43 protein-coding genes are annotated in these 53,327 nt (G+C 71.8%); 28 read left to right on the top strand and 15 right to left on the bottom strand.

The features are described 5' to 3' along the window. Both EES42_RS12020 and coxB read right to left on the bottom strand, forming a co-directional pair. The coding region (locus EES42_RS12020; RefSeq protein WP_206433443.1) for a cbb3-type cytochrome c oxidase subunit I at positions 1-1,120 on the bottom strand (1,120 nt) is incomplete at its 3' end. After that, positions 1,117-2,079 carry an aa3-type cytochrome oxidase subunit II gene (gene coxB, locus EES42_RS12015; RefSeq protein ID WP_124718113.1) on the bottom strand — a complete coding sequence of 321 codons (963 nt, stop codon included), beginning with the start codon at positions 2,077-2,079 and terminating at the stop codon, positions 1,117-1,119. The genes coxB and EES42_RS12020, both read right to left, overlap by 4 nt. Before the next feature lie 270 nt (positions 2,080-2,349). Here coxB and EES42_RS12010 point away from each other — a divergent pair, with 270 nt between their 5' ends. Then, a complete protein-coding gene (locus tag EES42_RS12010) occupies positions 2,350-3,732 on the top strand; it encodes a cysteine desulfurase/sulfurtransferase TusA family protein (protein ID WP_124718112.1) in 1,383 nt (460 codons plus the stop codon). Here the strand turns inward: EES42_RS12010 and EES42_RS12005 are convergent, their stop codons facing one another. Further along, positions 3,733-4,707 (bottom strand): carbohydrate kinase family protein, encoded by a 975-nt coding sequence (locus tag EES42_RS12005; RefSeq protein ID WP_124718111.1) that lies wholly within the window; start codon positions 4,705-4,707, stop codon positions 3,733-3,735. It lies immediately after the preceding gene. A 159-nt stretch (positions 4,708-4,866) separates the two neighbouring features. Between EES42_RS12005 and EES42_RS12000 the strand changes: the two genes are divergently transcribed. Both EES42_RS12000 and EES42_RS11995 read left to right on the top strand, forming a co-directional pair. Further along, positions 4,867-5,064, top strand: a complete 198-nt coding sequence (locus tag EES42_RS12000) for a hypothetical protein (protein ID WP_124718110.1) — start codon at positions 4,867-4,869, stop codon at positions 5,062-5,064. A gap of 148 nt (positions 5,065-5,212) precedes the next feature. Further along, entirely contained in the window at positions 5,213-6,694 is a 1,482-nt protein-coding gene (locus tag EES42_RS11995) for a hypothetical protein (protein WP_124718109.1), read from the top strand. Between the two features lie 113 nt (positions 6,695-6,807). Here EES42_RS11995 and EES42_RS11990 read toward each other — a convergent pair whose 3' ends face one another. Next, positions 6,808-7,164: a HesB/IscA family protein gene (locus EES42_RS11990; protein ID WP_072483280.1), complete on the bottom strand. Its 357-nt coding sequence runs from the start codon at positions 7,162-7,164 to the stop codon at positions 6,808-6,810. 246 nt (positions 7,165-7,410) lie between these two features. On the opposite strand from EES42_RS11990, the gene nadA reads away from it, so the two are divergent. From nadA to EES42_RS11970, 3 genes are all read left to right on the top strand, one after another. Further along, entirely contained in the window at positions 7,411-8,607 is a 1,197-nt protein-coding gene (nadA, locus tag EES42_RS11980) for a quinolinate synthase NadA (protein WP_164495225.1), read from the top strand. Positions 8,608-8,769: 162 nt separating this feature from the next. Beyond that, positions 8,770-10,179, top strand: coding sequence for an alpha/beta hydrolase (locus tag EES42_RS11975; RefSeq protein ID WP_124718106.1), 1,410 nt, complete (start codon positions 8,770-8,772; stop codon positions 10,177-10,179). Beyond that, positions 10,169-15,253, top strand: coding sequence for a tetratricopeptide repeat protein (locus EES42_RS11970; protein WP_124718105.1), 5,085 nt, complete (start codon positions 10,169-10,171; stop codon positions 15,251-15,253). The genes EES42_RS11975 and EES42_RS11970 overlap by 11 nt, the downstream gene beginning before the upstream one ends. 74 nt (positions 15,254-15,327) lie before the next feature. Here EES42_RS11970 and EES42_RS11965 read toward each other — a convergent pair whose 3' ends face one another. The 5 genes from EES42_RS11965 to EES42_RS11945 all read right to left on the bottom strand — a co-directional run bounded on the left by EES42_RS11965 (position 15,328) and on the right by EES42_RS11945 (position 21,806). Then, positions 15,328-18,483, bottom strand: a complete 3,156-nt coding sequence (locus tag EES42_RS11965) for an efflux RND transporter permease subunit (RefSeq protein ID WP_124718104.1) — start codon at positions 18,481-18,483, stop codon at positions 15,328-15,330. A 164-nt stretch (positions 18,484-18,647) separates the two neighbouring features. Continuing rightward, positions 18,648-19,343 carry a response regulator gene (locus EES42_RS11960; RefSeq protein WP_124718103.1) on the bottom strand — a complete coding sequence of 232 codons (696 nt, stop codon included), beginning with the start codon at positions 19,341-19,343 and terminating at the stop codon, positions 18,648-18,650. Continuing rightward, complete coding sequence (locus EES42_RS11955) at positions 19,340-20,599, bottom strand: sensor histidine kinase (protein ID WP_124718102.1); 1,260 nt, start codon at positions 20,597-20,599, stop codon at positions 19,340-19,342. The genes EES42_RS11960 and EES42_RS11955 overlap by 4 nt, the downstream gene beginning before the upstream one ends. Before the next feature lie 139 nt (positions 20,600-20,738). Beyond that, positions 20,739-21,017, bottom strand: coding sequence for a PspA-associated protein PspAA (locus EES42_RS11950; RefSeq protein ID WP_124718101.1), 279 nt, complete (start codon positions 21,015-21,017; stop codon positions 20,739-20,741). 9 nt (positions 21,018-21,026) lie between these two features. Then, on the bottom strand, positions 21,027-21,806 hold the full coding sequence (locus EES42_RS11945; RefSeq protein WP_124718100.1) for a PspA/IM30 family protein: 780 nt from the start codon (positions 21,804-21,806) through the stop codon (positions 21,027-21,029). A gap of 297 nt (positions 21,807-22,103) precedes the next feature. On the opposite strand from EES42_RS11945, the gene EES42_RS11940 reads away from it, so the two are divergent. The 3 genes from EES42_RS11940 to EES42_RS11930 all read left to right on the top strand — a co-directional run bounded on the left by EES42_RS11940 (position 22,104) and on the right by EES42_RS11930 (position 24,725). Further along, positions 22,104-22,703 carry a DUF3043 domain-containing protein gene (locus EES42_RS11940; protein WP_124718519.1) on the top strand — a complete coding sequence of 200 codons (600 nt, stop codon included), beginning with the start codon at positions 22,104-22,106 and terminating at the stop codon, positions 22,701-22,703. A gap of 89 nt (positions 22,704-22,792) precedes the next feature. Then, the gene (locus EES42_RS11935) at positions 22,793-23,551 is read left to right on the top strand and encodes a class I SAM-dependent methyltransferase (protein ID WP_206433442.1); all 759 of its coding nucleotides are present in this window, start codon (positions 22,793-22,795) and stop codon (positions 23,549-23,551) included. Positions 23,552-23,648: 97 nt separating this feature from the next. Next, complete coding sequence (locus EES42_RS11930) at positions 23,649-24,725, top strand: S1C family serine protease (RefSeq protein WP_124718099.1); 1,077 nt, start codon at positions 23,649-23,651, stop codon at positions 24,723-24,725. A 62-nt stretch (positions 24,726-24,787) separates the two neighbouring features. Here the strand turns inward: EES42_RS11930 and EES42_RS11925 are convergent, their stop codons facing one another. After that, positions 24,788-24,997 (bottom strand): hypothetical protein, encoded by a 210-nt coding sequence (locus tag EES42_RS11925; protein ID WP_072483289.1) that lies wholly within the window; start codon positions 24,995-24,997, stop codon positions 24,788-24,790. Between the two features lie 128 nt (positions 24,998-25,125). Between EES42_RS11925 and EES42_RS11920 the strand changes: the two genes are divergently transcribed. The 4 genes from EES42_RS11920 (at position 25,126) to EES42_RS45600 (ending at position 30,202) form a co-directional block, all read left to right on the top strand. Next, positions 25,126-26,328, top strand: coding sequence for a bifunctional adenosylcobinamide kinase/adenosylcobinamide-phosphate guanylyltransferase (locus EES42_RS11920; RefSeq protein ID WP_124718098.1), 1,203 nt, complete (start codon positions 25,126-25,128; stop codon positions 26,326-26,328). Positions 26,329-26,449: 121 nt separating this feature from the next. Beyond that, a complete protein-coding gene (gene cobT / locus EES42_RS11915) occupies positions 26,450-27,556 on the top strand; it encodes a nicotinate-nucleotide--dimethylbenzimidazole phosphoribosyltransferase (protein WP_124718097.1) in 1,107 nt (368 codons plus the stop codon). Between the two features lie 88 nt (positions 27,557-27,644). Next, the gene (locus EES42_RS11910) at positions 27,645-29,447 is read left to right on the top strand and encodes a phosphatidylglycerol lysyltransferase domain-containing protein (RefSeq protein WP_206433441.1); all 1,803 of its coding nucleotides are present in this window, start codon (positions 27,645-27,647) and stop codon (positions 29,445-29,447) included. Then, complete coding sequence (locus tag EES42_RS45600; protein WP_124718096.1) at positions 29,444-30,202, top strand: hypothetical protein; 759 nt, start codon at positions 29,444-29,446, stop codon at positions 30,200-30,202. Before EES42_RS11910 ends, EES42_RS45600 begins: the two co-directional genes overlap by 4 nt. On the opposite strand, the gene EES42_RS11900 is transcribed toward EES42_RS45600, so the two are convergent. Further along, a complete protein-coding gene (locus EES42_RS11900; RefSeq protein ID WP_124718095.1) occupies positions 30,106-30,867 on the bottom strand; it encodes a hypothetical protein in 762 nt (253 codons plus the stop codon). The genes EES42_RS45600 and EES42_RS11900 overlap by 97 nt on opposite strands. Positions 30,868-30,955: 88 nt before the next feature. Here EES42_RS11900 and cobS point away from each other — a divergent pair, with 88 nt between their 5' ends. Further along, positions 30,956-31,735 (top strand): adenosylcobinamide-GDP ribazoletransferase, encoded by a 780-nt coding sequence (gene cobS, locus EES42_RS11895; RefSeq protein WP_124718094.1) that lies wholly within the window; start codon positions 30,956-30,958, stop codon positions 31,733-31,735. On the opposite strand, the gene EES42_RS11890 is transcribed toward cobS, so the two are convergent. Beyond that, positions 31,732-32,571 (bottom strand): endo alpha-1,4 polygalactosaminidase, encoded by an 840-nt coding sequence (locus EES42_RS11890; protein ID WP_124718093.1) that lies wholly within the window; start codon positions 32,569-32,571, stop codon positions 31,732-31,734. The genes cobS and EES42_RS11890 overlap by 4 nt on opposite strands. A 270-nt stretch (positions 32,572-32,841) precedes the next feature. On the opposite strand from EES42_RS11890, the gene EES42_RS11885 reads away from it, so the two are divergent. The 7 genes from EES42_RS11885 (at position 32,842) to EES42_RS11855 (ending at position 43,303) form a co-directional block, all read left to right on the top strand. Further along, positions 32,842-34,398, top strand: coding sequence for a leucyl aminopeptidase (locus tag EES42_RS11885; protein ID WP_124718092.1), 1,557 nt, complete (start codon positions 32,842-32,844; stop codon positions 34,396-34,398). A 328-nt stretch (positions 34,399-34,726) separates the two neighbouring features. Then, positions 34,727-36,115 (top strand): dihydrolipoyl dehydrogenase, encoded by a 1,389-nt coding sequence (gene lpdA, locus EES42_RS11880; RefSeq protein WP_124718091.1) that lies wholly within the window; start codon positions 34,727-34,729, stop codon positions 36,113-36,115. A gap of 61 nt (positions 36,116-36,176) precedes the next feature. Beyond that, entirely contained in the window at positions 36,177-37,964 is a 1,788-nt protein-coding gene (gene sucB / locus EES42_RS11875; protein ID WP_124718090.1) for a 2-oxoglutarate dehydrogenase, E2 component, dihydrolipoamide succinyltransferase, read from the top strand. Between the two features lie 148 nt (positions 37,965-38,112). Continuing rightward, positions 38,113-38,736, top strand: coding sequence for a GntR family transcriptional regulator (locus EES42_RS11870; RefSeq protein WP_124718089.1), 624 nt, complete (start codon positions 38,113-38,115; stop codon positions 38,734-38,736). Positions 38,737-38,992: 256 nt separating this feature from the next. Further along, positions 38,993-41,662 (top strand): pyruvate dehydrogenase (acetyl-transferring), homodimeric type, encoded by a 2,670-nt coding sequence (aceE, locus tag EES42_RS11865; RefSeq protein ID WP_124718088.1) that lies wholly within the window; start codon positions 38,993-38,995, stop codon positions 41,660-41,662. Positions 41,663-41,748: 86 nt separating this feature from the next. Then, positions 41,749-42,720 (top strand): helix-turn-helix transcriptional regulator, encoded by a 972-nt coding sequence (locus EES42_RS11860; protein ID WP_124718087.1) that lies wholly within the window; start codon positions 41,749-41,751, stop codon positions 42,718-42,720. 61 nt (positions 42,721-42,781) lie between these two features. Then, entirely contained in the window at positions 42,782-43,303 is a 522-nt protein-coding gene (locus EES42_RS11855; protein WP_124718516.1) for a DUF4240 domain-containing protein, read from the top strand. A gap of 22 nt (positions 43,304-43,325) precedes the next feature. On the opposite strand, the gene EES42_RS11850 is transcribed toward EES42_RS11855, so the two are convergent. Further along, positions 43,326-44,096 (bottom strand): SDR family NAD(P)-dependent oxidoreductase, encoded by a 771-nt coding sequence (locus EES42_RS11850; protein ID WP_124718086.1) that lies wholly within the window; start codon positions 44,094-44,096, stop codon positions 43,326-43,328. A gap of 157 nt (positions 44,097-44,253) precedes the next feature. Between EES42_RS11850 and EES42_RS11845 the strand changes: the two genes are divergently transcribed. Further along, complete coding sequence (locus EES42_RS11845; RefSeq protein ID WP_124718085.1) at positions 44,254-44,889, top strand: TetR family transcriptional regulator; 636 nt, start codon at positions 44,254-44,256, stop codon at positions 44,887-44,889. A gap of 9 nt (positions 44,890-44,898) precedes the next feature. Here EES42_RS11845 and EES42_RS11840 read toward each other — a convergent pair whose 3' ends face one another. After that, positions 44,899-45,423 (bottom strand): GNAT family N-acetyltransferase, encoded by a 525-nt coding sequence (locus EES42_RS11840; protein WP_124718084.1) that lies wholly within the window; start codon positions 45,421-45,423, stop codon positions 44,899-44,901. A gap of 180 nt (positions 45,424-45,603) precedes the next feature. Between EES42_RS11840 and EES42_RS11835 the strand changes: the two genes are divergently transcribed. Then, positions 45,604-46,503: a TIGR01777 family oxidoreductase gene (locus EES42_RS11835; protein WP_124718083.1), complete on the top strand. Its 900-nt coding sequence runs from the start codon at positions 45,604-45,606 to the stop codon at positions 46,501-46,503. A 240-nt stretch (positions 46,504-46,743) separates the two neighbouring features. Further along, positions 46,744-48,045, top strand: a complete 1,302-nt coding sequence (locus tag EES42_RS11830; RefSeq protein WP_124718082.1) for an NAD(P)/FAD-dependent oxidoreductase — start codon at positions 46,744-46,746, stop codon at positions 48,043-48,045. Between the two features lie 77 nt (positions 48,046-48,122). On the opposite strand, the gene EES42_RS11825 is transcribed toward EES42_RS11830, so the two are convergent. Further along, positions 48,123-49,841, bottom strand: coding sequence for a regulator (locus EES42_RS11825; protein WP_124718081.1), 1,719 nt, complete (start codon positions 49,839-49,841; stop codon positions 48,123-48,125). A 264-nt stretch (positions 49,842-50,105) separates the two neighbouring features. Between EES42_RS11825 and lipB the strand changes: the two genes are divergently transcribed. The 4 genes from lipB to EES42_RS11805 all read left to right on the top strand — a co-directional run bounded on the left by lipB (position 50,106) and on the right by EES42_RS11805 (position 53,284). Further along, positions 50,106-50,918, top strand: coding sequence for a lipoyl(octanoyl) transferase LipB (lipB, locus tag EES42_RS11820; RefSeq protein ID WP_124718080.1), 813 nt, complete (start codon positions 50,106-50,108; stop codon positions 50,916-50,918). A gap of 132 nt (positions 50,919-51,050) precedes the next feature. Then, complete coding sequence (gene lipA / locus EES42_RS11815) at positions 51,051-52,016, top strand: lipoyl synthase (protein ID WP_124718079.1); 966 nt, start codon at positions 51,051-51,053, stop codon at positions 52,014-52,016. Positions 52,017-52,356: 340 nt separating this feature from the next. Next, the gene (locus EES42_RS11810) at positions 52,357-52,557 is read left to right on the top strand and encodes an SCO2195 family GlnR-regulated protein (protein ID WP_124718078.1); all 201 of its coding nucleotides are present in this window, start codon (positions 52,357-52,359) and stop codon (positions 52,555-52,557) included. A 19-nt stretch (positions 52,558-52,576) separates the two neighbouring features. Continuing rightward, the gene (locus EES42_RS11805) at positions 52,577-53,284 is read left to right on the top strand and encodes a DUF4191 domain-containing protein (RefSeq protein ID WP_124718077.1); all 708 of its coding nucleotides are present in this window, start codon (positions 52,577-52,579) and stop codon (positions 53,282-53,284) included. Positions 53,285-53,327 lie beyond the last annotated feature (43 nt).

Genomic DNA, 53,327 nt, shown 5'->3' with positions numbered 1-53,327 from the left:
TGAAGGTGATCAGGAATCCGACGGCCCAGAGCATCGGTGTCTCGAAGGACAACGATCCCTTCCACATCGTGCCGATCCAGTTGAAGAACTTCACACCGGTCGGTACCGCGATGAGGAATGTCATGAACGAGAAGAACGGCAACAGCACGCCGCCCGTCACGTACATGTGGTGCGCCCACACGGTCACCGAGAGACCCGCGATGGCGATCGTCGCGCTGATCAGGCCGATGTAGCCGAACATCGGCTTCCGGCTGAACACCGGAATCACCTCGGAAATGATTCCGAAGAATGGCAGGGCGATGATGTACACCTCTGGATGGCCGAAGAACCAGAAGAGGTGTTGCCAGAGCAATGCGCCGCCATTGGCCGCGTCGAAGACATGTGCACCGAATTTACGGTCCGCCTCCAGCGCGAAGAGCGCGGCGGCGAGCACCGGGAAGGCCAGCAGGACCAGCACACCGGTCAGCAGGACGTTCCAGACGAAGATCGGCATGCGGAACATCGTCATGCCGGGCGCGCGCATGCAGATGATCGTGGTGATGAAGTTGACCGAACCGAGGATCGTGCCGAAGCCGGAGAAGGCCAGACCCATGATCCACATGTCGGCGCCGACACCCGGCGACCGGACCGCGTCCGAGAGCGGGGAGTAGGCGAACCAGCCGAAGTCCGCCGCACCCTGCGGGGTGAGGAAGCCGGCCACCGCGATGATCGAGCCGAAGAGGTACAGCCAGTAGGCGAACATGTTCAGCCGCGGGAACGCCACGTCGGGCGCGCCGATCTGCAACGGCATGATCCAGTTCGCGAATCCGGCGAACAGCGGCGTCGCGAACATCAGCAGCATGATCGTGCCGTGCATCGTGAACGCCTGGTTGAACTGCTCGTTCGACATGATCTGCGTGCCGGGACGGGCCAGTTCGGCGCGCATGAAGAGCGCCATCAGACCGCCGATGCAGAAGAACGCGAACGATGTGACCAGGTACATCGTGCCGATCGTCTTGTGGTCAGTGGTGGTCAGCCACTTGATGACGACGTTTCCCGGCTGCTTGCGCCGGACCGGCAGCTCGTCCTCGTACGAGTCGTCTGCTGCCGCGGCACCCTGAGGTTCGTTGAGGATGCTCACAGTTTGTTCGTCTCCGCATTCCTGGCCGGGTCAGTCTGCTCGATGCCGGCCGGCACGTAGCCCTTCTGGCCCTTCTTCGCCAGCTCCTCCAGGTGCGCCTGGTAGCGCTCCGGGGAGACGACCTTGACGTTGAAGAGCATCCGGGAGTGGTCGACGCCGCAGAGCTCGGCGCACTTGCCCATGAAGGTGCCCTCCTGGTTGGGAGTCACCTCGAAGGCGTTGGTGTGGCCCGGAAGGACGTCCTGCTTCATGAGGAACGGCACCACCCAGAAGGAGTGGATGACGTCACGCGAAGTCAGTACGAAGCGGACCTTCTCGCCCTTCGGCAGCCACAGGGTCGGACCCGGGTTGCCGTTCTGCGGGTTCCGCGTTCCCGGGATGCCGAAGTCGTAGACGCCTTCCGCACCCTTGGGGAAGTCCTTGCGGAACCGGTCGGGGATGGCGTCGAGCTCCTTGGGGATCTCGTTGCCCGTGGTGGCTGAGCCGTCCACGTTCTCGATGTAGTTGAAGCCCCAGCTCCACTGGTAGCCGACCACGTTGATGGTGTGGGCCGGCTTCGGGGAGAGCGAGAGGAGCTTCGATTCATCGCGCGCGGTGAAGTAGAACAACACCGAGACGATGATCAGAGGGACCACGGTGTACAGCGCCTCGATGGGCATGTTGTACCTGGTCTGCGGAGGAACCTCGACCTTGGTGCGGCTGCGCCGGTGGAAGATGACGCTCCACAGGATCAGGCCCCAGACCAGCACGCCCGTGGCGAGCGCTGCCGCCCACGAGCCCTGCCAGAGGGAAAGGATCCGTGGTGCCTCTTCTGTTACCGGCGTGGGCATACCAAGGCGGGGGAAGTCCTTGTATGTGCAACCGGTTGCGGTCGCCAGGATCAGGCCCGCAGTCAGCACCTGCGGCAGCTTCCGCCGCATCGGGCGCCGCGACGAGCGGTCGGAGCCGTTGGGACTCACGTAGCGCCTTCCCGAGAGTCTCGCCCGCGCGGTCGGCGCGGCCGTCTTTCTGGTCGGTCGCCGCCCTGACGCGGGCAGGGGTTTGGATGTTTATGCGGACCAAACCCTACTGGACGCTATTTGGGGTCGCGCGGGGAGGGTGCCCAACGCGCCGTCCGACTCCCCGAAGGGGTGGAATACGGGCCTCCGACCGCCATCTGACGCCCCCTCTCCTGGCCCTTCGGGCGGCCCGTCCCCGGGCCGGAGCCCGGCTCGGGCTAGCGTGGCCACGTGCCCTACTTCGACACCGCTTCCGCCGCCCCCCTGCACCCCGTCGCGCGCCAGGCGCTGCTTGCCGCACTGGACGAGGGCTGGGCCGATCCGGCCCGGCTGTACCGGGAGGGGCGGCGGGCCCGGCTGCTCCTGGACGCCGCCCGGGAGGCCGCGGCCGAGGCCGTCGGGTGCCGCCCGGACGAGCTCACATTCACCCCTTCGGGGACCCTGGCGGTTCACTCGGGGATTTCCGGGGCTCTCGCGGGACGTCGGCGTGTCGGCCGCCATCTGGTGGTCTCCTCGGTCGAACACTCGTCGGTGCTCCATTCGGCCGCCACCCATGAGGCCCAGGGCGGGTCGGTCTCCGAGGTCCCGGTGGACCGGTCGGGGGCGGTGAGCGCGGCGGCGTACGCGGCGGTGCTGCGCGAGGACACCGCGCTGGCCTGTCTGCAGTCCGCCAACCACGAGGTCGGCACCGAGCAGCCGGTGGCCGGGGTCGCGGAGGTCTGCCGGGCGGCGCGGGTGCCGCTACTGGTGGACGCCGCGCAGTCGCTGGGCCGGGAGCCGGTGCCGGAGGGCTGGTCGCTGCTGACGGGCAGCGCCCACAAGTGGGGCGGGCCGTCCGGCGTCGGGCTGCTGGCGGTGCGCAAGGGGGTGCGGTTCGCCGTCCAAGGTCCGGCCGACGAGCGGGAGTCGGGCCGGGCGGCGGGGTTCGAGAACCTTCCGGCGATCGTCGCGGCGGCGGCGTCGCTGCGGGCGGTGCGGGCCGAGGCCGCGGCCGAGTCCGTACGGCTGCGGGCCCTGGTGGACCGGATCAGGGCCGCGGTGCCGGAGCTGGTGCCCGATGTGGAGGTGGTCGGCGATCCGGTGCGGCGGCTGCCGCATCTGGTGACCTTCTCCTGTCTCTATGTCGACGGGGAGACACTGCTGCACGAGCTGGACCGGGCGGGTTTCTCCGTATCATCCGGTTCGTCCTGCACCAGCAGCACGCTGACACCGAGCCATGTGCTCAGGGCCATGGGAGTGCTGTCGGAGGGGAACGTACGGGTGTCACTGCCGAACGGCACCTCCGGCCAGGACGTCGACCGCTTCCTGGAGGTGCTGCCCCGGGTGGTGGCGGAGGTACGGGAGAGGCTGGGGGCGCCCGTCGGGCCGCCCCGGGAGGCCGCCCCGGCCGGGACACGGGTGGTCGACGCGCTCGGGAAGCGGTGCCCGATCCCGGTGATCGAACTCGCGAAGGTGATCGGGGACGTACCGGTGGGCGGCACGGTGACCGTGCTCTCCGACGACGAGGCGGCACGGCTGGACATCCCGGCCTGGTGCGCGATGCGCGAGCAGGAGTACGTGGGTGAGGAGCCGGCGGACCGCGGCTCGGCCTATGTGGTCCGCCGGCTGTCCTGACTACGAGAGGTGGGTGCGCACCTCGGCGGCGGCGTCTTGGCCGTACGCCTTGGTGAAGCGGTCCATGAAGTGGGCGCGGCGCAGGGTGTACTCCTGGGTGCCGACCGTCTCGATGACCAGGGTGGCCAGCATGCAGCCGACCTGGGCGGCGCGCTCCAGACCGACGCCCCAGGCCAGGCCGGAGAGGAAACCGGCCCGGAAGGCGTCGCCGACGCCGGTCGGGTCGGCCTTGGTCTCCTCCTCCGGGCAGCCGACCTCGATCGGGTCCTGGCCGGCCCGTTCGATGCGGACGCCGCGGGCGCCGAGGGTGGTGACCCGGTGGCCGACCTTGGCCAGGATCTCCTCGTCGGTCCAGCCGGTCTTGGACTCGATGAGCCCCTTCTCGTACTCGTTGGAGAAGAGGTACGTGGCGCCGTCGAGGAGGATCCGGATCTCGTCGCCGTCCATCCGGGCGATCTGCTGCGAGAAGTCGGCGGCGAACGGGATGCCCCGGGAGCGGCACTCCTCGGTGTGGCGGAGCATCCCCTCGGGGTCGTCGGCGCCGATCGAGACCAGGTCGAGGCCGCCGACCCGGTCGGCGACGGCCTTCAGCTCGATGAGCCGGGCCTCGCTCATCGCACCGGTGTAGAAGGAACCGATCTGGTTGTGGTCGGCATCCGTCGTGCAGACGAAGCGGGCGGTGTGCAGGACCTCGGAGATCCGGACCGAACCGGTGTCGACGCCGTGGCGGTCGAGCCAGGCGCGGTACTCGTCGAAGTCGGAGCCGGCGGCGCCGACCAGGATCGGCTCCGTGCCCAGCAGGCCCATGCCGAAGCAGATGTTGGCGGCGACACCGCCCCGGCGCACGTCGAGGTTGTCGACCAGGAAGGAGAGCGAGACCGTGTGCAGCTGATCCGCGACCAGCTGGTCGGCGAAACGGCCGGGGAAGGTCATGAGGTGATCGGTGGCGATGGAGCCGGTGACTGCGATTCGCACGGGGAGACTGCTCCTGCGGAGATCGGGGGGAACGGGTGGCTGTGTTCCCGGGGCGGCGTGACAGTTCACGCTACCGGTTCCCCCGACCCGCCATGAAGGGGGAAAACTACCCGATAGTAGGGCTTTCTTCCTGAGGTCGGTGATGCCTACGGTGCGAACATGTCGAATCACAGCGCCACGCGAGAGTCCGAGATCAGCCTGGCCGAGCTGCGCGGTGACTGCGCGCGGATGGCTCCGCACTGGGTGGCCCGCCCGAAGTCTGCCCCCGTTCCGGTGGCGCCGTCCCGGATTCACGGGGTGACCGTGCCCGCCGCCTCCGCCCGGCTGGTCGACGCCATGTCGGACTACGGCGACTGAAGGGCGGCCGAGACCCGCACCGATCGCGCCTGAGCCCCGCGAGGGAACCGTGCGCGCCGCTGCTCCGTCCCACCGTTGTCCCCGTCCGGGGACGGACGACAGGCCGGGCGACGGCATGTGACGGCCATGCAGGCGAAGGAGCGATCCGGTGAGCACCGAGCGACCCGACAACGACGTGACCGGCCCCCGGCGGCGTTCGCCGCTCGCCGTGGCTTCGGTGGCGGCAGCCGTACTGCTGGCCGGTGGCGGTGGCGCGTACTGGGCCGCTACCGCGGCCGACAGCGACGGCAGGTCCGGCAGCGGCGCGGACGACGGCGGGCGGCACACCCCTCCCCCGCTGGCCCTGGGGCAGCACTCGGGCGCCCCCACGGCGCCCGGGGCGCCCCCGCGGGGCATCGCGCCGGGCGAGCCCGATCCGAGCGGCGGCCGGGTGGTCTACCGCGCGGCCGGCAAGCTGCCCGAGGGGCCCCGCACGGCCGCGGTGCGGCAGTCGGTGGGCACCGTCTCGGCGGCCGAGGTGGCCCGGCTGGCGAAGGCGCTGGGCCTGGCGGGCACGCCGCAGGCCGAGGCCACATACTGGAAGGTGGGGTCCGACGGGGACGGCTCGGGCCCGGTCCTGCGGGTGAACAAGCAGGCTCCGGGCACCTGGAGCTTCGCCCGGTACGGCTCCGGCGGTACGGACAACTGCCAGAAGGGGGCGGCCTGTTCGGGCGGGAACCCGGCGCCGGGCGGCAGCGGCTCCCCGGTGAGCGAGAGCGCCGCCAGGGCCGCCGCGGCACCGGTCCTGAAGGCGGCGGGGCAGCCCGACGCCACGCTGGATTCCGGCCAGCTCATGGGCGCGGTACGGGTGGTGAACGCCGACCCGAAGGTGGACGACCTGCCCACATACGGCTGGTCGACCGGGATCCAGGTGGGTCCGGACGGTGAAGTGGTCGGCGGCAGCGGCCAGTTGAAGGGCCTGGAGAAGGGCGACAGCTATCCGGTGATCGGCGCGGCCGAGGCGCTGGAGCAGCTGAACGGTCCGGCGACCCGCAAGGAGGCCCGCGCGGACATCGGCGGCTGCGCCTCCCCCGTACCGCTGGACGAAGGCCTGAAATCGCCGAAGGCCCACTGCGGGGCGCGGACCGGGGCGGAGCGGCCGACGACGACCGTGACGGTCGACAAGGCGGTGTTCGGCCTGGCGGCGCAGTACGTGGCGGGCAAGCAGACGCTCGTACCGTCCTGGCTCTTCTCGGTGCGACCGGCCGCCGGCGGCCGGGGCACCACGGTGGCGCAGGTCGCCGTGGCGCCCTCGTACCTGGCGAAAAACGCACCGGCGACGACCGCCCCCACGCCGCCCCCCACGCCCCCGGGCAACGCGGAGAAGTCCCAGCGGCAGCTGCTGTCGTACAGCGCCGACGGGCGGACCCTGTCGGTGACGTTCTGGGGCGGGGTGTGCAGCACGTACACCGCGAGCGCGGCCGAGAGCCCGGACCGGGTGACCGTGAAGGTGGCGGAGGCGAAGCAGCCCGGGAAGAAGGTCTGCGTCATGATCGCCAAGGAGCTGACCCGGACGGTGACGCTCGACGCGCCGCTCGGCGACCGGACCGTGGTCGACGCGGTGTCGGGCGGCGACGTACCCCGCGCCTGAGCTCCGGCCCCCGGGCACGGCCCGGACACGACGACGGCGGCGGTCCCGGATTCCGGGGCCGCCGCCGTTGTGCCGTTCCGCGTCGCGCTCAGGCGTACGCGCCGCCTTCAGGGCTAGTTGAAGGAGTCGCCGCAGGCGCAGGAGCCGGTGGCGTTGGGGTTGTCGATCGTGAAGCCCTGCTTCTCGATGGTGTCGACGAAGTCGATGGAGGCGCCGCCCAGGTACGGAGCACTCATCCGGTCGGTGACGACCTTGACGCCGTCGAAGTCCTTCACGACGTCGCCGTCGAGCGAACGCTCGTCGAAGAAGAGCTGGTAGCGCAGGCCCGAGCAGCCGCCGGGCTGGACGGCGACGCGCAGCGCCAGGTCGTCACGGCCTTCCTGCTCCAGCAGGCCCTTGACCTTGGCTGCGGCGGCGTCGGACAGGAGGATGCCGTCGCTCACGGTGGTGGTCTCGTCCGATACGGACATCTGCTTCTCTCCCGGGTTGTACGGAGACTGCTTGCCGACGTTGCAACCGTCGGGACCGCGGATTCATTCCGGGCCGAGCGCTTGCCTGTTCCATTCATGCTCGCACACCGGTCGGCCGGGGGGATGCGTCACATCGACACTATGACCATCGTCAAAGTGACGTGAACCGGATATGATAGATAGCGTCAATTAGACGAAAAGGCTTCGCGGAAGCTCTTCGCAGAGGCTTTCAGCAGAGAAGAAAGGGTGCGTGACGTGACCACGGCCCACCCCGTCCAGGATCTCGACGTCCAGCCGACGCCCCTCGCCCTGCTCCTGCTCGGCCGTGAGGCCGACCCGAGGAGCGAGCGCGGCGTCGAGTGCCCCGGCGACCTGCCCTCCCCGTCCGACCCGGACCTGGTGGAGCGCGCCCGGGCGGCCAAGGAGAAGCTCGGGGACAAGGTGTTCGTCCTCGGCCACCACTACCAGCGCGACGAGGTCATCCAGTTCGCGGACGTCACGGGCGACTCGTTCAAGCTCGCCCGGGACGCGGCCGCGCGCCCGGAGGCCGAGTACATCGTCTTCTGCGGCGTGCACTTCATGGCCGAGTCGGCGGACATCCTGACCACCGGCGACCAGAAGGTCGTGCTGCCGGACCTGGCCGCGGGCTGTTCCATGGCCGACATGGCCACCGCCGAGCAGGTCGCCGAGTGCTGGGACGTGCTGACCGAGGCCGGGGTCGCCGATCAGGTCGTGCCGGTCTCGTACATGAACTCCTCCGCCGACATCAAGGCGTTCACCGGCCGGCACGGCGGCACCATCTGCACCTCGTCCAACGCGGAGCGGGCGCTTGAGTGGGCCTTCGAGCAGGGCGAGAAGATCCTCTTCCTGCCCGACCAGCACCTGGGCCGGAACACCGCGGTCCGGGACCTGGGGATGTCGCTGGAGGACTGCGTCCTCTACAACCCGCACAAGCCGAACGGCGGCCTGACCGCCGAGGAGCTGCGGAACGCGAAGATGATCCTGTGGCGCGGGCACTGCTCGGTGCACGGCCGCTTCTCGGTGGAGTCCGTCAACGACGTCCGCGAGCGGATACCGGGCGTCAACGTGCTGGTGCACCCGGAGTGCAAGCACGAGGTCGTGGCGGCGGCGGACTACGTCGGCTCGACCGAGTACATCATCAAGGCCCTGGAGGCGGCCCCGGCCGGCTCGAAGTGGGCGATCGGCACCGAGCTGAACCTGGTGCGCCGGCTGGCGAACCGGTTCGCGGCCGAGGACAAGGAGATCGTCTTCCTCGACAAGACGGTCTGCTTCTGCTCGACGATGAACCGGATCGACCTGCCGCACCTGGTCTGGGCGCTGGAGTCGCTGGCCGAGGGCAAGCTGATCAACCGGATCGAGGTCGACCCGGAGACGGAGAAGTACGCCAAGCTCGCGCTGGAGCGGATGCTGGCGCTGCCGTAGCACCGGCCGCGAAAGGCCCCGGGGCGCTTCGGGCGCTTCTCCGGGGCCTTTCGCACGGGCGGGGACAGCGGGCCGATTTCCCCCATACGGCCCTCGCGGTCTCCGTACCGTAATTACGCTGCTACTCAACGCAGCGCACATTTCATGGGGGTACGGCACCACATGGCTTCTCGCAGTTCGGTGGACGACCTGGTGGTCGTCGTCCCGGGCATTCTCGGCAGTCGGCTGGCGGACGCGGACGGGCACGAGGTTTGGGGCCTCTCGGGCCGGGCCCTCCTGCGCGGGATCCGTACGTTCGGCCGGTCCGTCAAGAGCCTCGCGCTCCCCCCGGACCTGGGCGACGAGCACCCGGGCGACGGTGTGCGCCCGCTCGGTCCGATGCGCGACCTGCACGGGCTGCTCGGCATCGGGACGCTCGTGGACGGCTACGACAGCTTCCTGGAGTGGCTGGAGAACAACTTCACGCTCCGGCGGCGGGGCGAGAAGGACGAGGCGGACGCCCCCGCCAATCTGATCGGCTTCGCCTACGACTGGCGGCTGTCCTGCCGCTACAACGCGGACCGGCTGGCCGAGCGGGTCGACGAGGAGCTCGGCCGCTGGCGGGCCTCGGCGCCGGAGCGGGCGGAGGCACAGGCCGTCTTCATCTGCCACTCGATGGGCGGCCTGGTCGCCCGCCACTACGTGGAGCGGTGCGGCGGCGCGGAGGTGACGCGCCGGGTGATCACGCTCGGAACGCCGTACCGGGGCTCCCTGGACGCCCTGCTCTCCCTGGTCAACGGGGTGGGCCCGGCCGGCATCGGGCTCACCGCGTTCGCCCGCGGCCTTCCGTCCCTCCACCAGCTCGTCCCCGACTACGCCGCGCTGATCACCGCGCCGGGCGGGCCGCTGCGGTACGCCCGTGAGGTGACCGGCCTGCCCGGGACCGACGCCGCCCTGATCGAGGACGCCGCCCGCTTCCACGAGGCGCTGCGGGGGTCCGGGGCGGGGGCGGCTCACGGGGTGGAGTACGTACCGATCAGCGGGGTGCGCCAGCCGACCCCGACCACCGCCGAGGTCCGGGGCGAGAAGCTGACCGGTCTGCTCACGATCGACGGGGCCGACGAGGGCGGCGACGGCCGCGTGCCCAGGCTCTCCAGCGCCCATGTGGGGGCGGCGGGGCGGCCCGCGCTCACGCCCTGGGAGAGGCACGGCTCGCTCCAGAACAACACGGCGCTGCGCCAGGAACTGTTCAACTGGCTCACCCCGGACCTGCCGGTCCACCGGGGCACGGAGGCCGCGGACATCCCGCTGGTGGTGGACGCCCCGGACGTGATCGCCGAGGGCGAGGTGTACGAGCTGCGGGCCACGGTCCCCCCGGACGTACGGGGCCACGACCGGGTGGCCGTCTTCGCGACGGCCGAGGGCGGACCGGCGCGGACGCTGAGCAACCTGGGTGGGGGCCGTTACGCGGCACGCCTCGCCGGGCTGCCGGCCGGGCCGCACCGGGTGTGGGTGAGTACGGGGAACACGGGCCATGTCGTGATGACCGCGCTGGTGCTCGTACTGGAGGGCGGGGCGAACGATGGTGCATGAGACGGATACGGCGCACGACGAGGGACGCGAGCCGGCGGGCACGGCGGACGACCAAGGGCGCGAGCCGGCGGGCACGGCGCTGTGCGTGGTGTGCGAGGAGTACGCCGACAAGCGGAGCTTTCCGCGGCTGACCGGGGCGACGGCCCAGATGGCGGAGATCGCCGGACTGCTGGACGGCCTGGGGATCGCGGCGCATGTGGTGGGCGGTGGGAACCCGTCCTGGGCGGCCTTCGACGAGGCCCTCACGACCTGGAGCGAGGGCTGGCGGGAGACGGGGGCGGCGAAGCCCGCGATCATCGTCTGGTCGGGGCACGGCGTGCTGATCGACGACGAACTGCGCCTCGCGCTCTGCGACCTGGATCTCGACGTCGAGCAGGTGACCCGTGACGCACGCGCGCTGAGGCGGGGCGTCTCGGCCGAGACGCTGGTCAATGACGCGGTGGCGTCGGGCGCGGACCAGATCCTGGTGATCATCGACACCTGCCACGCGGGGGACGCGGTGGGCCGGGGCATGGAGAAGGCCCTGCGTCGCTGGGAGGTCATGTCCACGCCGCCCGGACAGGTGAAGTGGCTGGGAATCGTGGCGAGTTGCCGGCGCAACGAGACGTCGGACGGCAGCGGCCCGCTGCTCACCGCGTTGGCAGAAGTACTGAGGGACGGACCCTCCACCACCGAGTACCGCTCGGCATGGAGCGCCCGCAACGAGCTGGTCGGCGGCCCGGACCTGCTGGCCGCGCTGGCCGAACGCTGGCGCGGCGAGGGCCAGACGCCGGTGCCCGCGACCCTCGGCACCGGGCTCCCGGTCTTTCCCAACCCGCGCCATGTGCCCGGGGCCCCCGCCCGGTTGGTGGAGCACCTGGTGCTCGCGGCGCGCGGGGTCGGGTACCGCGAGGAGGGCTGGTTCTTCACGGGCCGGAAGGAGGTGCTGGGCCGGATCGTCGCGTGGCTGGCGGCGGACAAGGCCGGGCTCTTCCTGGTGACCGGCCCGGCGGGCTGCGGCAAGTCGGCCGTGCTGGGCCGGATCGCGACCCTCACGGACCCCGTGCAGCGGAGCGAGACCGAGAAGTACGGGGGCCTGCGCGAGGACGACCCGGACCCGGGCCTGAGCCCCGTCCGCTCTCTCGCCTCCGTACACCTGCGGGGCCTGAGCCCCCTCCAGGCGGTCTCGGAACTGGCCCGGCAGCTCGGGCTGCCCGAGCCCCGCAACACGGACGACTTCCGGGGCGAGCTCCGTGAGCTGTCCCCGCAGCCGGTGCTGGTCCTCGACGGCCTGGACGAAGTGCCCGCCGAGCACCTGCGCGCCATGATCGAGGAGCTGGTCTTCCCGCTCAGCCGGACGGGCCGGGTCCTGCTCGGCTCCCGCGACCGCGCGTTCCGCAGCTGTCTGGCGGAGGACGGGCGCGGGGACGAGACGCTGCCGGACGCCCTGACCCGGCTGATCGGCGCGGGTGTCACCACCGCGGACCTGGAGCGGGAACCGCACACCGAGAAGGACATCGGTGAGTACGTGTTCCGCCGGTGCGCGGAGGCCGGTGTCCCACAGGACAGGGCGCGGGAGACGGCCGACGCGGTCGCCTCGCGTGCCACGGCCGTGGGGGGCGGGTTCCTGTTCGCCCGGCTGGTGGTGGGGTCGCTGCTTGCGGGGGCTTCCGGTGGCGTCGACGAGGACCGGTGGTCGTCCGGTCTGCCGGGCTCCATCGAGGCCGCGTTCGAGGAGGACCTGCGGGCGGGGCCGGTGCGGGTCCGCGAGGACGGCACCGAACTTCCGGGCGCCGCACGCGACTTGCTGTCGGCCCTCGCGTGGACGGTCGGGCGCGGCATGCCCGCCGGAGGTGTGTGGGAGGAGGTCGCCGGGGCGCTGGGCGGCGGTGACGTGTCGTACGACGAGAGCGATGTGGACTGGCTGCTGTCCGTCTACGGCCGCTATGTCGTCGAGGACGCGGAAGGCGGACAGGCGGTGTTCCGGCTGTACCACCGCGAGTTCGTGTCGCATCTCGCGGACCGGGAGGGGCCGGGGGGTGCCGAGGCCGGAGAGGTGGTGCTGGCCGCGCTCGTCGCGCACGCCGAGCGGCGAGCGGGGGGCGGCGGCTGGGATTCGGTCGATCCGTACGTGGTGCGGGGGCTGGCGCGGCACGCGTCGCGGGCGGGAGCGGCGGGGATCGGGATGCTGAGGGGGCTGGTGGAGCGGGGCGGGGCGAGTGCGGCGCCCATCCTGGCCCAGGCGTTGATTCTCTTCTCGCAGCGGCTCAGGACGGAAGGGCGTCCCGACGATGCGCTGAGTGCGGCGCGGGAGGCGCTCACCCTGTACAAGGAGCTGGAGCGCACCTCTCCCGGGGACTTCAGTACGGCGCTGGTACGCACCCTCATCAACGTCGCCAACCGGTACGCCGACATCGGCGACCGCGAGGGGGCGCTGCCGCCGGCGCGCGAAGCGGTCGAGCTCCAGCGGAGCCTCGCCGACGCGGGCGGAAGCGCGGGCCTCCCCGACCTGGCTCTCGCCCTCGGCACTCTCGGCCGGCGCGTCCACGACATCGGCGACCGAGAGGGGGCACTCGCGCTCACTCTGGACTCCGTCGGCATCTACCGGCAGCTGGTCGAACGGACTCCAGCGGCGTTCCGCCCCGGCCTCGCCGCCACCCTGACCAACCTGGCGGCGAATCTCTCGACCGTCGGGGAGCGCCGGGCCGCCGTACCACTCGCGCAGGAAGCCGTGGAGATCTACACCGAGCTCGCCGCGGCGCACCCCGATGAGTTCCTGGCCCCTCTCGCCTCTGCCCTGACCAATCTGGCCAGCAGCCTCAAGTCCGTCGGAAACCACGTGGGCGCGCTTCCTCACGCGGTGGCAGCGGTCCGGGTCGACCGGAAGGTGGCCGAACGCCATCCCACCGGCCTCCGGTCCGCCCTGGCCGGGTCCCTGACCAATCTGTCCGTGCACCGGGAGGACGTCGGTGATCTCGCGGGGTGCCTCGCGCCCGCGCGGGAGGCCGTGGAGATCTGCCGGGAACTCGTCGCGCGTCATCCGGTCGCCTTCCAGCCGCAGTTGGCGGGCGCTCTGCACAACCTGGCGGACCGGATCTCCGCCACCGGGGACCATGAGGGGGCGCTCGCTCCGGCACGGGATGCCGCGCGCATGTACGCCCGGCTCGCCTCGCAGCACCCCGACGTCTTCCAGCCGGATCTCGCCCGGTCCCTGACCTCCCTGGCCAACAAGACGGCCGCCGCGGGAGACCGGGCTTCGGCGGTGCTGCTCGCGCAGGAGGCCGTACGCATCCAGCGCGAGCTGGCCGCACAACGGCCGACAGCTTCCCTCCCGGGCCTGGCCGCGATGCTCAACAACCTCGCCATGCACCTCGTCGCCGCAGGTGAGCCCGCGACGGCTTTGCCCAACGCCGAGGAAGCGACCGCCCTTTACGGGCACCTGGCCGCCGAGGATCCGGACGCCTTCCTCGCGGAGTTCGCGACGGCCCTCACCAACCTCGGCAACCATCGCGCAACCCTGGGCGACGTTTCGGGGGCGCTCACGGCGGGCCGGGAATCGGTCACCATCCGCCGCGCACTCGCCGCACAGCACCCCGCAGTCTTCCGGCAGGAGCTGGCCACGGCACTCACCAATCTCGCCGCCCACCTGAACAGGGCCAAAGACCCGGCGGCGGGGCTGCGAGCCGCGGAGGAGGCGGTCGCCCTCTTCCGTGAACTCGCCGAACGCGAGCCGTCCCTCCGCTCCCCTCTCGCGGGCTCACTCGGCACTCTGGCCCAGAATCTCGCCGACACCGGCAGCCGGAAGGAGGCCCTGGTGGCTGCCGGGGAGGGCGTCCGGATCCTGCGTGTGCTCGTCGACGAACTCAGCAGTGCCCACCTTCCCGATCTGGCGCTCTCCCTGCAGAACCTCAGCAAGCACCTGGGGGCGAACCAGGACGCCGAAGGAGCCGTGAGCGCGGCGCGGGAAGCATCCGCCGCCTACCGGACCCTGGCGCTGGAGAACCCCGGAGCCTTCGAGAAGTCCCTGGTCTCCGCTCTCGCCAACCTGGCCGGGGCACTCGCCCGCACCGACGACCACGCGTCGGCGGTCCGGGAATTCGACGAGGTCGTGGAGGAGTTCGCCGCCCACCCCGGGACCTCCCGGCGCCTCGGTGTCGAGCGGAGCATTTTCCTGCTGGGCTGTCCCGGTGCCCGGGCCTCGGCCGGCGTGCGTGAACTGGTGTCCTTTCTCCACCAGGACGCCGCGCCGGACGGCGGCGCGGACGCCGTGACCGTACGGGCCCGGCGGGCGCTGCGCGCGTACGGCGATCCCGACGCGGTCCGCGCGACGTGGGAGGAGGAGACCTTCGCCCCCGCACCCGCCTGGCTCGCCCTGTCGCCCAGGACGCTGGAACTCGTCGGTTCCTGGATGTTCGCGCCCGACTGGCCCGGGTCACGCGATGTCTGGTCCCGGAACGCCGACGTGCTCGGCAGCGAGGAGGCGGCGACGGCCCTCGAAGAGCTGGCGTTCCTGGACCCCCGCACCGCACAGCAGCACGCCGCGCTCCGCGAGGCCGTCCTCGCCCACGGCGTGACCGCCGCGTACGATCCGCTGATCCTCGCGGAGCAGGTGGCGGAGTGGGTGGGCTGCGCCGACTGGGCGGAGTCACGGGTCTTCCTCCGGGACCACCCCCGTATCCTCCAGGCCCGGCCGCCGCAGGACACCCCGCTCGCGCACGTCGCCGTCCTCGATGTCGCCCGCGCCGAAGGGCTGGACGCCGCGTACCGCCTCGTCGAGGACCGCGACGCCCTCCAGGCTTACGTGGAAAGGGCGTTGGCAGCGGGGGACGGCAACGCGCTGCTGCACGCGGCGGCCATCGAGGGGCAGGTCTTCGACGACGGCCTGTCCTCCCTCACCCACGCCCAGGCGGGCATGGTGCTCACCGGGGCCGTCGAGGGCATCGAACCGGACGAGCTGGCCACGCTCCTGCCCCGCGCGCCCGAGGCGACCCGGGCCAGGCTGCTGCGGGAGATCGTCGCCCTCAGCGTCCGGCACGCCCACCCGCACGGCGAGACGTGGCTCCGGATGGTCCAGGCCCTCAACGGGGCCGCCTGACGTACCCCGGAAAAGGGCAGGGCCCCGTCCCACGCGGGTGCGTGGGACGGGGCCCTGCCGTCGTACCGGGCGGATCAGGCCTTCGCGGGCTCCGGCTCCTCGGAGGCGGTCGCCTCCGCGGGGGCCGGGGCGGGCAGGCCCGCCTTCTGCGCGCGCTTGGCGGCCTTCTTCTTCGCGCGGCGCTCCTTGCGGAGCTCCACCATCGCGTAGAGCGTCGGCACCAGAAGGAGCGTCAGCAGGGTCGAGGTGACCAGGCCTCCGATCACGACCACGGCGAGCGGCTGCGAGATGAAGCCTCCCTCGCCGGTGACGCCGAGTGCCATCGGGAGCAGGGCGAAGATGGTCGCGAGTGCGGTCATCAGGATCGGGCGGAGCCGGTGGCGGCCGCCCTCGATGACCGCTTCGACGACGCCCATGCCCTGGGTCCGGTACTGGTTGATCAGGTCGATCAGCACGATCGCGTTGGTCACCACGATGCCGATCAGCATCAGCATGCCGATCATCGCCGGGACGCCCATCGGGGTGCCGGTGATCACGAGCAGGCCGATGGCGCCGGTCGCCGCGAACGGGATGGAGACCAGCAGGATCAGCGGCTGGACGAGGGACTTGAAGGTCGCCACCAGCAGCATGAAGACGATCGCGATCGCGGCCAACATGGCCAGGCCGAGCTTCAGGAACGCGTCGTTCTGGTCCTCGGAGACACCGCCGATGGTGGCGGTGGCACCGTCCGGGAGCTTCAGCTCGTCGATCTTCTTCTGGAGCGAGGCGCCGACCGCACCGGTGTTGTCGCCGACGGGCTTGGCGGTGATCGTCGCGGCGCGCTGGCCGTCGATCCGGGTCATCGAGACCGGGCCGGGGACCAGCTCGACGTCGGCGATCTGTCCGAGCTTCACCGGGCCGAGAGGGAGGTTCTTCAGCTCGGCCATCGTGGTGGCCGGGTGGGCGGACCTGATGACGACGTCCCGCTCGGTGTCGTCCATGATCGCCTTGCCGGACGGGGTGCCGCGCACCGCTCCGGCGACGGCCGCGCCGAGCGTGGCCTGGTTGAAGCCGGCCTCGGCGGCCTTGGGCGTGGCCTTGACCGAGATCCGCGGGATGCTCTGGGCGAGGTCGCTCTGGACGTCGGTGACGTCCTTCAGCCCGGCCACCCCGGCCCGGACCTGCTCGGACGCCTTCTTCAGCACGTCCGCGTCGGAGGCCTTGACCACGACGCTGAGGTCCTGGCTGCCGAAGCCGTCGCCCGCGGCGATGGTGGTGTCACCGATGCCGTCGAGCTTGCCGAGCGCGGTGTCGATGCGCTTCTGCGTGGCGTCGAAGTCGCCCGAGTCCTTCAGGGTGACCTGGTAGGAGGCCTGGTTGGCGCCGGTGCCGCCGCCGAAGGCCGCCATGAAGCCGGACGAGCCGACGGTGACCTGGTAGTCCTTGACGCCCTCGTCCTCGGTGAGGACCTTCTCGACCTTCCTGGCCGCCTTGTCGGCGGCCGCCAGGCTGGTGCCGGGGGCCAGCTCCTGCTTGATGGAGAGGACCTCCTGCTCGCCCTGGTCGAAGAAGTTGGTCTTCAGCAGCGGGGCCATGCCGAAGGTGGCGAGGAACACCACGATCGCGATGACGATGCTGGTGATGCGACGCCGGGTGGCGAAGCGCAGGACCGGGACGTACAGCTTCTGGAGCCGGCTGCGGGCCTCCTTCTCCTCGGCCTCGCGGCGCGCCTGGTCCGGGTTCTCCGTGGCGCCCTTCGGGGCGCGCAGGAACCAGTACGACAGGACGGGAACGACGGTCAGCGAGACCAGCAGGGATGCCAGCAGGGCCGCGGTGACGGTCAGCGAGAAGGAGCCGAAGAGCTCGCCGACCATGCCGCCGACGAGACCGATCGGCAGGAAGACGGCGACCGTGGTGAGGGTCGAGGAGGTGACCGCGCCGGCCACTTCCTTCACCGCGGTGATGATCGCCGACTGGCGCTCCTCGCCGTAGCCGAGGTGACGCTTGATGTTCTCCAGGACCACGATCGAGTCGTCGACGACGCGGCCGATCGCGATGGTCAGCGCGCCCAGCGTGAGCATGTTGAGCGAGAGGTCACGGGTCCAGAGCACGATCAGCGCGAGGACCACGGAGAGCGGGATGGAGACCGCGGTGACCAGGGTCGAGCGCAGCGAGGCGAGGAAGACCAGGATCACGATGACGGCGAAGAGCAGACCGAGCGCGCCCTCGGTGGTCAGACCGGAGATCGCCTTGGAGACGGCCGGGCCCTGGTCGGAGACGACGGTCAGTTCGGCACCGGCTCCGAGGTCCTTGCGGAGGTCGGGGAGCTTGTCCTTGACCGCGTCCGAGATGGCGACGGCGCTGCCGTCCTTGTCCATCGTGGCCATCACGGCGAGGCTCGGCTTGCCGTTCGTACGGGTGATGGAGACCGCGGTGGACGGCTCCTGCTTCACGGTGGCGACGTCACCGACGCGGACCGGCGTGCCGGGCTTGCCCGTCGCCGGGTCCTGACCGGTGACCCGCAGGTCCTCGATCTGCTTCAGGGAGGTGAAGGCACCGCCGACCTGGACGGTGCGGCTCTTGCCCGACTCGGAGAAGGCACCGGCGGGGACGGTCGCGCCGCCCGCCTGGAGCGCCTGGGAGAGCGTGCCGGCGTTCAGACCGGCGGCGGCGAGCGCCTTGTCGTCGGGGGTGACGGAGATCTGGAGGTCCTGCACACCGTCGACGGTGACCTGGCCGACTCCGCTGATGTCCTCCAGGGCGGGGACGACCGTGCGGTCCAGCTGGTCGGCGAGCGCCTGCTGGTCCTTGCCGGAGGTGACGGCGAGGACGACAGCCGGGATGTCGTCCGTCGAACCGGCGATGACCTGCGGGTCGACGTCGTCGGGAAGCTGGGCGCGGGCGCGGTTCACCGCCTGCTGGATGTCGGCGACGAGCTGCTTGGTGCCCTCGCTGCCGAAGTCGAAGGACGCCATGATGACGGCGCTGCCCTCGCTTGCGGTCGAGGTGATCCCGGTGACGCCGTCGACGGCCTTGACCGAGTTCTCCAGCGGCTCGACGACCTGCTTCTCGACCACATCGGGGGACGCACCCTGGTAGGGGGCGATGACCGACACCATCGGGAGTTCGATGGTGGGCAGCAGCTGCTGCTTGAGCTGCGGGATCGCTATCGCCCCGAATACGAGCGCGACGATCGAGATCAAACCGATCAGGGCCCGTTGCGCGAGGCTGAATCTGGACAGCCAGGACATGGGTGGGTCTCTCTTCTGTGGCTTACGCGGCAGGTGGGCGGGCGGCTGAGGGACAGACCCGGCCCATCTATACGATCGCCTGCCGGCAGGGCCCGGGGCGTCAATCCCAGGTCGCTTTCTTATGCCGCGCATACCGCAGGTGGAGTACGCCGCATCTCCACCCCTCACTCCACCCTGGGGCGCACCAGGCCGGATTCGTAGGCGATTACCACCAATTGGGCCCGGTCCCTGGCGCCCAGCTTCGCCATCGCCCGGTTCACATGGGTCTTGACGGTGAGCGGGCTGACGACGAGCCGCTCGGCGATCTCGTCGTTGGAGTGGCCGCCCGCGACCAGGACGAGCACCTCGCGCTCGCGGCCGGTGAGCGCGGCGAGCCGGTCGGAGTACTCCGCGGCGCTCGGCCCTTCGCCGTCCGAACTGCCGCCCTGCGCGAGGAAGGTGGCGATCAGCCCCTTGGTCGCGGCGGGCGACAGCAGTGCCTCGCCGCCCGCGGCGATACGGATCGCGTTGAGCAGTTCCTCGGGTTCCGCCCCTTTGCCGAGGAAGCCGGACGCCCCGGCCCGCAGCGACTGCACCACGTACTCGTCGACCTCGAAGGTGGTGAGCATGACGACCCGTACGCCGGCCAGCTCGGGATCGGCGCTGATCATGCGGGTCGCGGTGAGTCCGTCCGTGCCGGGCATCCGGATGTCCATCAGCACCACGTCGGCGCCGGTCGAGCGGGCGAGCTCCACGGCCTGCGCGCCGTCCGCCGCCTCGCCGACCACCTCCATGTCGGCCTCCGAGTCGACCAGCACCCGGAACGCGCTGCGCAGCAGCGCCTGGTCGTCGACGAGCAGCACCTTGATGGGCCCTGTCATACGGTTTCCCCCGTCCGGCCCACCGCGCCCGGCTCCCCGGACTCTCCTGTGCGGGCCTCGACGGGCAGGATCGCATGGACCCTGAATCCGCCGCCGTAGCGGGGCCCGGCGGTGAGGGTGCCGCCGAGCGCGGTGACGCGTTCGCGCATGCCGAGCAGACCGTGCCCGCCGCCGTCGCCGTGGCAGCCGCCCCCGCCGAAGCCGTTGTCGATCACGGTGACCTCGGCCGTGGCCCCGACCCGTACGACGCTCACCTCGGCCCGGGCGCCGGGGCCCGCGTGCTTGCGGACATTGGTCAGCGCCTCCTGGATGACCCGGTACGCGGCCAGGTCGACGGCCGCGGGCAGCGGGGGCCGCCGGTCGGTGCAGACCACCTCGACGGGGAGCCCGGCCCGGCGGACGGTGTCGACCAGTGCGTCGAGGACGGCGAGGCCCGGTGCGGGTTCGGTGGGCGCCGCCGGGTCGCCGGACTGCCGCAGCAGCCCGACGGTGGCCCGCAGTTCGTCGAGCGCGGAACGGCTGGCCTCCCGGACGTGGGCGAGCGCCTCCTTGGCCTGGTCGGGGCGCTTGTCCATGACGTGGGCGGCCACCCCGGCCTGGACGTTGACCAGGGCGATGTGGTGGGCGACGACGTCGTGGAGATCGCGGGCGATCCGCAGCCGCTCCTCGGCGACCCGCCGCCGGGCCTCCTCCTCGCGGGTGCGCTCGGCCCGGTCGGCCCGCTCCCTGATCGCGTCGACGAAGGCGCGCCTGGAGCGGACGGCGTCCCCCGCCGCGCAGGCCATGCCGGTCCAGGCGAAGACGCCGAAGTTCTCCTGGCTGTACCAGGGCGCCGCGCCGAAGAGCATCGCCGAGGCGGTCAGCACGGCCACCGTCAGCAGGCCGACCCGCCAGGTGGTGGGCCGGTCGGTGCGGGCGGCGACGGTGCACAGCGCGATGACGGTGGCCATGACCACGGGTGCGGGCGGGTCGGACTTCACCAGCTCGACGACGGTCAGCCCGGCGGTGACCGCGAGCACCGCCATGGGGTTGCGCCGCCGCCAGATGAGCGCGACGGCGCCGGCCACCATCAGCAGCACGCCGCTGACCGCGGGCGGCCGGGTTCCGAAGGAGGGCCCCTCCCCCGGGCGCGGGTGGACGAACGACCCGACGACCATCGTCACCAGCACGGCCAGGGCCAGGGTGGCGTCCAGCGCGAGGGGATGGTCGCGCAGCCAGTGCCGGACGCGCAGAACCCCGGTTCCGAGGGTGGTCACGTCAAGCTACGTTACGGCGTGTCGCGGGGGAATCCGACCGGATCCCGCGCGAAAGACACCGGACACGCCTGTGCCCCGGGTCCGGCGGACCGGACCCGGGGCACGGGTTCACGCGTGTGCTGGAGCGGGGCGAGAGGCGTCAGCCGGGGATCAGGCCGTCGTCGCGGAGCATGGCGCGCACCTCTTCGAGGGTCGCGTCGGACGACGGAAGGATCAGCTCGGACGGCTCCAGGGAGTCGTCCGGCAACGCTGTGCCGAGCTCGCGCACCCTGGCCAGGAGCGCGTGGAGAGTGGCCCGGAAACCCGGTCCGTCACCGCTCTCCATCTCGGCGAGCAGTTCGTCGTCGAGCCCGTCGAGCTCGGCGAGATGACTGTCGGCCAGTGCGACCTGGCCCTCCCCCATGATCCGTACGATCATGACGCCGCCTCAACTCTTGTCGAACCTGTGCGGGGACTGCGACGACTGCTGCTGGGCGGCGTCCTGCGGGCCGCCCTCGATCGCCTGCTGGCTGGAGCCGCCGGCCAGCTCTGCCTTCATGCGCTGGAGCTCCAGCTCTACGTCCGTACCGCCGGAGATCCGGTCCAGCTCGGCGGCGATGTCGTCCTTCGCCGTGCCGGTCGGGTCGTCCAGGGCACCGGAGGCGAGCAGCTCGTCGATCGCGCCGGCCCGGGCCTGCAGCTGCTGGGTCTTGTCCTCGGCCCGCTGGATCGCCAGGCCGACGTCGCCCATCTCCTCCGAGATCCCGGAGAAGGCCTCGCCGATCCGGGTCTGCGCCTGGGCGGCGGTGTAGGTGGCCTTGATGGTCTCCTTCTTGGTGCGGAAGGCATCGACCTTGGCCTGCAGCCGCTGCGCCGCGAGGGTGAGCTTCTCCTCCTCGCCCTGCAGCGTGGTGTGCTGCGTCTCCAGGTCGGTGACCTGCTGCTGGAGTGCGGCGCGCCGGGACAGCGCCTCGCGGGCCAGGTCCTCGCGGCCGAGCGCGAGCGCCTTGCGGCCCTGGTCCTCCAGCTTGGACGACTGTCCCTGCAGCTGGTTCAGCTGCAGCTCCAGCCGCTTGCGCGAGGTCGCCACGTCGGCGACACCGCGACGTACCTTCTGAAGCAGTTCGAGCTGCTTCTGGTACGAGTAATCGAGGGTCTCGCGCGGATCCTCGGCCCGGTCAAGGGCCTTGTTTGCCTTCGCGCGGAAGATCATCCCCATACGCTTCATGACACCGCTCATGGGCTTCGCGCGCCCCCTTCTGACGGACTGAGCTCCAGCACTCCAACAGAACCCACAGTACGGGCCCTGCCTCTATTACCGCACTGTTCGAGCAAGGATGTGCTCCTACCCAAGGACGACTGCACCAGGTCACCACTCCGGCCCAAGGAGTAGGCGGGGGTCAGGGAGACCCGGTCACGTCACCCGTACCGGGCACCCCGGTACACCAGCGAGGACGCAGGCCGTTGCCGGATCGTTCCCGACCGGCCTGGGGTCGTGGCGATCGAACCCGTACCCTTGGGCCTTGTGTTCCGTAGCCGTTCGAAGGAAGAGAAGGCGCCCACCGGCAAGGTGACGGCGGACCTCTCCAAGCAGCCCCGCGACCCGCAGGCCCCCAAAGGTCGCCCCACCCCCAAGCGCAGCGATGCCCAGTCGCAGCGCCGTCGCGCCTCCAGTGGCGCGCCGCTCGACCGCAAGGAGGCCATGAAGCGGCAGCGCGAAGCGCGCCGTGTGGACATGGCCAAGCAGCGTGAGGCGCTCGCCAGTGGCGACGAGCGCTATCTGCCGGCTCGCGACAAGGGCCCGGTGCGGCGCTTCGTCCGCGACTACGTGGACTCACGTTTCTGCATCGCGGAGTTCTTCCTGCCGCTCGCCGTGATCATTCTGATTCTCAGCGTGATCCAGGTGCAGAACATCCAGAACATCTCGCTGCTGCTCTGGCTCGTCGTGATCGTGCTGATCGTGCTCGACTCGATCGGTCTCTCGATCCGCCTGAAGAAGCAGCTCAAGGAGCGTTTCCCCGATACGCCCAAGCGTGGCGCGGTCGCCTACGGCCTGATGCGCACGCTTCAGATGCGTCGCCTCCGGCTGCCCAAGCCGCAGGTCAAGCGAGGAGAGCGGCCCTGAGTACGCACATCTCCGGCTCGGTCGGCGGTCCGTCCGCCGGCCGGCCGGACGATGCCGTTCCGGTCACCGGGTTCTCCGGAGCCTCCTCGGTGTGGCTGAAGGGGCTCGGCGGGCTGCGCAACACCGTCCGCCAGGAACTGGTGGCCCGGCAGCTCGACGAGCAGATAGCGGCCCGCTTCCCGGTCGGGCAGCGGCTGCGGGTGCTGGACGTCGGCATGGGCCAGGGCACCCAGGCGCTGCGCCTGGCGCGGGCCGGTCATACGGTGACCGGCCTGGAGTCGGACGCCGAGATGCTGCGGGTGGCCAAGGAGGCGCTCGGCGGCGAGCCCGCGGGCATCCGTGAGCGGGTCCGGCTGATCGAGGGCAACGGTCTGGACACCGGGGTGCACTTCCTGCCCGGCAGCTTCGACGTGGTGCTCTGCCACGGCGTGCTGATGTATGTCCGGGATCCGGACGCGATGCTGGCGGGCCTGGCCCGGATGCTCGCCCCGGGCGGACTGCTCTCGCTGCTCGTACGCAACGCGGACGCGCTGGCGATGCGCCCCGGGACCGCCGGGGACTGGGACGGGGCGCTGGCCGCCTTCGACACGGACACGTACACCAACCGGCTGGGCCTCACCGTGCGGGCCGACCGGCTGGACGCCCTGACGGCCACGCTCGCCGGGATCGCGGCGCCGCTGCACGCCTGGTACGGGGTGCGCGTCTTCACGGACAACGTGAGCAACGACGTGGAGCTGCCGGCCGCGGCCGAGCTGGAGCAGGTGCTCGCCGCGGAGGACCGGGCCGGGCGGACCGATCCGTACCGCCGGGTGGCCGCGCTGCTGCACCTGTGCGGGGTCCGGGGCTGAGAGGACGCGGGAGCGGGTCGCCGGGGCCGGCCGACGGCATGCCCCGCCCGGCCGATCCCAGGAGGCCGCCGACCGGGTCGAAAGCGATGATTCGGACATGGATGCATCCCACTCCCGCGCCCGTGTCCGCCGGCTGCTGCTGTCCCTGGCCGCAGGTGTCTGTGCGATCGCCCTGGTGAGCGGCTGCTCGGACGCGGCCTCCGAATCACCGAGGTCCGACCCCAGCACCCCGGCCTCCGCCTCCCGGACCGCCGGTGATCTCCAGAGCGACTACCAGGCCGTGATCAAGAACGTGCTGCCGTCGGTGGTGCAGATCGAGGCCTCCGAGGGCCTGGGCTCCGGCATCGTCTACGACACCAAGGGCCATATCGTCACCAATGCCCATGTGGTCGGCAACGACAAAGATTTCAAGGTCACCGTCGCCACCGGCGAGAAGGTGATGAAGGCCACGCTGGTGGCCGCCTACCCTGAGCAGGATCTGGCCGTCATCAAGCTCGACAGCGTGCCGTCCGGTCTGAAGCCCGCGAAGTTCGGCGACTCGGAGAAGGTCGAGGTGGGGCAGATCGTGCTGGCGATGGGCTCACCGCTCGGGCTGTCCTCCAGCGTCACCCAGGGCATCGTCTCGGCGCTCGGCCGGACCGTCAGCGAGAGCCGCGCAGGCGGCGGCACCGGCGCGACGATCGCGAACATGGTGCAGACCTCGGCCGCGATCAACCCGGGCAACAGCGGGGGCGCGCTGGTCAACCTGGACAGCGAGGTGATCGGCATCCCGACCCTGGCGGCGACCGACCCGGAACTGGGCGGCAGCGCGGCGCCGGGGATCGGGTTCGCGATCCCGGTGTCGATGGTGAAGACGGTCGCCGATCAGATCATCGAGAGCGGCAGGGTCACCGACTCGGGCCGGGCGGCCCTGAACATCACCGGCCGCACCGTCGTCGACGACAACTACCAGCCGGCCGGGGTGGCGCTGGTGAGTGTGACGAGGGACGGCGCCGCGGACAAGGCGGGCCTGCGGCCCGGCGACATCGTCACCAGGATCGACGACCAGCCGGTCACCACGATCACCTCCCTGTCGGAGGCGCTGGCCTCGGACAAGCCGGGCGAGAAGGTCACGGTGACCTATCAGCGCAACGGGGCGCAGAAGACGGCGCGGGTCACCCTGGGCGAGATCTGACGACCCTCCTCGCGCGAGGAGTGACGAGAGGAGATCGAGCGCTCCTCGCGCGAGGCGGCGGATCAGCCCTGGTCCGCCTGGAGGCTCATGGGGCCGTAGATCTTCGTCGAGTCGTCGAAGAGCGTCACCTGGTCCGCCCCGCCGTCCAGGAGTTCCTTCCAGTACTCACCGATCCAGGACTCCGCGTCGCCCTGGGTGGTGAATTCCTCCGGCTGCAGGGCCGGCTCCGTCTCCGTACCGTCGGACTTCTCGAACCGCCACGTCCACGCCATGTCCGCCTCCTGGGTCGCTTTGCTGCCCCGCAGCCTAGTGCCTGCGTCCGGTGCGGGGACCGGCTCCGCACCCGTCCGGACGCCCCCAGGTCGCGCACCGGCCGCACGGACGCGGGAGGATCAAAGGCGTGGAACTGACTCTGCTCGGCACCGGAGCCCCCGACGGGCTGCCGCAGCCCGAATGTCCCTGCGCCGCCTGCGCCGTCGCCCGCGGGGCGCGCTCGCGGGCCGCGACCGCGCTGCTGGTCGACGACGCGCTGCTGCTCGATCTCACCCCGGGGGCCGTGTTCGCCGCGGCCCGTGCGGGGCACTCGCTCACCGGGGTGCGGCAGGTACTGCTCACCCATCCGCACGACGGGCCCGCCGTGGAGCTGCCCGCGGGGCTGCCCCCGGCGGGGCGGGTACCGGACGGGCGGGTGCTGACGCTGATCAGCGGGCACCGGGTGCGGGCGGTGCCGATGGACGCGCCGGGAACCGGGTACGAGGTCACCGGACCGGCGGGCCCCCGGCTGCTGTACATGCCGCCGGGGGCCGCGCCCGCCGGTCTCACCGACCGGGTGGCGGAGCCGTACGACATGGTGGTCGGCGATGTGGTGGGGCGGCCGGACGCGGTGGCGCGGCTGCGGGCGGTGGAGGCGATCGGCCCGGCCACCGAGATCGTGGCCGTCCATCTGGACCATGCCGCACCGCCCGGGGCCGAGCTGGACCGGCGGCTCGCGGCGGCCGGCGCGCGGGCCGTGCCGGACGGGACGACGCTGGTGGTGGGCGAGTACCACGCGGTTCCGCCGGTGCCCCGGCGCACGCTGGTGACGGGTGGGGCCAGGTCGGGAAAGTCGGTGGAGGCCGAGCGACGCCTGGAGACGTTCCCCGAGGTGGTGTACGTGGCGACCGGCGGCGGCCGGGAGGACGACGCCGAGTGGGCGGCCCGGGTCGGTCTGCACCGGGAGCGCCGGCCGGCCGCCTGGCGCACCGAGGAGACCTGTGAGCTGGTGGAGCTGCTGGAGTCGGACGGGCCGCCGCTGCTGATCGACTGTCTGTCGCTGTGGCTGACCGACGCGATGGACCGGGTGGACGCCTGGGACGACGAGGCGTGGACCGGGGGCGGCGAGGGCGCCCTGCGGAAGCGGACCGCCGAGCTGGTGGCGGCGGTCCGCGGAACGCGTCGTACGGTCGTCGCCGTCACCAATGAGACCGGTTCGGGCGTGGTGCCCGCGACGGCTGCCGGGCGGCGCTTCCGGGACGAGCTGGGCCGGCTGAACGCCGCGTTCGCCGACGAGTGCGAGCAGGTGCTGCTGGTGGTGGCCGGGCAGGCGCTGGTGCTGCGCGGCTGACCCGGGCCGCGGGGGCCTCGCGCCGACCGGGCGCCGGAAACGCGGCGGGTACTGTTCCGCAGTGAGCCCGCCGCCGGGCTCACCGGCCCACTCGACGCATCGACCCGCGAGGCAGACCCCCGTGAATCTGGACGACTTCTCCGACCTGATCGAACGCCCCGACGGCGGCGTACGGCGCGATGCCGAGGAACGACGGGAGCGCCTGAGCGTTCCCGTCGGCTCCCTCGGCCGCCTGGACGAGCTGGGCGAATGGCTCTCGGCCGCTCAGCAGGCCGTACCGGTCAAGACGATCGAGCAGCCGCGCGTGGTGCTCTTCGCCGGTGATCACGGGGTCGCCGGACTGGATGTCTCCGGGCGCGCGGCCAACAGCGCGTACGAGCTGGTGCGGGCCACGCTGGACGGTGCGACGCCGCTCGCGGTGCTGGCCCGGCAGTTCTCCGTACCGGTACGGATCGTCGACGCCGGCCTGGACTGCGATCCGGAGCTGCTGCCCGAGCCGGTGGTGCGTCATCGGGTGCGGCGGGGCAGCGGCCGGATCGACATCGAGGACGCGCTGACGGCCGAGGAGGCCGAGCGGGCGGTACGGCTGGGCATGGCGATCGCCGACGAGGAGGCCGACTCGGGCACCGATCTGGTGGTGCTCGGCGATCTGAGCGTGGGCGGGACCACGGCCGCGGCCACCCTGATCGCGGCGCTGTGCGGTACGGACGCCTCGGTGGTCACCGGGCGCGGCGGCGCGGGCATCGACGACCTGGCGTGGATGCGCAAGTGCGCGGCGATCCGGGACGCGCTGCGGCGGGCCCGGCCGGTCCTCGGCGACCAGCTGGAGCTGCTGGCCACGGTGGGCGGTGCGGATCTGGCGGCGATGACCGGGTTCCTGTTGCAGTGCGCGGTGCGCAGGCTGCCGGTGATCCTGGACGGCGTGGTCTCCGCGGCCTGTGCGCTGGTGGGCCAGCGGGCCGCCTTCCGGGCGCCGGACTGGTGGCTGGCGGGGCAGGCGAGCGGTGAGCCGGCCCAGGCCAAGGCGCTGGACCGGATGGCGCTCAACCCGCTGCTGGACCACGGCGTCATCGTGGGAGAAGGAAGCGGGGCACTGCTCGCACTCCCGCTCGTCCGGGCCGCGGCCGCACTCGCGGCCGAGCTGCCCGAACGCGACCCCGTCGCCGAGGAGAAGGACGGCGCCGACGAGGGAGCCGGGGCCGGCGCCGCGTACGGCGACGCGACCTGAGCCTCACGGACCGGCGCCGCTGCGGCCGTCGAAGACCGGCCGCAGCGCAGTCCCTCATGCAGTGCGATGCACCATATGATCGCTTTTCATGGGAGAGGTCCGATTGGCCACCGACGAATCCGGGCGGGACACCGTCCGGTCACCGAGCACCGTCCGGTCACGGCGCAGCGCGGCATTCGCCATCTGGTACCTGCGCGTCGTGTCGTTCATCAACTTCCTGAGCGCCGTCTGGGTCACTCTCGGCAACGATCTGCGCCGCCACAACACGGAGAACTACTTCACCCCCTATCTGCTCACCGCGGGGTTCTCCTCCGGGGTCGTCGCACTCTTCCTGGCGGTCACCATGCGCCGCCGCAAGCGGGCCGCCTGGATCGTGAACATGGTGGTGAGCGGCCTGCTGCTGCTCCTCTTCGCCCTGGTGATCGCGTCCCCCGAGGTCCGGCGGTATCCGCAGAACTGGATCTCGCTGGCGCTGACCGCCGCCTTCGTCCTGGCGCTGATCCTCGGCCGGCGCGAGTTCTACGCGAAGGGCGACCGGTCCAACCCGAAGCTGGCGGCCGTCGTCGCGATCGGCGGGCTGCTGGTCACCTCACTGCTCGCCGCGGGCCTGGTCACCCTCACCAACACCGCGACCGACGACTACCGCGCGACCTTCCTGGACCGCTGGCGCTACGGGGCGCTGCGGCTGGTCTCGGTCGCCGACAACGACGCCTCCTTCCCCGGGATCACCGCCCCCGGCTGGGTCAACGTCACCATCAACGTGCTCTCCACGCTGCTGCTGATCGCCGTCGTGTACGCGGCGTTCCGGTCCCGCCGGGCCGTCGACCCGATCACCCCCGAGGACGAGGCCCGGCTCCGGGCGCTGCTGGAGAAGCACGGCGAGCGCGACTCGCTCGGCTACTTCTCGCTGCGCCGGGAGAAGAGCGTCATCTGGTCCCCCACCGGGAAGGCCGCCGTCACCTACCGGGTGGTGGGTGGGGTCTCGCTCGCCTCCGGTGATCCCATCGGCGACCCGGAGGCCTGGCCGGGGGCGATCGAGCCATGGCTGGCCGAGGCCCGCGAGCACGGCTGGATCCCGGCGGTGATGGGGGTGAGCGAGGAGGGCGGCACGGTCTACGCACGGCACGGCCTCGACGCCCTGGAGCTGGGCGACGAAGCGATCGTGGAGACCGCCGAGTTCACCCTGGAGGGGCGGGCGATGCGGACCGTCCGCCAGGCGTACAACCGGGTCCGGCGCGCCGGGTACGAAGTGACCGTCCGCCGCCACGCGGACATCCCCGGGGCGGAGATGGCCGAACTGGTGCGGCGCGCCGACGACTGGCGCGACGGGGCGACCGAACGCGGCTTCTCGATGGCGCTGGGCCGGCTCGGCGATCCGGGCGACGGCCGGTGCGTGATGCTCGAATGCCGCAACGCCCCCACCGAGGAGGGCGTTCCGGGCGAGTTGCGCGCGGTACTGAGCTTCGTGCCCTGGGGGCCGAACGGCCTCTCGCTGGACCTGATGCGCCGTGACCGGGACGCGGAGAACGGGCTGATGGAGTTCATGGTCATCGAGCTCCTCCAACGCGCCCAGGAGATCGGGATCACGCAGGTCTCGCTGAACTTCGCGATGTTCCGGTCCGTCTTCGAGCGTGGTTCGCGGCTCGGCGCCGGACCGGTGCTGAGGCTGTGGCGCTCGATGCTCAGTTTCTTCTCGCGCTGGTGGCAGATCGAGTCGCTGTACCGCGCCAACGCCAAGTACCGGCCGATCTGGGAGCCCCGCTTCATGCTGTTCGAGAAGAGCTCGGACCTGCTGCGCATCGGTGTCGCGGCGGGCCGCGCCGAAGGGTTCCTGGAGGCGCCCGGTCTGCCCAAGTGGCTGCACCGCTCGCATCTCGGGGCCGATGGATGAGACCCGTGCGCGCCCTGCGCCGGGCGGCTCGCCGCGAATGGGGTTCGCTGTCGGCGACCGTACGCGCGGCGCTCGCCACCGACCGGCTGCGGGCGATCCCGATGACGGTCGCCGCGGTCTGTCTGACGGCATTGCTCCACGCGCTGCAGCAGCACTCGTGGGGACTCGGGGTGGTGCACGCCCTCGGGACGGTGAAGGCCGAGGACCCGCTGCCGCTCTCCCTGTTGCGTACGCCGTTGTCACTGTTCGTGCCGGCGCCGGATCTGCCGGTCTGGGGTGCGCTGGCCCAGATCCTGGTGGTGTTCGGCACCGCCGAGATCTGCCTGGGCCGGTGGCGCACGCTGCTGATCGCGTACGTGGCGACGCTGGCCGGGACGCTGTACGCGCGGATCGGTGTCGCGCTCGGCCCGGACGGGCCGTTCGGGCTGCCGGCCTCGGACGCCGTGATCGCCGACACCGGGCCGTCCGCGGCGGTGGTCGGCCTCGCCGTCTACCTCTGTTACGTCCACCGGGCCCGTTTCACCGGGGCGCTGGTCATCGTGGCGATGGTGGCCGAGATGGTCCTGAAGAACAATCTGGCGGGCAAGGAGCACCTGGTGGCGATCGCCGCCGTCCTCCTGATGTGCGTCCGCGCACCCCGCCGGGACCGGCCCCGGGATCAGGACTTGCGTCCCGGGAGCGGCACCCGGTCCGGTGCGCCGCCGATCAGATCCTCGAACCTGCGCCGCGGGCCCACCCAGCGCACATCGTGGTGATAGGCGCGCAGCACCGACCGGGCGCGGGCCCGGTGCCGGTTGCGGTAGAAGCGCCTGGCCCACATCGAGGTCGGCCGGGCCAGCCGGACCGCGCCGATCAGCGCGACGAACGGGACCAGCGTGCCGACGACCGCGAGCCGCGCCTTGCCCTTGAAGAGCGCGATCAGCACGAAGCAGAAGTTGACGATCAGGGTCAGGATCACGCCGAGCCGGTCCTGCTGCTCGTCGCTGCTCAGCTCGTTCACGCCGAGCGGTGAGAATCCGCCCAGCACCAGCAGAACCAGCGCCGCGGTGAGGACCACCACCTCCACGCTCCGGCGGCCCTCCTCGGTCCAGTACACGTCGTCGAGATGGAGGATCAGGGCGAACTCGTCCAGCACCAGCCCCGCACCCATGCCGAAGACCACGGCCCAGATCCCCGCGGCGACGCCCTGCCGTCCGCTGGCGACCGCGCCGAAACCGCCGACGACGCTCAGCACCACCCCGGGAACCACGTGGTGGATGTGCATACCGCCGGGTGTGATGTTGCGGAACGGGCCCTTCCCCGCCCGGATCATCCGGGTGATGAGCCGGGTGATCGCGAAGGTGAGCACGAAGGCGGCCAGGGCGAGGAGCAGCGGCAGCTTCCCCGGCTCGACGATGTTCTGATCGAACCAGTGACCCATGCCACCCACTCCCGATAAGCCGTTTCTGCCCTGATATGTAGCGTTACGGGCAATCTATCGGCCGGGCGCACCGATTAGCCTGCGCGCCGTGACCTCCCTGAACAGCCACGGCATCCGTTTCGCCTTCGGCACCCTGACCGTGCTCCCCGTCCGCGTCACCCGCTGGGACCGCGAGGCCGCCCGCGCCGGAATGCTGTGCGCGCCGCTCGCCGGTCTCGTGGTGGGGCTGCTCTCGGCGGCGGCCGGCGGCCTGTTGCTGCTGCTCGGCTCGGCACCGCTGCTCGCCGCGGTCGCCTCGGCCGCCGTGCCCGCCGCGCTGACCCGGGGTCTGCATCTGGACGGTCTCGCGGACACCGCCGACGGTCTGGGCAGCGGCAGGCCCGCCGACGACGCCCTGCGGATCATGAAGCAGTCGGACATTGGGCCGTTCGGTGTGATCACCCTGCTGTTCGTGCTGCTGGCCCAGGTCGCCGCGCTGGCCGAGCTGTACGGGCGGGGCTGGGCGTACGGCGCGGTGGCGGCGGCCGTCGCCGCGGTCACCGCCCGGCTCGCGCTCACCCTGGCCTCCCGCCGGGGCGTGCCGCCGGCCCGTCCGGAGGGGCTGGGCGCGGCGGTGGCGGGGACGGTCACCGGGCGGGGCGCGGTGCTGGTCGGGGCCGTGGTGGTCGCGGGCTGCGCGGGGGCCGGTGCGCTGCTCGGCGGGTACGGGGCGCTGCACCACGCGCTGGCCGCGGTGGCCGCGCTCGGGGTCTCCCAGCTCCTGCTGCGGCACTGTGTGCGGCGCTTCGGCGGGGTGACCGGCGACGTGTTCGGCGCGCTGGCGGAGACGGCGGCGACGGCGGCCCTGGTGGCCCTGACGTTCGGTTAGCCGTTCTGCGCGCGGCCCTTCGGGCACTCCTGGCGCCACACGCCGAGTTCGTACTTCTTCAGCAGGGAGCTGAGCCCCAGCCGTCGCGAATCGGCGCAGAACCGGGCGACGGGCAGCTCGTACTCGACGTGGAAGACGGCCTTGCCCGCCTTCACGAACGGGGTGAGCTCCTCGCACTCGTCGTACTGCGCGCACTGCTCGTTGACCGCGAAGTCGAAGTCCGGCTCCAGCTCCGGGATCTGCCCGAGGTCGTTCTTCAGGCCGACGGCGAGCCCGTGGCGGTGGGCGAGCCGGGCGATGAGCCGGTTGTAGCGCAACTGGTCGGCGGCGGTCAGCGGGAAGCCGGTGCGGTTGCGGTAGCCGTCCATGTTGTCGGGCTCCACCGCGTCGAACCCCTTCTCGGCGCACATCTCGATCCGCCGCTCCATCAGCGGCTCCAGGACGTCCGTGCGGCGGATGTCGAGCCAGTGCTCCCCCTCCCAGCCGTTGCCCTTGCCGCGCACCGAGGCGGGGAACTTCCCGGCGTCCGGACGGAAGTCCTCCCAGGCACCGGTGGAGAGGTAGCAGATCACCTTGCGGCCCCGGCGGTGCAGATCCCCCACCGCCGCGGCCCCGTGGTCAAAGCCGTCGATGTCGTACACCGGGACGTCCACCGTCGGATCCAGCCTGCCGGAGAGCTGCCACTGCCAGCGGGTGCCCGGTTCCGGCCGCCAGTGGTCCTTCCCGGCGGGTTCCGGTGCCGAGGTGCAGCCGGCCAGCAGGGCCAGCAGAATCAGTACGGCGACGGGCAGCGCCCGGCTTCCTCGCGTCGTGCCTGCGACCCCACGGGCGCGCATGGTTCTCCCCCCATAGGGCCTTTCACCTCCAACGACCCTATGTCCACCGCCTCTTCCGGCCGCACGGACCCCGGCCGGGCCGTCCGGGCCCGGGGCCGTGGCGCCACAACGAGCCACCGACGGCCCGCCGCCGTGTTCCCGCACCAAGGGCGCGCGTAGGCTCATTCCCGGCACATTGCGGCGGCGTCTACGATGCGCCGGGCACGGTCGGCCACCCCCTCGGCCAGCACAGACCGACATCGAACTCAACGGAAGCGAGATTTCACCACCGTGACTGCTCTCACTCTCAGCACTGCCGGTGCGGCGACGCTGCGCGCCGACGCACTCGTCGTCGGCGTCGCCAAGGGCTCTGGGTCCAAGGCTGGGAGTCTGGTCCTCGCACCGGGCTCCGAGGCCGTGGACAAGGCGTTCGACGGAAAGCTCGCCACCGTCCTGCAGGCCCTGGGCGCCGCAGGTGCCGAGGGCGAGGTGACCAAGCTCCCCGCGCCCGACGGCCTCAAGGTCCCGGTCGTCATCGCGGTCGGGCTCGGCCCGGTCCCGCAGAAGGACGAGGCGTACGACACCGAGGCGCTGCGCCGGGCCGCCGGTTCGGCCGCCCGTGCCCTGTCCGGCTCGAAGAAGGCCGGCTTCGCGCTGCCCGTCGCCTCCGCCGAGGACGCCGAGGCGATCGCCGAGGGCGCGCTCCTGGGCGCGTACGCCTTCACCGCGTACCAGGGCGGCGAGGACAAGCTCGCCCCCAAGGGCAAGAAGAACGGCAACGGCGCGAAGCTGCCGCTCGGCGAGGTCGCCCTGCTCGGCGCCAAGCCGCGCGACAAGGCGTTCAAGGCGGCCGCCGAGCGCGCCGCCGCGGTGGCCGAGGAGATCAACCGCGCCCGCGACCTGATCAACACCCCGCCGAACGACCTGTACCCCGAGTCCTTCGCCGCCGTGGCCACCGCCGCGGGCAAGGAGCACGGCATCAAGGTGCAGGTCCTCGACGAGAAGGCGCTCGTCAAGGGCGGCTTCGGCGGTCTGCTCGGCGTCGGCCAGGGCTCGACCCACGGCCCGCGTCTGGTGAAGCTCGCCTACACGCACCCGAAGGCGGAGAAGACCCTGGCCCTGGTCGGCAAGGGCATCACCTACGACTCGGGCGGCATCTCGCTGAAGCCGGCCGGCCACAACGAGACGATGAAGTGCGACATGAGCGGCGCCGCCGCCGTGTTCGCCGCCGTCGTCGCGGCCTCCCGCCTCGGCCTCCAGGTCAACGTGACCGGCTGGCTGGCGCTCGCCGAGAACATGCCGTCGGGCAACGCCACCCGCCCCGGTGACGTGCTGCGCATGTACAGCGGCAAGACCGTCGAGGTCCTCAACACGGACGCCGAGGGCCGGCTCGTCCTCGCCGACGCCCTGACCCGCGCCTCCGAGGAGAACCCGGACGCGATCGTCGACGTGGCGACCCTGACCGGCGCGATGGTGCTGGCGCTGGGCAACCGCACCTTCGGCATCATGGCGAACGACGACGCCTTCCGTACCTCCGTCCACGAGATCGCCGAGGAGGTCGGCGAGGCCTCCTGGCCGATGCCGCTCCCCGCCGACCTGCGCAAGGGCATGGACTCCCCGACCGCCGACATCGCCAACATGGGCGAGCGGATGGGCGGCGGCCTGGTGGCCGGTCTGTTCCTCCAGGAGTTCGTGGGCGAGGGCATCGCCTGGGCGCACCTGGACATCGCCGGTCCGGCCTTCCACGAGGGCGCGCCGTACGGCTACACGCCCAAGGGCGGCACCGGCTCCGCGGTCCGCACGCTGGTCAAGCTGGCCGAGCGCACCGCCGCCGGAGACCTCGGCTGAGGTCTCGACCGTGACGTACGGCCCCGGGCATAGGCCCGGGGCCGTACGTGTTACGCCGATGGCATCGCCGCACGGATCCGGCGGGTTTCGCTCTCGACGAAATCAGTAGGGGTCTACGCAGCGGTAACCCCCTGAGACGGATGATCATCCGTCTCAGACCCGGGCCCCGCGTCCCGCCCACCGTCAACAAGTGCGAAGATGGGTTCTCGGCAGGACAGGGCCCCCACCACAGGGCCGAATAACAAAAGCGGCCGAACACCAGCCGACCGGCCGGTCATCCCCCAGCGACGGGGCCCGGCGTACGGCGCACATGCATGGAGGACGTGACGTGGCGAACGACGCCAGCACCGTTTTCGACCTAGTGATCCTCGGCGGTGGTAGCGGCGGTTACGCCGCGGCCCTGCGCGGAGCGCAGCTGGGCCTGGACGTCGCTCTGATCGAGAAGGGCAAGGTCGGCGGCACCTGCCTGCACAACGGTTGTATCCCCACGAAGGCCCTGCTGCACGCCGGTGAGATCGCCGACCAGGCGCGCGAGTCCGAGCAGTTCGGTGTGAAGGCCACCTTCGAGGGCATCGACATCGACGCCGTCCACAAGTACAAGGACGACGTGATCTCGGGCCTGTACAAGGGTCTGCAGGGTCTCATCGCCTCGCGCAAGGTCACCTACATCGAGGGTGAGGGACGGCTCTCCTCCCCCACCTCGGTGGATGTGAACGGCCAGCGCGTCCAGGGCCGCCACGTGCTGCTCGCGACCGGCTCCGTGCCGAAGTCGCTGCCGGGCCTGGAGATCGACGGCAACCGCATCATCTCGTCGGACCACGCGCTCAAGCTGGACCGCGTCCCGAAGTCCGCGATCGTGCTGGGCGGCGGCGTCATCGGCGTCGAGTTCGCCTCGGCGTGGACGTCCTTCGGTACCGACGTGACGATCATCGAGGGCCTGAAGCACCTCGTCCCGGTCGAGGACGAGAACAGCTCGAAGCTTCTTGAGCGCGCCTTCCGCAAGCGCGGCATCAAGTTCAACCTCGGTACGTTCTTCCAGGGCGCCGAGTACACGCAGGACGGCGTCCGTGTGACCCTCGCCGACGGCAAGACCTTCGAGGCCGAGGTGCTGCTGGTCGCCATCGGCCGCGGCCCGGTCTCGCAGGGCCTGGGCTACGAGGAGGCCGGCGTCGCGATGGACCGCGGTTACGTCCTGGTCGACGAGTACATGCAGACCAACGTGGAGACCGTCTCGGCCGTGGGTGACCTGGTCCCGACGCTCCAGCTCGCGCACGTCGGCTTCGCCGAGGGCATCCTGGTGGCGGAGCGGCTGGCTGGTCTGAAGACCGTTCCGATCGACTACGACGGTGTCCCGCGGGTGACGTACTGCCACCCCGAGGTCGCCTCCGTGGGCATCACCGAGGCCAAGGCCAAGGAGCTCTACGGCGCGGACAAGGTCGTCGCTCTGAAGTACAACCTCGCGGGCAACGGCAAGAGCAAGATCCTCAAGACCGCGGGCGAGATCAAGCTCGTCCAGGTCAAGGACGGTGCCGTGGTCGGCGTCCACATGGTCGGTGACCGTATGGGCGAGCAGGTCGGCGAAGCCCAGCTGATCTACAACTGGGAGGCGCTGCCCGCCGAGGTCGCGCAGCTCATCCACGCCCACCCGACCCAGAACGAGGCGATGGGCGAGGCCCACCTGGCCCTGGCCGGCAAGCCTCTGCACTCCCACGACTGATCCAGTCGACCGGGCGCGACGACCGACCACTTCCGCACTTTCGTAAGGAGCAACTGAAACCATGTCGGTTTCCGTAACCCTTCCGGCGCTCGGCGAGAGCGTCACCGAGGGCACTGTCACCCGCTGGCTGAAGGCCGAGGGCGAGCGCGTCGAGGCCGACGAGCCGTTGCTCGAGGTTTCGACCGACAAGGTCGACACCGAGATCCCGGCCCCCGCGGCCGGCATCCTGGCCGCCATCAAGGTCGCCGAGGACGAGACCGTCGAGGTCGGCGCCGAGCTGGCCATCATCGACGACGGCACGGGTGCGCCCGCGGCCGCCGCGGCTCCGGCCGCCGAGCCCGCGGCCGCCCCGGCCCCGGCCCCGGTCGCCGAGGCCCCCGCCGCGGCTCCGGCGCCCGCCGCCGAGGCCCCGGCCCCCGCCGCCGCACCGGCCGGTGGCGCCGCCGGTACCGACGTCACCCTCCCGGCGCTCGGCGAGAGCGTCACCGAGGGCACCGTCACCCGCTGGCTGAAGGAGGTCGGCGAGGAGGTCACGGAGGACGAGCCCCTCCTGGAGGTCTCCACGGACAAGGTCGACACCGAGATCCCGGCCCCGGTTTCCGGTGTGCTGCTGGAGATCGTCGTCGCCGAGGACGAGACCGCCGAGGTCGGCGCCAAGCTCGCCGTCATCGGTGCCGCGGGTGCTGCCCCGGCCGCCGCTCCGGCTCCGGCCGCGCCGGCTCCCGTGGCCGCTCCGGCCCCGGCTCCGGCCGCCCCCGCTCCGGCCCCCGCCCCGGTCGCTCCGGCCGCCCCCGCTCCGGCCCCGGCCCCGGTGGTGCCCGCCGCCCCGGCCGCCGCTCCGGCGCCCGTGGCCGCTGCTCCGGTCGCCGCTCCGGCTCCGGTCACCCCGGCCGCCCCGGCCGCGCCCTCCGGTGACGACGGCGCGTACGTCACGCCGCTGGTCCGCAAGCTCGCCGCCGAGAACGGTGTCGACCTGGGCGCGGTCAAGGGCACCGGCGTCGGTGGCCGCATCCGCAAGCAGGACGTCGTCGCCGCCGCGGAGGCCGCCAGGGCCGCCGCCGCTGCCCCGGCTCCGGCCGCCGCCGTTGCTCCGGCCGCCTCGAAGGCGCCGAAGCTGGAGGCGTCCCCGCTGCGCGGCCAGACGGTCAAGATGACCCGCATGCGCAAGGTCATCGGCGAGAACATGATGAAGGCGCTGCACTCGCAGGCCCAGCTGACCTCGGTCGTCGAGGTCGACGTCACCAAGCTGATGAAGCTGCGCAACAAGGCGAAGGACGCGTTCGCCGCCCGCGAGGGCGTCAAGCTGTCCCCGATGCCGTTCTACGTGAAGGCGGCGGCCCAGGCGCTGAAGGCCCACCCGGTCGTCAACGCCCGGATCAACGAGGACGAGGGCACCATCACGTACTTCGACTCGGAGAACATCGGCATCGCCGTGGACGCCGAGAAGGGTCTGATGACCCCGGTCATCAAGGGTGCGGGCGACCTGAACATCGCCGGCATCTCGAAGAAGACCGCCGAGCTGGCCGGCAAGGCCCGCGGTGGCGGCCTGACGCCGGACGACATGTCCGGTGCCACCTTCACCATCAGCAACACCGGCTCGCGCGGTGCGCTGTTCGACACCGTCATCGTGCCGCCGAACCAGGCAGCCATCCTGGGCATCGGTGCCACGGTCAAGCGTCCGGCGGTCATCGAGACCGAGGAGGGCACCGTCATCGGTGTCCGCGACATGACGTACCTGTCGCTCTCCTACGACCACCGTCTGGTGGACGGCGCGGACGCCGCCCGTTACCTGACCTCGGTCAAGGCGATCCTGGAGGCCGGTGAGTTCGAGGTCGAGCTCGGCCTCTGAACCCGTCGGCTGTAACCAGCCTCACCAGCGGCGCCCCCGTCCGGAACACTTCCGGACGGGGGCGCCGCCGTATTGTCTAGACACCACCGGTCGCCCCGGCAATCGTGATGGTGCGGACAAGCACCGGTTTGCCCCGAAGGAGCCCCTCATGACCCCGCCCGTCGTCCACTCGCTGCGCGAACAGATCCGCGAGCACATCGTGGACGGGATCGTCAGCGGGCGCTGGAAGCCCGGTGAGCGGATCGTGGAGCGCCGGATCGCCACCGAGCTGGAGGTCAGCCAGACGCCCGTGCGCGAGGCCCTGCGGGAGCTGGAGACGCTGCGGCTGATCGAGTCGGCGCCCAACAAGGGCGTACGGGTCCGCAATCTCACCGCCGCCGACCTGGAGGAGAGCTATCCGGTACGGGCCGGTCTGGAGCAGATCGCGGCTGAGCTGGCGGCGCCGGCCCTCGGCGAGGACTGCTCGCGCCTCACGCCGTACGTGACGGCGCTCTACGAGGCGGACCGGCTGGCCGACGGCGAGGCGCAGGTGCGGCACACCGTGGGCTTCCACCGCGAGATGGTGCGGGCCGCCGGGAACGCGGTGCTGCTGCACACCTGGGAGGGGCTGGGCATCGAGGTCTTCACCGCCCTGTCGATCCGGTGGCTGGGCACGGTGCAGAAGTCGTACGCGGAGGAGCACGAGGCGCTCATCGAGGCGTTCCTGCGCAAGGACCCGGACATCGGGGTCCTGGCCAAGGCCCATGTGCTCGGCTGCGCGCCACGCGCCTGAGCGCCGTACACATCTGTCACAAGGGGTGCTCTCCCGTGCAGGCGAGCGCCCCATTTGCACGTTAAGTCCCGTCACTCCGTGCCCCATTCCGAGGCACCCCATGCCACTTTCTTCATATCGAGAAGTTTTGCCCTTCACCCTTTGATCGATCATCGATCGGCGACTTACAGTTCATTCCGCGGGCCCACCGGCCCCATCGCCCTGTCCTGCCAGTCAGGGCCTTCTCCACCCCCCTCCACTCCGGAAGGCGGCGATCATGACCGACCCCGTAGGAAAGCTTCCGAGCGAGCTCGACCAGCTCCCGGACCGTGACCCCGAGGAGACCGCCGAATGGGCGGCCTCCCTGGATGCCGTCACCAAGGCCGCGGGCCCGCACCGGGCCGCGTACCTGATGCGTCGCTCGCTCGAACACGCCGAGGGCGCCGGTCTCGCGCTGCCCAAGCTGCTGGAGACCGATTACGTCAACTCCATCCCGACCGCCGCCGAGCCCGAGTTCGACGGCGATCTGGAGATGGAGTCCAGGATCACCGCCTGGAACCGCTGGAACGCGGCAGCGATGGTCACCCGCGGCGCGCGCTACGGCGTCGGCGGCCACATCGCCACCTTCGCCTCGGCGGCGTGGCTGTACGAGACCGGCTTCAACCACTTCTTCCGCGGCAAGGAGGGGGACGGCTCCGGCGACCAGCTCTACATCCAGGGCCACGCCTCCCCCGGCATCTACGCCCGCGCCTTCCTCGACGGCCGGCTGAGCGAGCAGCAGCTCGACAACTTCCGCCAGGAGGCGGGCGGCGACGGACTGCCCTCCTACCCGCACCCGCGGCGGCTGCCCTGGCTGTGGGAGTTCCCCACCGTGTCGATGGGCCTCGGCCCGCTCTCGGCGATCTACCAGGCGCGCTTCAACCGCTACCTGGCCAACCGCAGCATCAAGGACACGTCGAACTCGCACGTCTGGGCCTTCCTGGGCGACGGCGAGATGGACGAGCCCGAGTCGACCGCCGCCCTCGCGCTGGCGGCCCGTGAGGGTCTCGACAACCTGACCTTCGTCATCAACTGCAACCTGCAGCGCCTCGACGGCCCGGTCCGCGCCAACTTCCGCGTGGTCCAGGAGCTGGAGGGCGCGTTCCGCGGCGCCGGCTGGAACGTCGTCAAGACGCTCTGGGGCAACGCCTGGGACGAGCTGTTCCGGCTGGACACCACCGGTGCGCTGGTCCGCCGGCTCCGGGAGGTCCCGGACGCGCAGTTCCAGACGTACGCCACCCGCGACGTCGCCTACATCCGCGAGCACTTCTTCGGCGCCGAGCCCGCGCTCGCCGAGCTGGCGAAGCTCCTCACGGACGCGAAGATCGCCGAGTGCTTCTACACCTCGCGCGGCGGCCACGAGGCCCGCAAGGTGTACGCGGCCTACCGGGCGGCCCTGGCGCACAAGGGCGCGCCGACCGTGATCCTCGCCCAGACGGTGAAGGGCTTCACGCTCGGCAAGGGCTTCGAGTCCAAGAACGCCAACCACCAGATGAAGAAGCTCTCGGTGGACGAGTTCAAGGACATGCGCGAGCTGCTCGGACTGCCGATCCCGGACAGCGCCTTCGCCGACGGCCTGGTGCCCTACGGCCACCCGGGCGCCGACTCCCCCGAGGTCCGCTACCTCCAGGAGCGCCGGGCCGCCCTCGGCGGTCCCGCCCCGGCCCGCCGGGTGCACGCCGCGGCGCTGCCGCAGCCCGAGGAGCGGGCGTTCGCCGCGCTGAAGAAGGGCTCCGGCAAGCAGGAGATGGCCACGACCATGGCCTTCGTGCGCCTGGTCAAGGACCTGATGCGGGACAAGGAGACCGGCCGGCGCTGGGTTCCGATCGTCCCGGACGAGGCCCGTACCTTCGGTATGGAGTCGCTGTTCCCGTCGGCCGGCATCTACTCGCCGCTGGGCCAGACGTACGAGCCGGTCGACCGCGACCAGCTGATGTACTACAAGGAGGCCAAGGACGGCCAGATCCTCAACGAGGGGATCACCGAGGCCGGGGCCATGGCGGACTTCATCGCCGCGTCGACGTCGTACGCGACGCACGGCGAGACGATGATCCCCTTCTACATCTTCTACTCGATGTTCGGCTGGCAGCGGACCGGCGACCAGATGTGGCAGCTCGCCGACCAGCTCGGCAAGGGCTTCATCGTCGGCGCCACGGCGGGCCGTACGACGCTGACCGGTGAGGGTCTCCAGCACGCGGACGGCCACTCGCAGCTGATCGCCGCCACCAACCCGGCGTCGCTCAACTACGACCCGGCGTTCGCGTACGAGATCGCGGTGATCGTCAAGGACGGTCTGCGGCGGATGTACGGCCCCGAGGCCGAGAACGTCTTCTACTACCTGACGGTCTACAACGAGCCGAAGCCGCAGCCCGCGATGCCGGAAGGCGTCGAGGAGGGCATCGTCAAGGGCCTGTACCGCTTCAAGGAGGGCACGCCCGCCTCGGCGGACGCCCCGCGGGCCCAGCTGCTGGCCTCCGGCACGGCGATCCACTGGGCGCTTGAGGCGCAGGAGCTGCTGGCCGCGGACTGGGGTGTCACGGCCGACGTCTGGTCCGCCACCTCCTGGGGCGAGCTGCGCCGCGAGGCGCTGGAGTGCGACGAGGCGCTGCTCCGCGGTGAGCAGCGGGTGCCGTACGTGACCCAGGCGCTGGAGGGCGCACCGGGCCCGGTCGTCGCGGTCAGCGACTGGATGCGTCAGGTCCCGGACCAGATCAGCCAGTGGGTGGAGCAGGACTGGACCTCGCTCGGCACGGACGGCTTCGGTCTCTCCGACACCCGCGACGCCGCCCGCCGCCACTTCGGTGTCGACGCGCGGTCGATCGTGGTCGCGGCGCTGGCCCAGCTGGCCCGTCGCGGCGAGGTGACCGCGTCCGCGGTCAAGGAGGCCCGGGAGCGGTACGGGCTGTGACGGCCCGGGAGCGGTACGGGCTGTGATGTGACGGCGGCCGGGCACGTGCCCGGCCGCCTTGCGTGTTCTGCGGCCACAATGGCCGGATGCGCGCTGCCCGTCTGATCAGAATGGTGCTGCTCCTGCAGTCCCGCCCCGCCATGACCGCCGCCGAGCTCGCCCGTGAGCTGGAGGTGTCCGAACGGACCGTGACCCGGGACGCGCAGGCGCTCTCCGAGGCGGGTGTCCCGGTGTACGCGGACCGGGGCCGGGCCGGGGGCTACCGGCTCGTCGGCGGCTACCGCACCCACCTGACCGGCCTGGCCCGGACCGAGGCCGAGGCGCTCTTCCTCTCCGGACTGCCGTCCGCGCTGCGCGAGATGGGCCTGGAGGACGCCGGGTCCGCCGCCCGGCTCAAGGTGTCGGCGGCCCTGCTGCCCTCGCTGCGGGACGCCTCCGACAGTGCCGCCCGGCGCTTCCACCTGGACGCCCCCGGCTGGTACCAGGAACCGGTCACCCCCGAGCTGCTGCCGGCCGTCGCCGAAGCCGTCTGGGGCGACCGGATCGTCCGTGCCCGCTACCGCCGCGGCAGCGCGGGCGACGAGGTGGAGCGGGAGCTGGCACCGTACGGGCTCGTCCTGAAGGCCGGGGTCTGGTACGTCTGTGCCCGGGTGGGGGACGACTTCCGGGTGTACCGGATCGACCGGTTCTCGTCGGTGACGGTGTCCGGGGAACGGTTCGAGCGCGACGAGGGATTCGATCTGCCGGGTTTCTGGGACGAGCGGGCCGCCCAGTTCGCCCGGTCGATCCTGCGGGACGGGGTGACGGTGCGGGTGTCGCCGGAGGGTGTACGCCGACTGCCGTACACCATGGACCGTTCGGCGGTCCGGGATGCCCTGGAGGCGGCCGGCCCGCCCGATGCCGAGGGGTGGCTCACGCTCGCCCTGCGGGTCGAGTCGTTGGAGGTCGCCTACAGCCAACTGCTGGGGCTGGGGCCGGAGTCGGAGGTGCTGGAGCCGGCCGCGCTGCGGGAGCGTTTCGCCGCGGCCGCCGAACGCCTGCGCGAGCTCTATCGCTGAGGGCCGGTTCTTCCCGCGTCCGCGTGCGTGGCCCGCCGTCAGGGCCGATGCTTGACCCGTGATGGACGAGACGGAGTTCTGGGAGATCATCGACAGCACCCGCGCGGCCGCCGAGGGCGACCCCGAGGACCAGGCCGACCTGCTGGTCGAACGGCTGGTGCGGCTCGATCCCGATGCGGTGCTGGACTTCGCCCGGCACTTCGAGGCCCGTTTCAACCGCGCCTACCGCTGGGACCTGTGGGGCGCCGCCGCCGTGCTGCTCGGCGGTGCGAGCGACGACGCCTTCGACTTCTTCCGCTGCTGGCTGATCGGCCAGGGCCGGGAGGTCTTCGAGGGGGCTCTGCACGACCCGGACGGCCTGGCCGGTCTGCTCGACGACTTCGACGAGGAGATCGACGGGGACGGCGAGGATCTCGGCTATGCGGCCGACGAGGCGTACGAGCAGCTCACCGGCGTGGTCGCCCCGGACCTCGGCCTGCCGCCCCAGGCCGCCGAGCCCGAGGGGACCCCCGTGAGCTTCGAGGACGACGCGGTCCTGGCGGAGCGCTTCCCCTCGCTCTGGGAGCGGTTCGGGCCCGGCTGAGGGGCGCGGGCGCGCCCCCGCCTCAGAAGTGGGTGCCGCCGTCGATCCGGATCTCCGTACCGGTGATGAAGGCCCCGTCCCGGGAGCCGAGCATCGCGACGACGCCCGCGACGGTGTCCGGGCTGGCGAAGCCCGCGCCGAGCGCCGGGGACAGCTTCGCGAAGAGCGACATGTCGGCGTCGGCGGGCAGGCCCGGGCCGTTGCCGCTGGTCATGTCGGAGGAGATCGAGCCGGGCGCGACGGCGACGAACCGCAGCCCCTGCTTGCTGTACTCGCTGGCCAGCGCGTGCGTCATCGACTGGATGCCGCCCTTGCTCGCCGCGTACGCCGACATGTAGGGGTGCGCGAAGCTCGCCGAGGTGGAGGAGAAGTTCACGACGGCCGGCTCGTCGCCCGCCAGCAGGGCCGGGAGCGCCTCGCGGATCATCAGGAACGTACCCGTGAGGTTGACCGCGAGGATCTTGTTGAAGAACTCCAGCGTCGTCCTGTGGGTGTGCTCGGAGCGCAGGATCCCGGCCGCGTTGACCAGTACGTCGAGCCCGCCGAGGGTCTCCACGGCGGAGGCGACGCCGGCCCGGACAGCGGCCTCGTCCGAGATGTCCAGGACGAGGGTGGTGAGGCGCTCCGCCCCACCGTTCGCCACGGCCGTCTCGTACGTGGCCTTCAGCCCGGCCTCGTTGACGTCGGCCGCGACGACGAGGCCGCCCTCGGCGAGGACGCGGTGGACGGTGGCCTGTCCGATGCCGGAGCCACCTCCGGTGATGAGTACGCGGCGGCCTTCGTAGCGGTTCATGTCTGTCTCTCTTCCGATCCCGGTGACTGCTGTCACGAAGCGGCTCGGCGGCGCCCCGATGACGTCCCGATCTATGTCCACCGTACGCCTATGTGGCACGTTTTGCCACGATGGCATTTCACGCACACTTCTGCCCTGCCGGGGTAATCTCCTGGGAATGAGCACCGAGCCGAGTCAGCCGTCCCTCACCGAGCGCCGGAAGGCCGCGACCCAGCTGGAGATCGCGCGCGCCGCGGCCGCGCTCTTCGCCGAGCACGGGCCCGACGGCACCACGGCGGAGGACATCGCCGGCCGGGCGGGCGTGGCGCTGCGCACCTTCTACCGCTACTTCCGCTCCAAGCAGGACGCGGTGGGCCCGCTGCTCTCCGGCGGCGGCGAGCGCTGGCGGGCCCTGCTGGAGGCGGCCGAGCCCGGGGAGCCGCTCGCCGGGATCCTGGAGCGGGCGGTCACCGAGGCGCTCCGGGTACCGGGCGCGGACGCCGCGGAGCAGCTCGGCTGGACGCGCGGGCTGCTGCGGGCGGCGGCGCAGGACCCGGCGCTGCGCGCCGTCTGGTACCGGGTCAATCAGGATTCGGAGGAGCGGCTGCTGCCGGTGCTGGCCCGGCTGGCGGGCGACGGGGCGGACCCGCTGGAGGTCCGGCTCGCCGCGGCCGCCGCCACGGACGCGGTCCGGGTCGCGCTGGAGTCCTGGGCGCAGACGGACGCGCCGACGACCGGGCCCGGCTCACCCGCCGAACTGGCGGTGCGCTGCCTGCACGAACTCATGGGCGGCATGCGGCTGTTCAAGCCGTAGGCCGAAGTGTCACGGGGTGAGCGAGCGGCCCATCATCACGTCGTCGACGTAACGCCCGTGCAGGAAGAACTCACCGGGAAGCACTCCCTCGACGACGAACCCCTCCGACTCGTACAGGGCGCGCGCGGGCGCATTGTGGCCGAGGACCCGCAGCGTCATCCGGTTCGCCCCGTCGCCGCGCGCCGCCTCGAAGGCGGCCCGCAGCAGGGTCCTGGCGACACCGCGGCCACGCGCCCAGTCGGCCACGGCGAGGCCCTGTATCTGCCGGACATGGGTGTTGCAGGCCAACGGGGTCGGCGGGACCAGCCTGAGGTACCCGGCCGGGCGCGGCTCACCCCCGTCCTCCCCCGCCTCGGCCACCAGGAAGTCCTCGGGCCGGTGGCGTTCGTCGAAGAACGGGTTGTACGGCGGCTGCGGCCTGGGCGTCACGGCGTGCAGCGTCGACCAGGTGGCGCGGTCGAGTTCACCGAGCGCGGCCTCGTCGGCGAGGACGGCGGGACGGACGTGGATCGGGCGGGTGCGCGTCTCGGACATGCGCGCCACTGTGCCATGGCGCCCCTCGCCCGGTCAGCCCGGTTTCGCCACCCGTTGCTCCCCCGATGACAGGAGCCCCCGCACTCCCCGATGACAGGAGCCCTCGCACTCCCCGATGACACGAGCACCCGCCGGGCCCGGCAGACGGGCTCGGCGGGGCCGCTGGGGCAGGATGGACCCATGCCGCACTCCCGTATCGCTGTCACCGGAGCATCCGGACTCATCGGAGCGGCGCTGGTGCGCTCGCTGCGCGCCGACGGGCACGAGGTGGTGCGCCTGGTACGGCGCCCTGCCCGGTCCGGCGACGAGGTGGAGTGGGACCCGGGGCGGGGGTACGTCGACGTGGCGGGTCTGGTGGGCTGCGACGCCGTCGTCCATCTCGCCGGTGCCGGGGTCGGCGACCACCGCTGGACCGCCGCGTACAAGCGGGAGATCCGGGACAGCCGGGTGCTCGGGACCGCGGCGATCGCCGAGGCCGTCGCCTCGCTGGACGTACCGCCGAAGGTGCTGCTGTCCGGGTCCGCGATCGGCTACTACGGCGACACCGGGGACCGCGCCGTCGACGAGAGCGCCCCGGCCGGCGAGGGTTTCCTGCCGTCCGTCTGCGTGGAGTGGGAGGCGGCCACGGCAGCCGCCCAGGAGGCGGGCGTACGGACGGTGCACGCGCGCACCGGTCTGGTCGTCGGCCGCGAGGGCGGGGCCTGGGGCCGGCTCTTCCCGTTGTTCCGGGCGGGGCTCGGCGGCCGGCTGGGCAACGGGCGGCAGTACTGGAGCTTCATCGCGCTGCACGACGAGGTCGCCGCGCTGCGCCACATCCTGGACACGGAGTCCCTGTCGGGCCCGGTGAATCTGACCGGTCCCGACCCGGTCACCAACAGCGAGGTGACGGCGGCGATGGGGCGGGTGCTGCACCGCCCCACGCTCCTCACCGCCCCGGCCCCGGCGTTGCGGCTCGCCCTCGGTGACTTCGCGCAGGACGTACTGGCCAGCCAGCGGGTGTTGCCGGGCCAACTACTGAACTCGGGCTTCGTGTTCGCCTTCCCGGGGATCGACGCGGCGATCCGCGCGGCCCTGCGCTGAGCGCGCCGCCGACGCGCTCCGCGAAGGCACCGGCACCCGCCGGTCCCGGCCCCGGACACCACCCGCCGACGCGCCCTGCGCGCATTCGGACGGACATGCGACCCCGTGCAACGGTGCCCCTGGTGCGCGCGACTGCGCCTTTGCCGGCCGCCTTCCTACCCTCCTTGCGAACTCGGGCATTCCGGGGGTCTGTTGGGGGCAAGAGCCTCCCACCAGTTGCGCCGACTCGGGGAGGGGCACGTGCTCAGCAAGGCACACCACGCGGACGTCGTCATCATCGGGGCCGGGATCGCCGGCCTGTCAGCCGCCCACCGACTGATCAGTGCAGGGGTAAGCGTCAGCGTCCTGGAGGCCGGCCCCCGGGTCGGCGGCCGGATGACCACCACCGAGCTGGACGGCTTCCGGCTCGACCACCTCGGCCCACTGCTCAGCACCTCCTACCCGGCCCTGCACACGACGCCGGGCCTCGAAGGGCTGGTACTGCGCAACTTCGCCCCGGGGGTCCTCGTGCACAGCGAGGGCCGTCAGTACCGGACCGGCGATGTGCGGGGCGCGCGGGGCGCGCTCAAGGCAGCGCGCGCCCTGGCAAGCGCCCCCCGTCCACCGATGGGCGGGCCCATCGACCAGGCCCGGCTGGGCGCCACCCTGTCCCGGCTCGCCGCCACCCCGTCCGCCCGCATCCTGGCGCGGCCCGAACAGACCGCGCTCGCCGGCCTGTCCCACCGCGGCCTGCCCTCCCGTACGGTCAACGGCTTCCTGCGCCCGCTGCTCACCGCGCTGCTCAGCGACCCCGGGCTCAGCACCTCCAGCCGGTGCGCCGATCTGGCGCTGCGGGGCTACGCCCGCGGCAGGCTGTGCGTGCCCGAGGGCGGCGCGGCGACGCTGCCCGAACTCCTCGCGGCGACGCTGCCGCCCGGCACCGTACGCACCGGGGTGCATGTCACGGCCGCCGACATCACTTCGGTCCGCACCAAGGAGCACGGCGAACTGGGCTGCCGTTCCCTGCTGTTGGCGACCGGTGCGGGCGCCGCCGCCGAACTGCTGCCCGGTCTGCGCGTGCCGCCCTTCCATCCCGTGACGGTCGTTCACCACACCGCCCCCGCCGCCCCGCCGACCGGCGCCGCCCTGCTGCTGGACGCCGACCGTTCGGGCCCGGTCGCGCACACCGCGGTGATGAGCGCGGTCGACCCCTCGCGCGCTCCCCGGGGCCGTACGCTGATCAGCTCCACGGTGCTCGGCACCCCGCCGCCCGACCTGGACGGCACGGTCCGCGCCCAGCTGGCCGCCATGTACGGCACGTCCACGGACGACTGGGAGCTGCTGGCCGCCCACCACGACCCGGAGGCGGTCCCCGCGATGCCGGCCCCGCACGATCCGCGCCGTCCGGTGCGGCTGCTGGCCGGCCTGTACGTGTGCGGTGACCACCGCGACACGAGCACGGTCCAGGGCGCCCTGTTCTCGGGCCGCCGCGCGGCCGAGGCGATCCTCACCGACCTGGGGGTACGGCCGGGGACCGGAACGACGCTGCCCGAGGCGGCATAAGAGCCGTCCGGGGCGCGGTCGTGGCTCCGGGGGGGCTGGTGCGCGATGTCCGGGGCGCGCCGGTGGCCGCCCCGGGCTCAGCCCAGCGTGGCGACCCGCTCGCGGTAGCCGCGCACCGCGGCGGCGTCCCGGTACGGCTCCAGGCGCCGCTCGAAGTCCCGTACGTACTCCGCCGCCCGCACCGACCGCATCTCCGCGGCCTGCTGGGCGGCCTCGACGCCGAGCGCGCACGCCTGGTCGAGCTCGCCGAGCCCGAGCCGGGCGGAGGCCAGCACCACCCGGCAGAACAGCCGGCTGCGGGCGTACGCCGGGGAGCGCAGCTGGAGGGAGCGCTCCGCGTGCTGCGCCGCGGCCCGGTACTGCTGGAGGTCCCGGTGGCAGTGTCCGAACTCGTCGGCGAGCTGGGCCTCGTCGAAGTAACGCGCCCAGTGCGGCACCTCGTCACCCGGGCGGGCGATCTCCAGCGCGTGTTCCGCCCGCGCCAGCGAGGTGGTGCAGGGCCTGGCCTCGCCGAGCACGCCGTGGCCGCGCGCCTCGACGGCGTGCAGCAGGGCCTGGACGACGGGCGGCGCGGAGGAGCCGATGCCCTGCTGGGCCACCCGGGCCAGCTGTACGGCCTCCCTGCCGTGGCCGAGGTAGACCGCCTGCCGGCTCATCGTGATCAGGACGTAGCTGCCGTACGCGCGGTCCCCGGCGGCCTGGGCCAGCCGCAGCGCCTGGACGAAGTAGCGCTGGGCCAGGCCGTGGGCCGCGATGTCGTACGAGGTCCAGCCCGCCAGCCGGGTCAGGTCGGCGGCGGCGGAGAAGAGCCGGCGTCCGGTGGCCTCCCCGTAGGTGCCGCGGAGCATGGGTTCCGTCTCGTGCTCCAGGTACCGGACGAGCGCCTGGCGGGCGTGGCCGCCGCCGTAGGCGTTGTCGAGGGTGCGGAAGAGCTCGCCGACCGAGCGCAGGGCCGCGACGTCGCCGCCGCTGACCCGCTGGCCGGGGGCGCGTTCGGACTGCCGTTGCCGCGGGACGCCGGGGGCGCCCGGCAGCCCCGCTCCCGGCGGGGCCGGAGCCGTCGGAGCGATGGGGGATCCCGGTGGTGCGGAGGGTCCGGACGGCCTGGAGGGCGCGGGCCCGCGGACAACGGCCCGGGCGCCCGCGCCGTTCACCCCGGCTCCGCCGTGCGCCCCGTACGGGCCGCCGCGCGCTGCCCCGGGAGCACCGGGCCGCGCGGCACCACCGTTCTCGGCGGCCCCCACCGCCCCACCGGCCCCGGCGGACCTTCCGGTCCCGCCGGTCCCGTGGTCCCCGCCTGTCCCGCCGGTCCCGCCGTGCGTCCGGGTCACGGGCTCGCTGCCCCGGCCCACCCACTCGTCGGCCCGGCCGATCAGCCAGTCCCTGCTGGGGACGACGAGCCCGGCCGGGGTGAAGGCGATCTTGCGCAGCTCCGCATGGCTGCCCGAGTCCTTCCGCCACAGCCCGCTGACGATGTCGACCGCCTCCGCGGGCGTGGCCGCGAACTCCAGGCCCGCGTAGACCGGGGCGCATGCGTCGAGGCCCAGGTCCTGTGCGGAGAGGCGGCGCCCGAGCCGCCGGGTGAAGACCTCGGCGATCAGCGCGGGAGTGGTTCCCCGGGGCTGCTGGCCGCGCAGCCAGCGGGTCACGGAGGTCTTGTCGTACCGCAGGTCGAGGCCGTGCTCCAGGCCGAGCTGGTCCACCCTGCGGGCGAGGCCGGCGTTGGAGAAACCGGCCTCGGTGATGAGCGAGGCGAGTCGGCGGTTGGGGGTGCGCTGCGGAGGTCGATCCGACATCAGCTGTACGGTCTCCTGCCTTCGGGGCCGGGCGGGCAGCCCTTATGGAACGGCGTGAATTTAGCGGCCTCCGCAGCAGTCACAGCCACCTTCGCTTCACTTTCATCCGATCGTGTGAGGATTGAGGTCGGCGCTGACGGGAAGACCTGCCGGGCCACCGCCCGAGGGCCGGTCGTACAGTGGCTCGGGGCGTGATTTCAGTGCATGGTGACGTGGCTCCGGGCACCCCCGGCTCCCGGCACCGCGAGTAGGGAGGCATCTGTCGTGGCTGAGCTTCGGTTCGTCCGGCTGGGATTCGGCGAGGAAGCCGTCGACTACCAGGAGGCCTGGCAGAAGCAGCGCGAGGTGCACGCGGCCAGGTTCGAGGACACCGTCCCCGACACCTGTCTGCTGCTGGAGCACCCGCCGGTCTACACGGCCGGCCGGCGCACGACCGACAGCGAACGGCCGCTGGACGGCACCCCCGTCATCGACGTGGACCGCGGCGGCAAGATCACCTGGCACGGCCCCGGCCAGCTGGTCGGCTACCCGATCCAGAAGCTGCCCCGCCCGGTGGACGTCGTCGCGCACGTCCGCCGGCTGGAGGACGCGCTGATCCGTACCGCCGCCGAGTTCGGCGTGGAGACCACCCGGGTCGAGGGCCGCAGCGGCGTCTGGGTGCTCGGCGATCCGGTCGAGGACCGCCCGGCGATCGGTGGACTCTCCCTCGACTTCGACCCGCGGCTGCACGACGAGGAGTTCGACGCCCGGCTGAACGGCCCGGAGTACGCCCCGTCCAACGCCGGCCAGCGCCGCGAGGACCGCAAGCTGGCGGCGATCGGGATCCGGGTCGCCAAAGGCGTGACCATGCACGGCTTCTCCTTCAACGTGAACCCGGACAACACCTGGTTCGACCGGATCGTGCCGTGCGGCATCCGGGACGCGGGCGTCACCTCGCTGGCGTACGAGCTGGGCCGCGACATCACCATCGCGGACGTGCTCCCGGTCGTCGAGAGGCACCTCCGGGACGTCCTGGAGAACGCCGAGCTCGCCCCGCGCACCGTCGAGCGCCCGGCCGATGCCGTGGCCACGGCGTGACGTACGGATCACCCGGCGGGGAATAGGCCCTGCCGGCCACAGGTTGGCCAGACGTAAAGCCGTTTGAACCACGGGCGTACCCTGGTGTTCGCCGAAGAATCCAATGCAGTGAAAGCAAAGGGGAGTGCCGGAGTGTCCGCTGTCGCACCCGACGGGCGCAAGATGCTGCGCCTTGAGGTCCGGAACAGCCAGACCCCCATCGAGCGCAAGCCCGAGTGGATCAAAACCCGGGCGAAGATGGGCCCCGAGTACAACCAGCTGCAGAAACTCGTGAAGAGCGAGGGTCTGCACACGGTGTGCCAGGAGGCCGGCTGCCCCAACATCTTCGAGTGCTGGGAGGACCGCGAGGCCACCTTCCTCATCGGGGGTGACCAGTGCACCCGGCGCTGCGACTTCTGCCAGATCGACACGGGCAAGCCGCAGGCGCTGGACCGGGACGAGCCCCGCAGGGTCGGCGAGTCCGTCGTCACGATGGACCTGAACTACGCCACCATCACCGGCGTCGCCCGCGACGACCTGGAGGACGGCGGTGCCTGGCTGTACGCGGAGACCGTGCGCCAGATCCACGCGCTGACGGCGGAGCGGGAGGCCGGCCGCACCAAGGTCGAGCTGCTGATCCCCGACTTCAACGCGGTGCCCGAGCAGCTCGCCGAGGTCTTCTCCTCGCGCCCCGAGGTGCTCGCGCACAACGTCGAGACGGTGCCGCGGATCTTCAAGCGGATCCGCCCCGGGTTCCGTTACGAGCGCTCCCTGGAGGTCATCACGAAGGCCCGCGAGGCCGGTCTGGTGACCAAGTCCAACCTGATCCTCGGCATGGGCGAGACCCGTGAAGAGGTCAGCGAGGCGCTCCAGGACCTGTACGACGCGGGTTGCGAGCTCATCACGATCACGCAGTACCTGCGGCCGTCCGTGCGCCACCACCCGGTCGAGCGCTGGGTGAAGCCGCAGGAGTTCGTGGAGCTGAAGGACGAGGCCGACGAGATCGGCTACTCCGGTGTGATGTCCGGGCCGCTGGTCCGTTCCTCGTACCGCGCGGGCCGTCTTTTCCAGCAGGCGATCGAGCGCCGCGGCGCGGTCGCCGCGGCGCCCACCGTGTGAATCCGAGCACAAGAAGCTACCGACAGGTAACCGCTGTTCCGACGCGGCCCGTACGCTCCCCGCAGGTCGGGGACGCGTATGGGCCGCGTCGGCGTGCGCGGCGCCCGTATCAAGGTTTCATTGGTGTTTGACCGACCGGTCATGCGCTGGTAACACCGAGCAGTGACGCTGGGTGCACAAGACGCGGTGGCCGGCAGCAGCCGTCCGGGCCGCTGCCGCTCCCGCGCCCCGCCCCCAGCGTCCGCCACCCACTTCGCGCAACGCAGTCCCGGGCAGTTCGGTCCGGGCAGCTGAGTCCACGCAACTCAGTCCGCACATCCGCTCCGAGGAGATTTCCACGATGCAGGCCGTGCCGGTACGCGCCACCGCCATCCCTTCCGTCACCGATGCCCTCCGCGCCGTCGAGTCGCTGTTCCTGGGCAGCGGCCAGCGCACCGCCCGCCGCAATGCCTGGAACGCCGTCCTGGAGGACCGTCGCCGGGCCAAGGACCGGGTGGAGGCCGAGTACGTACTGGAGGCCGCGGCCGACCACCGTTCCTAGGCCACGTAAACTTCCGTACATGGCGAGGAAGGCAAAAACTGAAGGCGCGGACAGCGCCGAGAACGCGGGGCGGCTCAAGCAGATCGCCCTGACCTACAAGATGGCCAAGCGGTCCGACCCGAAGGTCGGTCTTGTCGTCGCGGGCGTGGGAATTGTCACCTTCGGTGTCCTCCTCGGGGTCGGCTTCCTGATCGACCACCCGGTCTACCTGGGCATCCTGGGCTTCGTACTGGCCCTCCTCGCGATGGCGATCGTCTTCGGACGGCGTGCCGAGCGTGCCGCCTTCGGGCAGATGGAGGGGCAGCCCGGCGCCGCGGCGGCGGTGCTGGACCGTGTGGGCCGTGGCTGGACGACGACACCCGCGGTCGCGATGAACCGCAGCCAGGACGTCGTCCACCGCGCCGTGGGCAAGGCGGGCATCGTGCTGGTCGGCGAGGGCAACGCGAACCGCGTGAAGCTGCTGCTCGCGGCCGAGAAGAAGAAGATGGCGCGCATCCTGGTGGACGTACCGGTGCACGACATCATCGTCGGCAACGACGAGGGCCAGGTGCCGCTGAAGAAGGTGCGCACCAAGATGCTGAAGCTGCCGCGAGTGCTCACCGGCCCGCAGGTGACGGCCGCCAACGACCGGCTGCGCGCGATGGGTGACCTGATGAGCAACATGCCGCTGCCCAAGGGCCCCATGCCGAAGGGCATGCGGATGCCGCGCGGCGGAAAGATGCGCTGACGCCGGCTGACATGCGAAGAGGCGGGGTGCGAACCGATCCGGT

It is taken from the genome of Streptomyces sp. ADI95-17, from assembly GCF_003846175.1.
GTDB classification, from domain to species: domain Bacteria; phylum Actinomycetota; class Actinomycetes; order Streptomycetales; family Streptomycetaceae; genus Streptomyces; species Streptomyces sanglieri.
Note: the sequence above shows the minus strand (reverse complement) of the source record. Positions and strands in the feature narration are given on the sequence as shown.

Bases quoted from the DNA above. Each gene is read 5' to 3' on its own strand.
- EES42_RS11850 (WP_124718086.1), bottom strand. From the start codon at position 44,096: ATGAACCGCTACGAAGGCCGCCGCGTACTCATCACCGGAGGTGGCTCC.
- EES42_RS11990 (WP_072483280.1), bottom strand. From the start codon at position 7,164: ATGTCCGTATCGGACGAGACCACCACCGTGAGCGACGGCATCCTCCTG.
- EES42_RS11840 (WP_124718084.1), bottom strand. From the start codon at position 45,423: ATGTCCGAGACGCGCACCCGCCCGATCCACGTCCGTCCCGCCGTCCTC.
- EES42_RS11975 (WP_124718106.1), top strand. From the start codon at position 8,770: ATGGCTTCTCGCAGTTCGGTGGACGACCTGGTGGTCGTCGTCCCGGGC.
- EES42_RS11930 (WP_124718099.1), top strand. From the start codon at position 23,649: ATGGATGCATCCCACTCCCGCGCCCGTGTCCGCCGGCTGCTGCTGTCC.
- EES42_RS11845 (WP_124718085.1), top strand. From the start codon at position 44,254: ATGAGCACCGAGCCGAGTCAGCCGTCCCTCACCGAGCGCCGGAAGGCC.
- EES42_RS11805 (WP_124718077.1), top strand. From the start codon at position 52,577: ATGGCGAGGAAGGCAAAAACTGAAGGCGCGGACAGCGCCGAGAACGCG.
- EES42_RS11960 (WP_124718103.1), bottom strand. From the start codon at position 19,343: ATGACAGGGCCCATCAAGGTGCTGCTCGTCGACGACCAGGCGCTGCTG.
- EES42_RS11925 (WP_072483289.1), bottom strand. From the start codon at position 24,997: ATGGCGTGGACGTGGCGGTTCGAGAAGTCCGACGGTACGGAGACGGAG.
- EES42_RS11860 (WP_124718087.1), top strand. From the start codon at position 41,749: ATGCGCGCTGCCCGTCTGATCAGAATGGTGCTGCTCCTGCAGTCCCGC.
- EES42_RS11870 (WP_124718089.1), top strand. From the start codon at position 38,113: ATGACCCCGCCCGTCGTCCACTCGCTGCGCGAACAGATCCGCGAGCAC.
- EES42_RS11910 (WP_206433441.1), top strand. From the start codon at position 27,645: ATGGGAGAGGTCCGATTGGCCACCGACGAATCCGGGCGGGACACCGTC.
- EES42_RS11900 (WP_124718095.1), bottom strand. From the start codon at position 30,867: ATGGGTCACTGGTTCGATCAGAACATCGTCGAGCCGGGGAAGCTGCCG.
- EES42_RS11950 (WP_124718101.1), bottom strand. From the start codon at position 21,017: ATGATCGTACGGATCATGGGGGAGGGCCAGGTCGCACTGGCCGACAGT.
- EES42_RS11890 (WP_124718093.1), bottom strand. From the start codon at position 32,571: ATGCGCGCCCGTGGGGTCGCAGGCACGACGCGAGGAAGCCGGGCGCTG.
- EES42_RS11825 (WP_124718081.1), bottom strand. From the start codon at position 49,841: ATGTCGGATCGACCTCCGCAGCGCACCCCCAACCGCCGACTCGCCTCG.
- EES42_RS11810 (WP_124718078.1), top strand. From the start codon at position 52,357: ATGCAGGCCGTGCCGGTACGCGCCACCGCCATCCCTTCCGTCACCGAT.
- EES42_RS11965 (WP_124718104.1), bottom strand. From the start codon at position 18,483: ATGTCCTGGCTGTCCAGATTCAGCCTCGCGCAACGGGCCCTGATCGGT.
- aceE (WP_124718088.1), top strand. From the start codon at position 38,993: ATGACCGACCCCGTAGGAAAGCTTCCGAGCGAGCTCGACCAGCTCCCG.
- EES42_RS11970 (WP_124718105.1), top strand. From the start codon at position 10,169: ATGGTGCATGAGACGGATACGGCGCACGACGAGGGACGCGAGCCGGCG.
- EES42_RS45600 (WP_124718096.1), top strand. From the start codon at position 29,444: ATGAGACCCGTGCGCGCCCTGCGCCGGGCGGCTCGCCGCGAATGGGGT.
- EES42_RS12000 (WP_124718110.1), top strand. From the start codon at position 4,867: ATGTCGAATCACAGCGCCACGCGAGAGTCCGAGATCAGCCTGGCCGAG.
- EES42_RS11835 (WP_124718083.1), top strand. From the start codon at position 45,604: ATGCCGCACTCCCGTATCGCTGTCACCGGAGCATCCGGACTCATCGGA.
- EES42_RS11855 (WP_124718516.1), top strand. From the start codon at position 42,782: ATGGACGAGACGGAGTTCTGGGAGATCATCGACAGCACCCGCGCGGCC.
- EES42_RS11945 (WP_124718100.1), bottom strand. From the start codon at position 21,806: ATGAAGCGTATGGGGATGATCTTCCGCGCGAAGGCAAACAAGGCCCTT.
- sucB (WP_124718090.1), top strand. From the start codon at position 36,177: ATGTCGGTTTCCGTAACCCTTCCGGCGCTCGGCGAGAGCGTCACCGAG.